The sequence below is a fragment of the Bacteroides sp. genome (genome assembly GCA_036351255.1).
Taxonomy (GTDB): domain Bacteria; phylum Bacteroidota; class Bacteroidia; order Bacteroidales; family UBA7960; genus UBA7960.
This window is the reverse complement of the sequence record JAZBOS010000128.1, coordinates 1-57,671: the sequence shown is the minus strand read 5'-3', so window position 1 is coordinate 57,671 and position 57,671 is coordinate 1. Positions and strand designations below refer to the sequence as shown.

Annotated in this window: 50 protein-coding genes and 1 tRNA gene (1 of these 51 running past the window's edge); 26 read left to right on the top strand and 25 right to left on the bottom strand. The window is 48.8% G+C overall.

Going from position 1 to position 57,671, the window contains the following annotated elements; translation table 11 throughout:
- On the top strand, window positions 1-204 hold the end of the coding sequence (locus V2I46_12600) for a glycosyltransferase (GenBank protein ID MEE4178336.1). The gene continues 930 nt to the left of window position 1, outside the view; only the last 204 of its 1,134 coding nucleotides appear in the window; the start codon falls outside the window, past its left edge; the stop codon is at window positions 202-204.
- 38 nt (window positions 205-242) lie between these two features.
- Here the strand turns inward: V2I46_12600 and V2I46_12595 are convergent, their stop codons facing one another.
- The 7 genes from V2I46_12595 to V2I46_12565 all read right to left on the bottom strand — a co-directional run bounded on the left by V2I46_12595 (window position 243) and on the right by V2I46_12565 (window position 6,211).
- Complete coding sequence (locus V2I46_12595) at window positions 243-977, bottom strand: ATP-binding cassette domain-containing protein (protein ID MEE4178335.1); 735 nt, start codon at window positions 975-977, stop codon at window positions 243-245.
- 96 nt (window positions 978-1,073) lie between these two features.
- Window positions 1,074-1,646, bottom strand: coding sequence for an electron transport complex subunit RsxA (gene rsxA / locus V2I46_12590; protein ID MEE4178334.1), 573 nt, complete (start codon window positions 1,644-1,646; stop codon window positions 1,074-1,076).
- 10 nt (window positions 1,647-1,656) lie between these two features.
- The gene (locus V2I46_12585) at window positions 1,657-2,241 is read right to left on the bottom strand and encodes an electron transport complex subunit E (GenBank protein MEE4178333.1); all 585 of its coding nucleotides are present in this window, start codon (window positions 2,239-2,241) and stop codon (window positions 1,657-1,659) included.
- A complete protein-coding gene (locus tag V2I46_12580) occupies window positions 2,238-2,831 on the bottom strand; it encodes an RnfABCDGE type electron transport complex subunit G (GenBank protein MEE4178332.1) in 594 nt (197 codons plus the stop codon). Before V2I46_12580 ends, V2I46_12585 begins: the two co-directional genes overlap by 4 nt.
- Window positions 2,824-3,822: an RnfABCDGE type electron transport complex subunit D gene (locus tag V2I46_12575; GenBank protein MEE4178331.1), complete on the bottom strand. Its 999-nt coding sequence runs from the start codon at window positions 3,820-3,822 to the stop codon at window positions 2,824-2,826. Before V2I46_12575 ends, V2I46_12580 begins: the two co-directional genes overlap by 8 nt.
- 44 nt (window positions 3,823-3,866) lie before the next feature.
- The gene (gene rsxC / locus V2I46_12570; GenBank protein MEE4178330.1) at window positions 3,867-5,198 is read right to left on the bottom strand and encodes an electron transport complex subunit RsxC; all 1,332 of its coding nucleotides are present in this window, start codon (window positions 5,196-5,198) and stop codon (window positions 3,867-3,869) included.
- 149 nt (window positions 5,199-5,347) lie between these two features.
- Window positions 5,348-6,211 (bottom strand): Fe-S cluster domain-containing protein, encoded by an 864-nt coding sequence (locus V2I46_12565; protein ID MEE4178329.1) that lies wholly within the window; start codon window positions 6,209-6,211, stop codon window positions 5,348-5,350.
- A gap of 365 nt (window positions 6,212-6,576) precedes the next feature.
- Here V2I46_12565 and V2I46_12560 point away from each other — a divergent pair, with 365 nt between their 5' ends.
- Together V2I46_12560 and V2I46_12555 are read left to right on the top strand one after the other, a co-directional pair.
- Window positions 6,577-8,607 (top strand): oligopeptide transporter, OPT family, encoded by a 2,031-nt coding sequence (locus tag V2I46_12560; protein ID MEE4178328.1) that lies wholly within the window; start codon window positions 6,577-6,579, stop codon window positions 8,605-8,607.
- 293 nt (window positions 8,608-8,900) lie between these two features.
- Window positions 8,901-10,169, top strand: coding sequence for an NAD(P)/FAD-dependent oxidoreductase (locus tag V2I46_12555; GenBank protein ID MEE4178327.1), 1,269 nt, complete (start codon window positions 8,901-8,903; stop codon window positions 10,167-10,169).
- A gap of 184 nt (window positions 10,170-10,353) precedes the next feature.
- On the opposite strand, the gene V2I46_12550 is transcribed toward V2I46_12555, so the two are convergent.
- The 3 genes from V2I46_12550 to V2I46_12540 all read right to left on the bottom strand — a co-directional run bounded on the left by V2I46_12550 (window position 10,354) and on the right by V2I46_12540 (window position 13,025).
- Window positions 10,354-11,886: an FAD-dependent monooxygenase gene (locus V2I46_12550; protein ID MEE4178326.1), complete on the bottom strand. Its 1,533-nt coding sequence runs from the start codon at window positions 11,884-11,886 to the stop codon at window positions 10,354-10,356.
- Window positions 11,887-12,080: 194 nt separating this feature from the next.
- Window positions 12,081-12,506: a SoxR reducing system RseC family protein gene (locus V2I46_12545; protein MEE4178325.1), complete on the bottom strand. Its 426-nt coding sequence runs from the start codon at window positions 12,504-12,506 to the stop codon at window positions 12,081-12,083.
- A gap of 165 nt (window positions 12,507-12,671) precedes the next feature.
- A complete protein-coding gene (locus tag V2I46_12540; protein MEE4178324.1) occupies window positions 12,672-13,025 on the bottom strand; it encodes a hypothetical protein in 354 nt (117 codons plus the stop codon).
- Between the two features lie 201 nt (window positions 13,026-13,226).
- Between V2I46_12540 and V2I46_12535 the strand changes: the two genes are divergently transcribed.
- From V2I46_12535 to V2I46_12500, 8 genes are all read left to right on the top strand, one after another.
- Window positions 13,227-13,742 (top strand): hypothetical protein, encoded by a 516-nt coding sequence (locus tag V2I46_12535; protein MEE4178323.1) that lies wholly within the window; start codon window positions 13,227-13,229, stop codon window positions 13,740-13,742.
- Between the two features lie 87 nt (window positions 13,743-13,829).
- A complete protein-coding gene (locus V2I46_12530; GenBank protein ID MEE4178322.1) occupies window positions 13,830-16,166 on the top strand; it encodes a tetratricopeptide repeat protein in 2,337 nt (778 codons plus the stop codon).
- A 75-nt stretch (window positions 16,167-16,241) separates the two neighbouring features.
- Entirely contained in the window at window positions 16,242-18,092 is a 1,851-nt protein-coding gene (gene ispG / locus V2I46_12525; protein MEE4178321.1) for a (E)-4-hydroxy-3-methylbut-2-enyl-diphosphate synthase, read from the top strand.
- Between the two features lie 77 nt (window positions 18,093-18,169).
- On the top strand, window positions 18,170-19,513 hold the full coding sequence (gene trkA, locus V2I46_12520) for a Trk system potassium transporter TrkA (protein MEE4178320.1): 1,344 nt from the start codon (window positions 18,170-18,172) through the stop codon (window positions 19,511-19,513).
- Window positions 19,514-19,524: 11 nt separating this feature from the next.
- Window positions 19,525-20,991, top strand: coding sequence for a TrkH family potassium uptake protein (locus V2I46_12515; GenBank protein MEE4178319.1), 1,467 nt, complete (start codon window positions 19,525-19,527; stop codon window positions 20,989-20,991).
- A 99-nt stretch (window positions 20,992-21,090) separates the two neighbouring features.
- On the top strand, window positions 21,091-21,990 hold the full coding sequence (locus V2I46_12510) for a glycosyltransferase family 2 protein (protein ID MEE4178318.1): 900 nt from the start codon (window positions 21,091-21,093) through the stop codon (window positions 21,988-21,990).
- An 86-nt stretch (window positions 21,991-22,076) separates the two neighbouring features.
- Window positions 22,077-22,610, top strand: a complete 534-nt coding sequence (locus V2I46_12505; GenBank protein ID MEE4178317.1) for a glutathione peroxidase — start codon at window positions 22,077-22,079, stop codon at window positions 22,608-22,610.
- Between the two features lie 8 nt (window positions 22,611-22,618).
- Entirely contained in the window at window positions 22,619-23,083 is a 465-nt protein-coding gene (locus tag V2I46_12500; GenBank protein MEE4178316.1) for an SRPBCC family protein, read from the top strand.
- 53 nt (window positions 23,084-23,136) lie between these two features.
- On the opposite strand, the gene V2I46_12495 is transcribed toward V2I46_12500, so the two are convergent.
- From V2I46_12495 to V2I46_12485, 3 genes are all read right to left on the bottom strand, one after another.
- On the bottom strand, window positions 23,137-24,117 hold the full coding sequence (locus V2I46_12495) for a type I phosphomannose isomerase catalytic subunit (protein MEE4178315.1): 981 nt from the start codon (window positions 24,115-24,117) through the stop codon (window positions 23,137-23,139).
- A gap of 25 nt (window positions 24,118-24,142) precedes the next feature.
- Window positions 24,143-24,607: a hypothetical protein gene (locus V2I46_12490; GenBank protein MEE4178314.1), complete on the bottom strand. Its 465-nt coding sequence runs from the start codon at window positions 24,605-24,607 to the stop codon at window positions 24,143-24,145.
- 94 nt (window positions 24,608-24,701) lie between these two features.
- Window positions 24,702-25,520, bottom strand: a complete 819-nt coding sequence (locus tag V2I46_12485; GenBank protein MEE4178313.1) for an SDR family oxidoreductase — start codon at window positions 25,518-25,520, stop codon at window positions 24,702-24,704.
- A gap of 167 nt (window positions 25,521-25,687) precedes the next feature.
- Here V2I46_12485 and V2I46_12480 point away from each other — a divergent pair, with 167 nt between their 5' ends.
- Complete coding sequence (locus V2I46_12480; GenBank protein ID MEE4178312.1) at window positions 25,688-26,860, top strand: hypothetical protein; 1,173 nt, start codon at window positions 25,688-25,690, stop codon at window positions 26,858-26,860.
- Between the two features lie 149 nt (window positions 26,861-27,009).
- Window positions 27,010-27,082, top strand: a tRNA-Lys gene (locus V2I46_12475).
- A gap of 396 nt (window positions 27,083-27,478) precedes the next feature.
- Here the strand turns inward: V2I46_12475 and V2I46_12470 are convergent.
- From V2I46_12470 to V2I46_12460, 3 genes are read right to left on the bottom strand one after another with little or no spacing between them, the layout of a single operon-like run.
- Entirely contained in the window at window positions 27,479-28,702 is a 1,224-nt protein-coding gene (locus V2I46_12470) for an alanine dehydrogenase (GenBank protein MEE4178311.1), read from the bottom strand.
- A gap of 44 nt (window positions 28,703-28,746) precedes the next feature.
- The gene (tsaE, locus tag V2I46_12465; protein MEE4178310.1) at window positions 28,747-29,166 is read right to left on the bottom strand and encodes a tRNA (adenosine(37)-N6)-threonylcarbamoyltransferase complex ATPase subunit type 1 TsaE; all 420 of its coding nucleotides are present in this window, start codon (window positions 29,164-29,166) and stop codon (window positions 28,747-28,749) included.
- A 7-nt stretch (window positions 29,167-29,173) separates the two neighbouring features.
- Window positions 29,174-30,724, bottom strand: a complete 1,551-nt coding sequence (locus tag V2I46_12460) for a PglZ domain-containing protein (protein ID MEE4178309.1) — start codon at window positions 30,722-30,724, stop codon at window positions 29,174-29,176.
- A gap of 218 nt (window positions 30,725-30,942) precedes the next feature.
- Here V2I46_12460 and V2I46_12455 point away from each other — a divergent pair, with 218 nt between their 5' ends.
- The 7 genes from V2I46_12455 (at window position 30,943) to V2I46_12425 (ending at window position 37,850) form a co-directional block, all read left to right on the top strand.
- Complete coding sequence (locus tag V2I46_12455; GenBank protein MEE4178308.1) at window positions 30,943-32,214, top strand: HD domain-containing protein; 1,272 nt, start codon at window positions 30,943-30,945, stop codon at window positions 32,212-32,214.
- 94 nt (window positions 32,215-32,308) lie between these two features.
- On the top strand, window positions 32,309-33,346 hold the full coding sequence (gene lpxD, locus V2I46_12450) for a UDP-3-O-(3-hydroxymyristoyl)glucosamine N-acyltransferase (GenBank protein ID MEE4178307.1): 1,038 nt from the start codon (window positions 32,309-32,311) through the stop codon (window positions 33,344-33,346).
- A gap of 90 nt (window positions 33,347-33,436) precedes the next feature.
- A complete protein-coding gene (locus tag V2I46_12445) occupies window positions 33,437-34,837 on the top strand; it encodes a bifunctional UDP-3-O-[3-hydroxymyristoyl] N-acetylglucosamine deacetylase/3-hydroxyacyl-ACP dehydratase (protein ID MEE4178306.1) in 1,401 nt (466 codons plus the stop codon).
- On the top strand, window positions 34,837-35,625 hold the full coding sequence (lpxA, locus tag V2I46_12440; GenBank protein ID MEE4178305.1) for an acyl-ACP--UDP-N-acetylglucosamine O-acyltransferase: 789 nt from the start codon (window positions 34,837-34,839) through the stop codon (window positions 35,623-35,625). Before V2I46_12445 ends, lpxA begins: the two co-directional genes overlap by 1 nt.
- A 13-nt stretch (window positions 35,626-35,638) precedes the next feature.
- On the top strand, window positions 35,639-36,250 hold the full coding sequence (locus V2I46_12435; GenBank protein MEE4178304.1) for an ATP-binding cassette domain-containing protein: 612 nt from the start codon (window positions 35,639-35,641) through the stop codon (window positions 36,248-36,250).
- A gap of 97 nt (window positions 36,251-36,347) precedes the next feature.
- Window positions 36,348-36,911 (top strand): elongation factor P, encoded by a 564-nt coding sequence (gene efp / locus V2I46_12430; GenBank protein ID MEE4178303.1) that lies wholly within the window; start codon window positions 36,348-36,350, stop codon window positions 36,909-36,911.
- 9 nt (window positions 36,912-36,920) lie between these two features.
- On the top strand, window positions 36,921-37,850 hold the full coding sequence (locus tag V2I46_12425) for a UDP-3-O-(3-hydroxymyristoyl)glucosamine N-acyltransferase (protein ID MEE4178302.1): 930 nt from the start codon (window positions 36,921-36,923) through the stop codon (window positions 37,848-37,850).
- A gap of 70 nt (window positions 37,851-37,920) precedes the next feature.
- On the opposite strand, the gene V2I46_12420 is transcribed toward V2I46_12425, so the two are convergent.
- From V2I46_12420 to V2I46_12385, 8 genes are all read right to left on the bottom strand, one after another.
- Window positions 37,921-38,328 carry a cytochrome c maturation protein CcmE gene (locus tag V2I46_12420; protein ID MEE4178301.1) on the bottom strand — a complete coding sequence of 136 codons (408 nt, stop codon included), beginning with the start codon at window positions 38,326-38,328 and terminating at the stop codon, window positions 37,921-37,923.
- Window positions 38,329-38,361: 33 nt separating this feature from the next.
- The gene (locus V2I46_12415) at window positions 38,362-38,517 is read right to left on the bottom strand and encodes a CcmD family protein (GenBank protein MEE4178300.1); all 156 of its coding nucleotides are present in this window, start codon (window positions 38,515-38,517) and stop codon (window positions 38,362-38,364) included.
- 1 nt (window position 38,518) lies between these two features.
- Window positions 38,519-39,205: a cytochrome c biogenesis protein CcsA gene (ccsA, locus tag V2I46_12410; GenBank protein MEE4178299.1), complete on the bottom strand. Its 687-nt coding sequence runs from the start codon at window positions 39,203-39,205 to the stop codon at window positions 38,519-38,521.
- Between the two features lie 8 nt (window positions 39,206-39,213).
- Window positions 39,214-39,870, bottom strand: coding sequence for a heme exporter protein CcmB (locus V2I46_12405; GenBank protein MEE4178298.1), 657 nt, complete (start codon window positions 39,868-39,870; stop codon window positions 39,214-39,216).
- Window positions 39,871-39,994: 124 nt separating this feature from the next.
- Entirely contained in the window at window positions 39,995-43,615 is a 3,621-nt protein-coding gene (locus V2I46_12400; GenBank protein MEE4178297.1) for a T9SS type A sorting domain-containing protein, read from the bottom strand.
- Window positions 43,616-43,858: 243 nt separating this feature from the next.
- Window positions 43,859-47,494 carry an alpha-amylase family glycosyl hydrolase gene (locus V2I46_12395; GenBank protein MEE4178296.1) on the bottom strand — a complete coding sequence of 1,212 codons (3,636 nt, stop codon included), beginning with the start codon at window positions 47,492-47,494 and terminating at the stop codon, window positions 43,859-43,861.
- Between the two features lie 104 nt (window positions 47,495-47,598).
- Complete coding sequence (locus V2I46_12390) at window positions 47,599-48,450, bottom strand: hypothetical protein (GenBank protein MEE4178295.1); 852 nt, start codon at window positions 48,448-48,450, stop codon at window positions 47,599-47,601.
- A gap of 54 nt (window positions 48,451-48,504) precedes the next feature.
- On the bottom strand, window positions 48,505-49,302 hold the full coding sequence (locus V2I46_12385; GenBank protein ID MEE4178294.1) for a DUF6544 family protein: 798 nt from the start codon (window positions 49,300-49,302) through the stop codon (window positions 48,505-48,507).
- Window positions 49,303-49,754: 452 nt separating this feature from the next.
- On the opposite strand from V2I46_12385, the gene V2I46_12380 reads away from it, so the two are divergent.
- The 5 genes from V2I46_12380 (at window position 49,755) to V2I46_12360 (ending at window position 54,613) form a co-directional block, all read left to right on the top strand.
- On the top strand, window positions 49,755-50,210 hold the full coding sequence (locus V2I46_12380; protein MEE4178293.1) for a DUF1801 domain-containing protein: 456 nt from the start codon (window positions 49,755-49,757) through the stop codon (window positions 50,208-50,210).
- A gap of 13 nt (window positions 50,211-50,223) precedes the next feature.
- Window positions 50,224-50,661, top strand: coding sequence for a hypothetical protein (locus V2I46_12375; protein ID MEE4178292.1), 438 nt, complete (start codon window positions 50,224-50,226; stop codon window positions 50,659-50,661).
- Between the two features lie 185 nt (window positions 50,662-50,846).
- On the top strand, window positions 50,847-51,689 hold the full coding sequence (locus V2I46_12370) for a universal stress protein (protein MEE4178291.1): 843 nt from the start codon (window positions 50,847-50,849) through the stop codon (window positions 51,687-51,689).
- A 495-nt stretch (window positions 51,690-52,184) separates the two neighbouring features.
- Window positions 52,185-52,607 (top strand): hypothetical protein, encoded by a 423-nt coding sequence (locus V2I46_12365; protein ID MEE4178290.1) that lies wholly within the window; start codon window positions 52,185-52,187, stop codon window positions 52,605-52,607.
- Between the two features lie 314 nt (window positions 52,608-52,921).
- Entirely contained in the window at window positions 52,922-54,613 is a 1,692-nt protein-coding gene (locus V2I46_12360; protein ID MEE4178289.1) for a HEAT repeat domain-containing protein, read from the top strand.
- Window positions 54,614-55,183: 570 nt separating this feature from the next.
- Here V2I46_12360 and V2I46_12355 read toward each other — a convergent pair.
- The gene (locus V2I46_12355) at window positions 55,184-55,663 is read right to left on the bottom strand and encodes a DoxX family membrane protein (GenBank protein ID MEE4178288.1); all 480 of its coding nucleotides are present in this window, start codon (window positions 55,661-55,663) and stop codon (window positions 55,184-55,186) included.
- A 263-nt stretch (window positions 55,664-55,926) separates the two neighbouring features.
- Here V2I46_12355 and V2I46_12350 point away from each other — a divergent pair, with 263 nt between their 5' ends.
- A complete protein-coding gene (locus tag V2I46_12350; protein ID MEE4178287.1) occupies window positions 55,927-57,510 on the top strand; it encodes a YfjI family protein in 1,584 nt (527 codons plus the stop codon).
- The last annotated feature ends 161 nt before the right edge of the window (window positions 57,511-57,671 follow it).

Below are 57,671 nucleotides of genomic sequence, written 5' to 3'. Positions count from 1 at the left end.
ATTGTGAAAAAATACCAGGTTGGTAAGATCGCCGTGGATCACGATCCGGCAACCATAGCTGCCAGTATCAGCGAGATGCTTTCTAATTCCGTTCAATTGGAATTGTGGAAATCAAACTGCCTTCAGGCAGCTAAGGAACTCAACTGGGAAAAGGAAGAGGTTGTCATCAGGGGCATTTATAAGAAAGTTCTGGAGGACAATTAAGGATTGTCCAGACAGAGCATTTTCAAAACGAAAAATTATTATTCTTCCTCTCCCTGTTCTTTTGAATTATCTTCCACATCTTCAGCAACCTGCTTTGCTCCATTCACATCAATCACCCTTCCCCCTTCGCATTTGAAAATGCGTGCAGGAAACTTATCAAAAAGCCGGTAGTCGTGGGTAGCCATTAATACGGCACGCCCGGTTTTGCTGATTTCAAACATCAGGTCCATGATCCCTTCACTGGTTTCGGGATCCAAATTTCCCGTAGGCTCGTCGGCCAGGATGATGTCAGGATCATTGATGAGGGCACGTGCAACGACCACCCTTTGTTGCTCCCCCCCTGAAAGCTGGTGTGGCATTTTAAATCCCTTCGTGCGCAGGCCTACCTTTTCCAGCACGTCTTCCAGGCGCTCCTCCATGGCCACCTTATCGTTCCAGCCCGTTGCCTTCATTACGAACAGCAGGTTGTCCTTCACCGAACGGTCGGTAAGCAGCTGAAAGTCCTGGAATACAATGCCGATTTTTCGGCGCAGAAAAGGAATCTGTTTTTCTTTGATCCCTTTCATTTCAAATCCAGCCACCTTGGCATATCCATCCACCATAGGCAAATCACCATAGAGAATTTTCAGCAGACTGCTCTTACCGGTCCCGGTACGTCCAATCAGGTAACAAAATTCGCCGCGTTCTATTTCCAGGCTTACTTCCGTAAGCACCAGCACATTTTTCTGGAATACGGAAACATTCTGCAATTCGATAATGGTGTCAAGGGCCATTTCAGGAGGATTTAGGAAAAAATTCGTGTAAAGGTACAAAAGAAAATAAAAAACCCGGGTGTTGGTGAACCCGGGTTTCCATTGAAAAAAAACGATTTATACCAAACCGGCAAACCCCATAAAGGCCAGCGCCAGGATCCCTGCGGTGATTAGGGCCACGGGAGCGCCCTGCATGCCTTTGGGAACTCCCATCAGATCCAGGTGCTCGCGAATACCTGCAAAAAGAATGATCGCCAGGCCGAAACCAATGGCGTTGGCAATGGCAAAAACCACGCCCTCTAAAAGGTTCAGGTCTTTCTGTACGGTCAGCAGGGCTACCCCAAGCACCGCGCAGTTGGTTGTGATCAGCGGGAGAAAGATCCCCAGGGCTTGGTAAAGGGCCGGGCTCACTTTTTTCAGGATGATCTCGACCATTTGCACAAGAGCAGCAATCACCAATATATAGGAAATGGTCTGAAGAAAGGTAATCTCAAAGGGTACCAGGATGAACTTATAGATCAGGTAGGTGACCACTGTGGCCAGGGTCATGACAAACATCACGGCTCCCGACATCCCTGTGGAGGTAGAGACTTTGGATGAAACCCCGATAAAGGGACAGATCCCCAGAAAATGCGCCAATACGATGTTATTGACAAATACGGCTCCGATTATGATCAGTATATATTCCATGGCTCAGATTTTATTCCTTTTTCTTCAGGAGATTAGACAAGGCAATCAGGTATCCCAGCCCCAGGAAAGCACCGGGAGCAAGCACAAACAAAAGCATGCCTTCACCCTTAATGAAAGAGTGACCAAAGATAGCCCCTGCACCCAAGATCTCGCGGACCGCCCCCAACAAGGTCAATGCAAAGGTGAAGCCCAGCCCCATCCCAAGTCCGTCAATCAGTGAGCTCAGCACTCCTTTCTTACTGGCAAAGGCCTCTGCACGCCCCATGACAATGCAGTTTACCACGATCAGGGGGATAAACAGACCCAAGGCCGCGAAAAGATCCGGGGAATAAGCCTCCATTACCAGTTGAACAATGGTAACAAACGAGGCGATAATCACAATGAAGGAAGGGATACGCACTTTATCCGGGATGGCATTCTTGATCAATGAAACTACCACGTTTGAGGATACCAGTACAAAGGTGGTTGCCAGACCCATCCCCATCCCATTGATGGCCGAAGTGGTCACCCCAAGGGTGGGGCAAAGGCCCAGCAGCAAAACAAATACCGGGTTCTCCTTGATAAATCCCTTGGTGAAGTTTTTCCATTGACTCATTGGGCTCCTCCTTCCTGATTTTTCACATGTTCAACAAAAGTGCTGTAGGCACGCTGGATGCCATCACAATAGGCTCGGCTGGTGATGGTAGCTGCCGTGATGGCATCTACGTCCCCTCCATCCTTTTTCACACGCAGTGATTGGCTGGCAGGATCAAATTCCTTGAACTGGTCGCTCCAGTCCGACTTCTTCTTATCGATCTTGTCGCCCAGACCAGGGGTTTCTGCGTGCTGCAGATGGACCACATCCACAATTCGCCCGTCAGGGTAAAAGCCTACCATGGCCTGAATGCGGCCACTGAACCCCTCGTCAGTATAGGTTCCTACGGCAACCCCCACCAATTCGTCTCCCTGGTAGGCAAAGTTGAACTCCAGTGAGTCCTTGCCATCCATGGGCAAAAACTTTTGGGTTTCCAAACGGTCAAAGGCGGGTACCACCTGGGTGATGGCGTTTTGCCGGGCTGCCTCACGCGATTGGGCGATGGGGGCCTTGGTGACATTATAAACACTGGCCAGGGCAAACGAAGCTACCGCCGTCACCACCAGCAAGGTCAACAACATATTGAGAAACGAAGATTCTTTCTTAGCCATTTTTCACCTCCTCCCCAAAACGACGGGGTTTGATGCTACGGTTAATAAGCGGAACAAAAGCATTCATAATTAAAATAGAAAAGGCTACCCCTTCCGGATAGGCTCCGAACATGCGAATAATCACCGTCAATATACCACACCCCACACCAAAGATCAGCATGCCCCGTTTGCTCATGGGACTGGTGACCATGTCGGTGGCCATGTACAGGGCTCCTAGCATCAAGCCACCTGATAACAGATGATATAAAGGATTAAAATGATAACCCGGATCAGCCAGCCAGAAGATGCCAGTGAAAACCAGCACGGTGCCCAGGAAGGCCACCGGAATATGCCAGGTGATCAGTTTTTTATACAACATATACAATCCGCCCAGCAAAAGCGCAATAGCTGAAATTTCACCCATTGAACCGCCCATTTGCCCAAGCAGCAATTGCCCATATTCAGGTATCTGTGGGATGATCTCGGCAACCGATTCACCCTTATCCAGACCCTCCTTCATTATAGCGAGGGGGGTGGGACCAGTAACAATGTCGGTCAGCTGGGTGCTAAAGGCGGTAGGCTTGGGATAATTGGTCATATGCACCGGGAAGGAAATCATCAGGAATACCCTGCCCACCAGGGCGGGGTTAAAGGGGTTTTTTCCCAGACCACCAAAAGTCATCTTACCGATGCCTATAGCCACAATCGAACCAATCACAACCATATACAAGGGGAGGTTGGCAGGCACGTTAAAGGCCAGCAGGATGCCCGTGATGACCGCTGAACCATCAAATATGGTCAGGGGCCCCTTGATCATGTATTTCTGGATGACATACTCCACGGCAATGCAACTGACCACTGCCGTAAGTGTCAGCAGGATGGCAGCCAGGCCGAAAAAATAAAAGGAAACCAGCATGGCCGGAATCAGCGAAACGACCACGCCAAACATGATCTTGCTGACCGACTGGCTGTCATGCACATGGGGCGAGCCCGATACCGTTAGTAAACTCATAGGTTTTTTCTTTGCTGTTATCTTCTGTGCAATCTACTAATGAATTAATGTTGCGAGCGCTTTCGGATCATGGTACCCACCCGGGTCTTGCCCACCCTGATCTGATCGAGCAGTGGCCTGCCTGAAGGACAAATAAAATGACACGAGCCGCATTCCATGCAGTCCATGATCCTCTCCTTTTCGCAATCCTCATCTCGTTTCTGGTCCGAAAGGGCACCCAGCAGGTAAGGCTCCAGGCCCATGGGGCAAGCCGTGGCGCATCGCCCACAGCGAATGCAGTTCAGAATGGGCTTGCGACTGGACTCGGCTGATGGAAATACCAGAATACCGCTGGTGCCTTTGGTGACCGGCACTTCAAGGTTACTGACGGCTTTCCCCATCATGGGGCCACCATTCACCACTTTCCCGGTATCCTCAGGCATTCCGCCGACAGCTTCTATCAATGCACTAACTGGTGTACCTATACGCACCTGGAAATTGGATGACTTCTGCAGCCCCTTTCCGGTAACGGTCACCACCCGTTCCACCAGTGGTTTGTTTTTTTGTACCGCCTCATATACCGCATAAGCAGTTCCCACATTATGCACCACGGCACCCACTTCGATGGGAAGCTTACCCGAAGGCACCTCACGGCCAGTCAGGGCCTTAATGAGTTGCTTTTCACCGCCCTGCGGGTATTTCACCTTCAGGGGCTCTACGCTGATCCCGGGAAATTCCTTCGCCAGATGCCGCATATGCTCAAGGGCATCGGGCTTGTTGTTCTCAATGCCGATGATAGCGCGACTTACACCCAGGGCTTTCATCTGGATGGTTACCCCCACCAGCATCTCCCTGCCTTTTTCCAGCATCAGCCTGTGGTCAGAGGTCAGATAGGGTTCGCATTCCACACCATTAATAATCAATACATCAGCTTTTTTCCCCGGAGGCACCATCAGTTTGACGTGTGATGGAAAGGTAGCTCCGCCCATCCCTACAATACCCATTTCGTTCACCCGGGCAGTGATCTCCTTGGCATCCAGGGAACATTCTTTTACCAGGTCGGCACTTAAATCGATGCCCTCAGCCCATTCATCGCCTTCCACATTGATCACGATGGATTTTTTGCGGTAGCCGCTCGAATCGGGCAGGTCGTCAATCTTGGCCACTGTGCCAGAAACAGACGAATGAATGTTGGCCGAAATGAATCCCGAGCCTTTGGCTATAAGCTGCCCCGCCTTTACCTTGTCGCCCTTAGCCACTACCGGACTGGCCGGCGCTCCCAAATGCTGCGACAAGGGAATCGTCACCACGGCAGGTAAGGTCAGCACCTCGATCGGCGCATGGGCTGATAACTTATTTTCAGGTGGATGAACACCACCAAGCTTGAAAGTTTTCAAAGTATAATTGTGTTACAGTTCAATCTTAAATTAGATGTTCCAGGTTTCGGGTTTCCGGTATTAGGTTTTTGGTTTCAGGTAGAAGAATCTTTAATCTTTATATTCCTAAATTCTCAATCTGCTAATCCTCACATCTGCTAATCCTCAAATTACTTTTCTTCAATTGCAGCCTGCGCCTCCACCTTCGGCTTCCTTGGCGGGAAGTTCAGTTCGTGGATGGCATTGGTGGGGCATACCGGAACGCATTTACGGCACAGCGTGCACTTGTTGAAATCGATATAGGCCAGGTTATTTTCCATGGTGATGGCATCGAATTTGCATTCTTTCACGCATTTGCCACAGCCGATGCAGGCCACCTCGCAGTTCTTGCGTGCAACCCCGCCTTTCTCCTTGTTAATGCAGGAAACGAAAATGCGGCGGTCCTTTTTGCCCTTCTTACGCATCTCGATGATGTTGCGTGGGCAGGCTTTCACACAAGCCCCGCAAGCCACACACTTGTCATCGAGGATTACTGGCAGGCCGGTCACCGGATCCATATACATCGCATCGAACTGGCAAGCCTCCACGCAGTCGCCGCATCCCAGGCAGCCATAAGGGCAGCCACCCTCGCCCGCAAACAGGCTATGGGCAAAGGCACAGGTCATTGCACCCTCGTATTTTACCTTAGGGGGCGAATTTTCACGGCTCCCATTACAACGAAGCACCGCGATCATGGGTTCCTGCTCGGCAGCTTCAAGGCCTAAAACTTCGGCGATATCCTGCATCACAGCATTACCACCCGGAGGACAGCTCATCCCATCCAGGCTTTCGGCCTTCACGATGGCTTCGGCCATGGCACGGCAGCCAGCATAGCCGCATCCCCCGCAGTTCGCTCCGGGTAACTTGTCGGCCACCAAGTCGATGCGTGGATCCTCTATAACTTTAAATTTCTGGGCTACCATATACAGGATGATCGCAGATATCGCCCCAATGGCTCCCAGTGATAAGACGGAAAATAACGTAATTTCGTTCACCTCTGAAGGGTTTGTTAGTGAAAGAAAACAAGCTCGCGCCACAAAATCAAGCGCTGTGAATCGATTAACCTCAACTCGGGGCAAAAATAGAAAACAAAAATCAAACCCTTAAGCCTTCAACAGGTTTTTTAAAGCTCTACAAGCCATTGTCAATCAAACAAATACACTTATGTGCCTATCTTGCACCTTTACAGAAAACTGAACATCAGCGACATACAGCCTTGTTTAGAATCTATCTAAATTTCAACAACTTAATGGATTAAGGATTTATTTTAATTTTTTTTCAGATAACGCTTCCTTAATATGAAAAAAATCAGCAAATTCGTGTTCATTTTTAATCGAAAACCCACAAAAAAGGAGCTAACATGACAGAAGAAAGACAATTTGTTCCCTTTGTTTCTGCCGAGACAGACATGAAGGAGTTTACCCTTCGGGCTTTGCTCATAGGGCTGGTGATGTCAGTCGTACTTGGGGCCGCCAACGCCTACCTGGGCCTTAAGGCAGGTATGACCATTGCCGCTGTTTATCCTGCTGCTGTGGTTGGAATGGCCTTGCTGAAGATTGTCAAGGGCACCATCCTTGAAGAAAACCTGGCCCGAACGGTGGGCGCCATCGGCGAATCGGTGGCTGCCGGAGCTATTTTCACCCTTCCGGCCTTTTTTATTGCCGGTCTTTGGGATCCCTTCTTTACGGCAGGCAACTACGTAACCTCTTCCCTGATTATGATCGGAGGCGGTTTTCTGGGCATCATGTTTGTCGCCCTGCTGCGCCGCGTGATGGTGGAAGATGCCGAACTTCCCTTCCCCGAGAGTGTGGCTGCCGCCGAGATCCACAAAGCCGGTCGTACTGGCGCGGGTGGTTCGAAGTGGCTGTTCCAGGCCATGATCGTGGGCGCCATAGTTAAACTGCTGGCCGAATTCAGACTTTTTGCAACAGCATGGGAACAATTTATCCTCTGGGGTAAGCAAACCATCGCCGGAAGCAAATTCAGTGGTGAAGGCGGGATGTTCCTGGGTTCCCCGGGTGTAAGCCCTGCATACATTGGCGTTGGTTACATCATCGGGCCCACCTTGGGGGCACTGGCCTTCAGTGGTGGCATCATCGCCTGGGGTTTGCTGACTCCTATCATCCTTTATTTCATTGGTCCAAGCCTCGAGATGGTTGATCCCACAAGTTCTGCCGCATGGCTTGCCGAAGCCAAGAATGTTTGGTCGAGCATCGTCAGGCCAATTGCCATTGGCGGTATGCTGGTGGGAGCGATTTTTACCCTCTTTAAAATGCGCAATAGCCTCATCGAGGGAATTTCCCGTTCCATTGGCGATGTAAAGAAAGCCGCTTCAGGCCTGGCTGGTGATGCCAACCGCATTGAAAAAGACCTCAGCTTCCGCTTTGTCGTTATCGGTATCATTGCTGTGGCCATCCTAACCTGGGGCATCACCTATTTCATTTTCCATACCTATATGTGGGTTGCCATTGTGGTAGCTATCGTCATGACCATCCTGGCCTTTTTCTTTGCCGCTGTTTCGGGTTACCTGGTAGGCCTCATCGGCTCTTCCAACAACCCCATCAGCGGACTTACCCTCACCGCCCTGGTCATTACCGCCCTGGTGCTGGTGCTTTTGGGCATTGACGGGGGGGATGCAGGTGTTGCCGCTGTGCTCGGCGTAGCTGCCATCGTCTGTGTGTCGGCAGCCGTGGCTGGCGAGATGCTGCAGGACCTGAAGTCAGGTCACATCCTGGGCGGTACCCCCTGGAAAATGGAAATCGGTAACATTATCGGGGTGGTAGCCTCTGGTGCCATTATGTTTTTCATCCTCACTATTCTTAACGACGGCGACGTGGCCCGGGGTGCTATCGAAGGCTATGCCGGTGGTTTCGGCAGCGAAGAGCTTCCTGCCCCCCAGGCAAGCCTCATGGCTATTCTTTCGCGCGGCATCGTAGGCGGCGAAATGGCCTGGCCCCTGATCATCGTTGGGATCTTTATGGGCGTTGGCTTTATCCTGATGGGCGTGAAAAGCCCCATGCTGGTCTCTGTAGGGATGTATCTGCCCCTGACCACTACCTTTGCTATCTTCGTGGGTGGTCTCATCAAAGGCATTACCGATACGATGGCCAAGCGACGCAAATTCAATGAAGGCCAGAAACAACGCTCGGAAAATGTAGGCATTTTGCTTGCCTCTGGTCTTATTGCAGGTGAGGCCCTGATGGGCCTTGTGGTTGCGATGTTTGCCGTGGGCGGCGTGTTCCTGTTCAATGTGTTCTCATTCTTCCAGAACCCCACCTTTACCATCGGTTTCATCGTCATCATCCTGGTGGCCCTCTATCTGATCTTTATCCCCATCCGCAATGCCGGCAGTCCGGATCAACCCGCACCTCCAGCAGCAGGCGGACACTAAATTGTTTTCTTTAACTAAAGATACCGTCCCGGAATTGTTTCCGGGGCGGTTTTTTTTGCTTAAAACCAAGATTTTAAGCCTTTATATCCCTACCAAAGACCTACCATGGTCGTGTCCACAAGACCCGTATGCGAGCCCGGCACGACCTATACCCGAGCATGGTACGAGCGTTGTGTCACTATATATAACCTTTTTTCTTTAAATAACTATTTTTTTAATATTAAAAAACTGTTTTGTATCCCCCTGATTCAAACGCCCCCGGTAATTCTTAAATCTTTACCTTTGCTGTTCAGATGGAAGGATACGATATCATTGTGATTGGTGCGGGTGCAGCGGGCTTGCTGGCTGCCGGGCGCGCCGGTGAATTGGGCGCCAGGGTCCTTGTCCTGGAGCGCAACGAGCGGCCCGGGCGTAAGTTGCTCATTACTGGCAAAGGTCACTGCAACATCACCAACGAGGCTCCTCAGAGCCAATTCCTGAAAAAGGTCTATCCCAACGGCCGATTCCTGCGCCACGCTTTTGCCACCTTCTTCTCCGACGACATGGTCTCCCTGCTGAACCGCGAGGGGCTTGAGACCTTTGTGGATCGCGGCGACAGGATATTCCCCCTTAGCCGGAAAGCCGCCGATGTGGTCAATACCCTGGTGCGCTGGGTGCAAAAACAAAAGGTGGAGTTCCGATACGGGCAACGAGTTGAAAGCCTGATTATTAATGACGGTTCGGTATCCGGTGTAAGCCTGCACCAGGGCAACAAGCTGGTGGAGATCCCCTGCAGGAAAGTCATTGTAGCCACAGGGGGAAAATCATACCCCACGACAGGCTCAACAGGCGATGGCTATAAGTTGGCTGAAACGGCCGGACATAGCATTGTCGCCCTGCATCAGGCGCTGGTACCCCTGGAAACAACTGGCGACACTGCCCAGAAAATGCAGGGGCTTAGCCTTAAGAACGTAAAGGCATCCGTATGGATCGACGGAAAAAAAGTGACCGATGAATTTGGGGAGATGCTGTTTACCCATTTCGGGCTGTCAGGACCCATCATCCTGAGCCTGAGCCGCGGTGTGGTGGCCGCCCTCAATGCCCGGCGCCATATCGAGATCTCGGTCGACCTGAAGCCAGCCCTCGACGAGGCCACCCTCGACAAACGCCTGCTGCGCGACCTCGACAGCCAGGGTCGGAAGAAGATCAGCAACCTGCTGCGGCTTTGGCTGCCTGCACTGATGGTCCCAGTTTTCATTGAGCTGCTGGAACTGGACCCGGAGATGGAAGGCCATCAGCTTCCTGCCAAGGCCAGGAAAAAGATCCTCCTGCTATTAAAGGACCTTCGCTTCAAGGTAACCGGCTGCCGCTCGTTTAAAGAGGCCATCATCACGGCAGGAGGGATAAACACCGCTGAGGCGGACCCCTCCACCATGGAATCGAAGCTTGTCAAAAACCTTTATTTCGCGGGGGAAGTGCTCGATCTGGACGCCGACACCGGGGGCTATAACCTGCAGATCGCCTGGAGCACGGGATGGCTGGCGGGGGAGAGCGCAGCGAATTCAGCAGGCAGTAAGCAGTAGGAAGTAGGAAGTAAAAAGTTGGAAGCAGGAAGTTGAAAGAAGAAATTTCTGTTTTTTAAGTCATTGTATATCAGTGTTTTTTGACAGGATTTGGGTACTTTTAGGACCCAATAGGACAACCAGAAAAAAGAGCCTTGAGAACTTTCTCATCTCTCACCTCTCATTTCTCATCTCTAATCACTCATCACTCACCACTAATTTTCATGGCTATTTTAATGCCGTCGGCGGCGCTGGAAACGATGCCTCCGGCAAAGCCGCTGGCTTCGCCTGCAAGATAAAGGTTTTCAAAGCCTTCCACCAGTCCCTGGGGGTTGCGGATAACCTGTATTGGGGAGGAGGTCTTGCTTTCCAGGCCTAAGAGGATTCCCTGGTCATAGCCCCTGAGTTTTCGGGAGAAGTCTTTCAGGCCTTCGCGCATGGCGCTGACGATGATGGGGGGCAGCATTTCCCATAAGGGTGCTGGCAGGAGTCCAAGGGGGTAACTGCTTTTGGGCAGGGGACTGCCCATTTTGCCCTTCAGGAAATCGGCAATGGTACAGGCGGGTGCCCCATAGCCTTTGGAGAACTTGTAAAAGGAATGCTCAAGGTCTTCGAGCCAGGCCATGGCATCCAGGGGGGATTGTATCTTTGCGGAGAGCTGTGTTGGATGCACGCCCGCCACACAGGCCGCATTGGCAAACTGGCCGGCGCGCTTGTAATAGCTCATCCCGTTAACGGTGTTCACGTGGGCATAGGTGGCGGCGGGCACAACCATCCCGCCGGGGCACATACAGAAGGAATAGACAGGGTGCTTGCCATCGCCCGGGGAGGTGAGGCGGTATTCGGCGGCTTTCACACCTTCCAGCTTCTCTGTTCCCCACTGCGCCCGGTTGATGAGCGCCTGGGGATGCTCGGCACGACTGCCCAGCGCAAAGTTCTTGATCCGGAAAGGGACCCCGCGGCTTATCAGCATCCGGTAGGTCTCGTAAGCCGAATGCCCTGGCGCCAGCACAAAATGATCGGCCGAAAAGGTGCCGGAAGAGGTCACCGCCTCCTCCACCCTGCCCTGCTGGATGACCAGGTCGCTGAGCAAGGTCTCGAACAGGATCTTCCCGCCAAGGGACTGATATTGCTCACGCAAGTTCTTTATTACCACCCGCAATTTATCGCTGCCCACGTGGGGATGGGCCAGGTAAGCGATCTCGGGTGGTGCGCCTGCCTGAATGTATTGCTGAGTAAAAAAGGCCCGCTCGCACGAGATGTGCTTGGAGCGCGAGGTAAGCTTGCCATCGGAAAAGGTGCCTGCCCCGCCCTCGCCAAAGGAATAGTTGGCCATGGGACTGAAATCACCGGTCTTCTCAAATTGATGGAGTTTACCTGCCCGGGTATCCACTTCAGCGCCCCGCTCCACCAGCAGGGTCTCGAAGCCTGCCATCTGGAGCACCAGGGCAGAAAAGAATCCCGCCGGACCGCTGCCCAGGATAAAGACCTTCTGATCCCTTTTCCGGTAAGGGATCTCGAGGCATGGCTGAGGCAAGGGCTCTCCACTCTTGAGTTCATCAGAGGTCACCCCTACCCTCACCAGCCAATGGATGCGGCTCTTGTTGCGGGCATCAAGGCTTTGGGATTCGATCTGAAAACTAAAGTTTTGGATGCCCAGTTGCCTGGCAATCAGAGCACGCAATTCCGGCTGGTGGTAACCAGTGGGGAGCTTGATTTCGAGGATTTGAAAGCCCATGGAGTGACTTGAGAGACTTTAGAAACTTAAGGGACTTAAGGTGTTATTTGATTTCAGATTAACGATTAACCCTGCCTGCCCTCCTTCGGCGGGTAAACCTGCAGGCAGGGATTTTTGATTTGATAAGTGTCAGACATCAAACACCTGAGACCTTATACCCTGAACCTTAAACCCTAAACCCTAATCCCTGATCCCTAACCCTTGATTCGGAAGGTAAATATACTCCTGATCTTTTCCCGGTTGAAGTAAAGAATGCCGTAATAGGGTACCATCAAAGCCAGTGAGACCAGGGCGCTGAAGCCTTCGTTGCCAGTAAGGGCCATTAAAATAAAGAGGCTGGCGAGCAGGATCAGGAAGGGCAAGAGGTAACCCAGGAAAAGGGCACGGAAGCCCAGGGAACGCTTAAGGGTAACGGTGACTTGCTGACCAGCTTCAACCCGTTCATCAGGTTCAAGACAAACCTCAACCACCTTATCGGTCACCTCAGCCATCCCGCAATAACTCTTAGCATGACATGATCCGCAGGCCGCCTGTGCTTGTATCCGCACATAAGCCTGCCCACCATCCAGGTGATCTACAATGCCTGGATGCTCAATTTCCGGGATTTGATTTTGCCTCATTCGACTGCAAAATTAATAAAAGAAATCAAGTATGGGGATAAGGGCATGGGCATGGGACTTGGGGCTTGGAGCATGGGGCTCCCAGACCAGGAGGGAGACCCTTAGAGCCATACCTCTCATCTCTCATCTCTCATCTCTCATCTCTCATCTCTCACTTCTCACCTCTCACTTCTCCATAAGCACCTTCCATTCGCCATCGATTTTCACCACATCGAGGGCGGCCCGGTCGCCATCAGCATAATAGCTGCATTCGGCCTCCGTTTCAGAGATTATCTCACATTGAATATTTTCAAAAGTGACGTCTTCAAACAAATTAAATCCTTCCTTTTGCCATTGAGAAAGAATCTCAGCCGTTTCAGGGGTGCACAGTTCCATGGCTTTATCGAGATCACCATTGGTCATGTGCTTTAAAAACGCCTCCACCACCTGTTCGGGGGTATCGGTTTTCGACGATTTACAAGAAGAGAAACTCAAGGCCACAAAACTTCCCAGGGCCAGCATCAGCATCAGTTTTTTCATCATACAATGTTTTGGGTGAATCAAAAGAAAATTGTTTCTGTTCAAAAGTAAGTTTTTTTTATAAAGGATGGGGTCACAATGGATGGAAGATCTTATTTGCCCTCAGGATTTCGGCAATAATCTTTGCGCTTTATTAAGAAAATGCCCTAATTTTACCCCTGTTCAGGCATCATTTTTGTAATATTAAAATTGGGTGATTTCATGGACAAATTGGCCCTCTGCCCTTTCACGCGATTTCTTCTGTTTATTCCTATGGCTTTGCTGGTCTTTTCCTGCCAGGAAGATGAAAAGGAACCTGCTCCGGAAACCTATTTCATTCAGGCCACCATAAATAATACAGTGGTTGAATTTAAAGATCAGCCATCGCTTGGGGCGACCACAGCCCATTATGGAGACCAGTATGAACTTGGTATTTATGGAAATATTGAGGAAATTACCGGAATTTTAATACAGATATACGATACCGAACCCTTAGGCCTCGGAAACTATTCAGGCCTGGTGCAGACTGATAACCAAATGGTAGGGGTCCGCTTTAGTTATGTGGACGAATTTGACAATTATTTAACAGACTTGAGTAATCCAGAAGGCTCACTTACAATTTCCATGCTTAACGATACGCTGGTAAGAGGTTTTTTCTCGGGCGTTGTTAAGAAAACGAGCTCAGAGGAAACACTCACCATAACCAATGGAGAATTTTTTGTTAAACTTGTAAATTAAATCCCGGGAAGAGTGAAAAACTAGTCCCTAATAATCCTTAGTTTTCGTTTCCTTTTAAGATCAGGTTAGAAATAAAAAGTAAAAGCAATGCAGCGGTTATTATTCTTTTTTATTTTTCCGGTTTTATTTTTTTCGGTACCCTGCCATGCACAATTGGATATTGATTCCCTCAGGGCGGAATTCCGCAAGGCCACTGACCCAAAGGACAAGATCCTTCTGCAAATATTCATTGGAGCTCAATTTGAAACAAAAAACTATGACACGGCCTTTTATTACCTTAATATTGCGCTGGACCAGGCTGAAAAATTGGGGATAGCCAGCACGGACCCGGAAGATCAGAGAATTTACCTGAGATTGAAAGGATCAGCCCTTCAGGGTCTTTCTGCATTGCACAATAGATTTAATGATGCTGAAGGAGTCAGGAAATATGCGGGCCAGATCATTGCAATGGGGCCTGGAAAAGCAGACTCACTCGCACTGATTGTGGCCTGGCTTTCGCTTGGCAACATCAGCCAGATGGAAGGTAATTTCCCGGAAGCCACTGAGCAATATCGTAGAGCACTCGAGCTTTCCACAGGGAGAAAGGATACCCTGAATATTGCCAAATCGGCACATAATTTGGGGGTTACCTATTTCTATATGGGAAATCTGGATGAGGCAGCATCTTACACCAACCAGGCTCTGGAATGTTATTCTCAAAAAAACGACCGCCTCGGGAAATCAAGTTGTTTGCTAATGTTGGGCAACCTGATGTATGACCTGGAGGATTATCAAAAGGCCTTGAATTACTACAATGAATCATACCTCGGATTTGAGGAATTGAACCATACGGTAGGAAAGTACAATGCCATCCTGAATATTGGCACGATCCTGATTGAAGAGGAGCGCTATCCGGAGGCCATTGAACGCTTTGAAAATGCCCTGGCTATGGCAAGGGAGATCAACGACCACCAGGGGGTGGTAAGGTGCCTACATAATATGGGGATGAGCTATTCACAGATGGGTGATCCCCGAAAGGCACTACAACATTACCAGGAAGCACTTGTTATTGCACGGGCACATCAATTCAAACACATTGAGGCCAACACCCTCAGCAATATGGCCGCTGTAAACAATGACCTCAGGCAATACAATGAAGCCCTGAACCTGGCTACCAGAAGCCTAGAACTTTCAAGTGAGATCCAGTCCCTTGATGACCAAATTTATGCATACAAAAACCTTTCCATTGCACAGGAAGGCCTTGGAAACATCAGGCAAGCCCTTGAATATCATAAGCTTTTTAAACTCTTTAATGATTCTCTTACGCGGATCGAGAACCGGCGGGAGATCTCGGAGGTTGAAGCTCAATATCAAACCGAGCAGATCAAGCAGGAAATGGAACTTAAAAATGCCTTGCTGGAGAAACAGGATCTTGAGCTCGTCCAACAATCCGTTAGCCTCAGTCGCCAGAAAATTATTCGAAATTTCATGATTGCCGGACTTCTCGCCTTATTTCTAATCCTTCTGCAAATATATAGTAGTTCGAGACGTCGCAAATTAGCCAATGAGCTAATCATGAAGCAAAACGAGGAAATCGGTGAACAACATGAAAAAATCACCCAACAGAAAAATATCATTGAAGAAAAAAATCTGGCCCTGGTATCAAGCATCAGGTATGCACAGAATATTCAGAATGCACTGCTACCCGATGAGACCAACCTTCAGGAAGCTTTTGAGGAGTATTTTATCATTTACGAGCCCAAAGAAATTGTCAGTGGCGATTTTTACTGGATCAGCAGGCAAAATGGCGTCACTCTTCTTGCACTGGCCGATTCCACCGGTCACGGTGTGCCGGGAGCTTTTTTAAGTGTCCTGGGCCTTTCGTTTTTAAACGAATTTGTGGCGAGGAGAAAGTACCACAGCCCCGCCCAGCTTCTTGATGAAATGCGGTTGTATATCATTAGCTCCTTGCATCAGGAGGAAACGCAAAAAACCTCACAGGAAGGAATTGAGATGGCCCTGCTTGCCATTGACCATCAAAACCATAGCGTCACTTTCAGCAGTGCAAGAACGCCCATTTATGTTGCCACAAAGGGTGAAATAAAATTGGATGGAGAGCCAATCACCATGCCCCACAGCCCCCTGGTAAAATTTAAGGGAGACCCAATGCCCCTTTCTTTTCACCGCAAAATGAAAGCGTTTTCGAATCAAACCCTATCGTTAAACCCCGGCGATAAGGTTTATATTTTGACCGATGGATTCGGAGATCAATTCGGCTCTGATAAAAGGGAAAGGTTCACCAACCAGCGGGCAATGAAACTTTTGGAACAGATCTTCGATCAACCCATGGCTGAACAAAAAGAAACCCTGATAAAAACCTTATATAACTGGAAACAAGATTGCGAGCAGATTGATGATATCGCGGTGATTGGTTTCAGAATCTGATGGGTTTCCGCGCCCTTTGTCTTTGAAACGAAGTGTGGACTCTGCTTCTCTTTCCTAAAATTCCACTACTCCATTATGATACGTTTTCCTTCACGCGAAGTAATCATTGGCAACCGACCCCTGGGCAGGAAGCATCCCATACGCTTACAGTCAATGACCAACACCGCACCTCTTGACATACAAGCAACCCTAAAACAGATCATCCGGATTTTTGAGGCTGGGGCCGACTATGTGCGAATCAGTGCCCCAAATCGCCAAAGTGCCCTTAACCTGAAGAAGATCAGAAAAGAACTACACAAGGCGGGCTTTGACCAGCCTCTCATTGCAGATATCCATTTCAATCCTGACCTGGCACTGATCGCCGCAAAATTTGTTGAGAAAGTCAGGATAAACCCCGGCAATTATTCCGGCGCAGGGCGTAAGGGGCAGAAGGACTGGGCCGACAGCGAATATGAGGCGGAACTTGAAAGAATTCGCCAAAATATTTCCCCGCTTCTTGAGGTGTGCAAGGAATATGGCACGGCCATCCGGATTGGCACTAATTTTGGATCACTATCTCCAAGAATCATTTCCAGGTTTGGCAATACCCCAGAAGGAATGGTTCAGTCAACGCTTGAATTCCTGAAAATCTTTGAAGACCTTGGATTTTACAACACCGTTATTTCTTTAAAGGCCAGCAACCCCTTGCTAATGATCCGTTCCTACCTGCTGATGGTTGAGCGAATGCTGGAAGAGGGTATGGCCTATCCGCTTCACTTAGGTGTTACCGAAGCCGGTGAAGGAGAGAACGGCCGCATCAAATCTGCCCTGGGGATCAGTACCCTGCTACAGGAAGGTATTGGCGATACCATAAGGGTAAGCCTGTCAGAAGAGCCCGAAGCTGAGATTCCCGTCGCCAGAAAGATTGCCGAGCCTTTCCAGGGAATCTTTCCCGGCGTCGGTGCGCTGACAAGTAAATTTTCAGTGAAGCCATTCAACTGGCAAGATAAGCAGTTGCCAGCCCTGCCCGGAGGGCATAAGGCCATAGTGATCAGTTCTTTTTCGGGAAGCACCCGAAATGCAACCCATCTCCATCCCCAGGCTGATAAAAGCTTTCTGGACACAAATCTCCCCAACCCGCCCGATCTTTATTTTATACAGGGAGAAAAGGAAAAAGATGAACATGGCCTTTCAGGTCTTCCTAATGGAAAAATCTTAGACATCAATTCAGGATTTGAACATCCGCTATTGACGCAAGAGCAGGTATTCAATGGAAGTTTCAAAACTCATTCAGGTTTTTACTTTTTTCATCTGACCCATCTTCCTGATCCTGATTTGGTTAAAAAGCTGATCAAAATTCCCCGCCTGATAATCCTTTGGCGGCCTGAAAAGATCCTTGAACCGGCATTGATCAGTGATTTGTTTTTACTGTTGGAGGGAGCACAGGACCCTGTTGCCATTATTCCCTGCCTCACTTACAATCAAGCCGATGGGGAGGCGTTTATCCTTAAACTGACTGCCGACCTGGGCAGGCTTCTTCTTGAGCGAAAGATCCACGGAATGTGGATAGAAAATCCAGGCCTAACCCAAAAGGTCATTATTCAAGCCTGTTACAGTTTGCTTCAGGCCACAGGGCTCCGTATCACACGCACCGAATACATCTCTTGTCCAACCTGTGCCCGCACCTCATTTGACCTGATGAAAGTCCTCAAAGAGGTAAAGGAGAAAACCAGCCACCTTCCCGGACTAAAGATAGCCGTCATGGGTTGTGTAGTAAACGGACCCGGAGAAATGGCTGATGCCGATTTTGGGATTATGGGTTCAGGTCCTGATACCGTAAACCTTTTTAGAGGAAATGAGGTTGAAGTAAAAAACCTGCCCCAGGATCAGGCAGCCCAAACTTTGCTTGAGCTTATTAATAGCATGAATTCCAGTGAATTGAAATAAACCATCAGGGTATTTACTCCTGCTTGTTTGTTGATAATTCATCGTATATTTGCAATGTTTTTTATTAAATACTTGACATGAATATTCTTATTGCGGGCGATAGTGAAACCGCATTGCACCTGGCAGGCCTGCTTGCAAATGAAAAGCATAACGTTTCACTCATCTGTCCAAACAGGGAGCTGCTCAAGGTAATTGAAGTCCACGCTGACCTCATGACCTATGTTGGAGACGCCACCTCCCTGGAAATGTTGCAGGAAGTCAATCCAAAGCGAATCGACCTCTTGGTCAGTGTTAACCTTGATGGCCGGATCAACTTGTTGACAGCCATCATGGGTAAAAAACTCGGCATCAAGAAATGCATTGCCAAACTGCACGAAGTCGAATCCCTTACTACCGAATACAAGGAGTTTTGTAAAAGCCTTGGAATAGACTTCCTCGTTTCTCCTGAAAAAATTGCTGTAAAAGAAATCGTGAGCCTGCTAAACAATACCGCAGCTACCGAAATCTTTGACTTTTCAGATAACCAGCTTTCGATGATGCTGGTAAAGCTTGAAAGGGATGCCCCCGTTATTGGTAAGTCTCTCAATGATATTGCCGTTGAGCACCCTCACCTCGATTTCAGGGCCATAGCCATTCACCGGAGAGCCAGGACCTTGATCCCCAAAGGCAGTGATATTTTTCAGGAAGGGGATATGGCATACGTGGTCACCAAACCCGATGGGATCGATCAGCTCCTTAGAATGGGCGGTAAAACCCAGTTTGAAATTTTTAATGTGATGATCGTGGGTGGTGGAGCCGTGGGCAAAATGACTGCCGCTGCCCTTGAGAAGCAATTCAATATTACCTTGTTTGAGCTCGATTATGATCGCTGTCAGGTGCTTTCCGACTACCTCTCCGATACGCTGATCATCAATGGTGACGCAAGGGATGTGACCTTGCTCGAAGACGAAAAGATCAGCGCAATGGATGCTTTTGTGGCTGTCACAAACAACTCGGAGACCAATATCCTGACCTGCATGCTGGCTCGAAAGTTTGGGGTCAAGAAAACCATTGCCCTGGTTGAAAACCTTGACTTCATTGACATTTCGCAGAACATCGGCATTGATACCATCATCAACAAAAAACTGGCCACCGCCAGTTATATCATCCGCTTTACCATGTCTGCGGAAGTCATTTCAACAAAATGCCTTACTGGCATCGATGCCGAGGTTTTCGAGTTTATTGCCAAACCGCACTCCCCCGTGACAAAAAAGCCGATCCGCAAGCTGAAATTTCCGGACAAGGCGATCATAGGAGGAATTATTCGCAGTGGAAAAGGGTATATCGCCCGGGGGGATATACAGATTGAGGCAGGTGACAAGGTTGTTGTCTTTGCCCTGCCACAGGCATTTCACCTGGTGGATAAAATGTTCAGGGATTAAATTGCGTAACTATGTCTGGATGGTCGGATATTAACATCCGCTTAATTACCAAATTTATCGGCATCCTCCTGATGCTTCTTACCTTTTTTATGGCTCTTTCGGCCCTTTGGTCATGGTATTATAATGAAGAAGAAGCGTTGAGATCCTTGGCGATGGGAGGTGGAATAACCTTTTTCAGCGGCTTTTTGCTTTTTATTTTCGCCCGAAAAAATGACCATCGTAACATCGGGAAAAAAGAAGGATACCTCATTGTAACCCTCACATGGCTAAGCATTTCCGCCTTCGGGGCTTTACCCTTCTATCTTAATCATACCATCCCTTCATATACCGACGCGTTTTTTGAAACCATTTCCGGCTTCACCACCACAGGGGCATCGATCCTTACCGACATTGAATCTGTTTCGAAAGGCCTGTTGTTCTGGCGAAGCATGACGCATTGGCTCGGCGGGATGGGAATCATCGTGCTTACCCTGGCAATCCTTCCTATTTTAGGTGTTGGGGGCATGCAACTTTTTGTTGCCGAAGCTCCCGGGACTACCCCCAGCCGTTTGCACCCCCGGATTGCCGAAACCGCCAAGCGGCTCTGGGGCATATACTTTCTAATTACGGGTGTACAAACCATTCTGCTTATGCTGGGGGATATGAGCCTTTTCGATGCCCTGAATCACGCCTTCAGCACTATGGCCACTGGCGGGTTCTCCACAAAGAATGACAGCGTGGCTGGCTTCTCCCCCTACATCCAATACGTGATCATTTTCTTTATGATCCTGGCTGGGACCAACTTCTCCCTGCATTACTTTGCCCTGAAAGGCCAGTTAGGCAAAGTGTTTAAAAATGAGGAATACCGCTTTTATTTAAGCGTCATGGGTATTTTCACACTGGTAATCGCTACTGTCATTTTCCTTTCCAGCCAGTTTGGTTTTGAAAAGGCTTTCCGCGACAGTTTGTTTCAGGTGGTCTCTATTGTTACCACAACAGGTTTTGTTTCAACCGATTACCTTCAGTGGGAAGGATCCCTGTGGTTTCTTTTATTCCTGCTGATGTTTACCGGAGGCTGCATTGGTTCAACAGGAGGGGGTATTAAAATGATCCGCCACCTTGTGCTTTTGAAAAATGTCCGGCTCGAATTCAAACGCCTCATTCACCCAATGGCCGTGATACCTGTCAGAATTAACGGAAAAACAATCCCTTCCGAGATCATCCATAACTTCCTGGCATTTTTCATGATTTATGTAATCATTGTCGGATTAGGATCGGTGGTCATGGCTGTTATTGGGCTCGATTTCATTTCAGCGGTAGGAGCTACCGTGGCCACCCTGGGCAACGTGGGGCCTGGTATCGGAAGCGTGGGACCCGTATTCAATTATGCCCACATCCCTGATGTTGGTAAGTGGGTGCTTAGTTTCCTGATGTTATTGGGAAGGCTTGAGCTTTTTACCGTGCTTTTGATCCTCACACCAGGTTTTTACAGAAAATAAGATTTACTTTCCGCAAGTTCTCTCCATTTCATGGGTTGACTTGAAATCCAGATCTGTTCAGGAAAATAGTCCTTATATTTGTCCAGCAAGCTCTCTTTCATGCTAAGCATTTGTATCCCGGTATATAACTACGATGTCAGACCACTGGTCAAAAGTCTGCATAGGCAAGCCCTCTTGCTTCCTGCACCTGCTGAACTCCTGATACTGGACGACGCCTCTGATCCGGAGTTTTGCCTGCTGAACCGGGAACTGTCTGACCTTGATTTGGTCAGGTACGAAGAACTCAAGGAAAACGCCGGACGGAGCCGCATCAGGAACCTTTTGGCAAAAAAAGCACGCTTCCCATGGATCCTGTTTATGGACTGCGATTCAGAAACCCCTGATGAATTTTTCCTGAAGCGCTATCTGGATGAAACCGGAGAAATCCTGGTTGTCTGCGGGGGAAGGAGCTATTTGTCCCAGCCCCCTGCCGATGACACCTTCCTCCACTGGTGGTATGGGACACATCGGGAGGTCAGAGGTGCTGCCGAAAGAAGCATGAATCCTCACCTTTCATTTATGACCAACAATTTCATGATCCCCAAAAGCATTCTTCAGCGAATCCCCTTTAATGAAAACATCAAGGGCTACGGTCACGAGGATACGCTCCTGGGCTATGAACTCATGAAGAACAAGGTTACCGTTAAGCATATCAACAACCCCTTGCTGCACATTGGCTTGCAGGGCAATCGCGAATTTCTGGAGAAAAGTCGTGAAGGAGTCAAAAACCTGGCATTTATTAATAACTACCTCGATGACGGGAGTGAACTGGCTAAAATGGTCCGCCTTCTCAAAGGATTTAGGTTACTGAAACGCCTCAGACTATGCAGCACTTTTGCCCTGGGCTTCCGAATGCTTCAAAAACCTTTAGAAGCCAACTTGCTGGGGAAAAAACCCAGGCTAAAATGGTTTGATCTTTACAAACTGGGATATTTTTGCCAGAACCGTCATCAGGCCTGAACCTTCCGCTGGTCTTCCTGTTAATAAAAAAGGAAATTTTAACAGGATATTTTTTCACAAACCTCTTTTTCATGAGCTTATTTTCAATGATTCAGGCCTTCTTTAGCGGCAGGAAACTGAGTCGACCCGCAAGCGCAAAGAGTAAAACCTCATTTTATGATCTGAAAATGGTTTCACTGAAAGGCGACACCATCCCATTCGGAAATTTCAGGGGCAAGAAGGTCTTGCTTGTTAACACCGCCAGCAAGTGTGGCTTCACACCTCAGTATGCTGAGCTTGAGAAACTGCATCAGAAGTACCACAAGAAGCTGCAAATCATTGGCTTCCCGGCAAACAATTTTATGAACCAGGAACCCGGCAGCACAGATGAAATCGCTGAATTCTGTGAAAGGAATTACGGGGTAAGTTTTCTGATGAGTGATAAGGTCTCTGTTAAAGGTAACAACAAACACCCGGTTTACAAGTGGCTCACCGAAAAAGGCAAGAATGGCTGGAACAAGAAATCCCCCAGCTGGAACTTCCAGAAATACCTTGTGGACGAGAACGGAGAACTCAAGAGCGTTTTTGCTCCCACCGTGAAACCCTTTGATGACAGTATTATTTCCCAGATCGAAGATTAAGCCGGATTATGTATCACCTTTTTCGCAAACAGCTCCTCCCCATAAGCCTTGAACAAGGGTGGGCGTTCTTTTCTGACCCTTATAACCTGAAAACCATCACCCCGCCTGATATGGGCTTTGAGGTATTGTCGTTCTCAGGAAAGAAAGAAATACACTCGGGCCAGATTATCATCTATTCAGTCAAACCTTTAATGGGAGTCCCGGTCAAGTGGGTTACCGAGATTACACAGGCTGAAGGTCCGTTTTTCTTTGTGGATGAGCAGCGCAGCGGGCCATTCTCGTTCTGGCACCATAAGCATTACCTGAAATCTGCCGAAAACGGCGTGGAAATGATTGACAGCCTCCATTACAAAATGCCCTTCGGATGGTTGGGGAAACTGGTACACCAAATCATGGTAAAAAGAAGACTGGAACAGATCTTCGACTTCCGTGAAAAAGCCATCAGGGAGCGATTCGGCAAGGTCAAAGAATGAAGGAACAGCCGGATACCACCAATCCCTTAAACCAAATCAGGATTTCCTGAAGCTTATCCTATATAGGTTTCCAGCACCCGGCAGGATGTTTGCGGGACATAGCTTACCTGCCTGATGTCGGCCGGAACAAGCACCACATCTCCCTTGGCAACCTCTTCACTGCCCCCTGGATAACTAAGTGTAAAGCCACCCTCAAGACAAACCAGCAACACGAAAGAATCCACTAGGTAGTAATCCAGCTCGATCTTTCGGTCAAAGGTCAATAATTTGGTGGTGAAGTGTTTATCGCTTACCAGGCTGACTCTATCATTAAACACAGGCTCATAATCAAGCGTAAATTCTTCGGCCTTGCTGAAGTCGATGGCCTCCATGGCTTGTTCAATATGCAATTCCCTGGGCTTCCCATCGGTCCCAGGGCGGTCCCAGTCATAAAGGCGATAAGTCACATCACTGGCCTGCTGTATCTCACAGAGGGTAATACCTGCACCAATGGCATGTACCTTTCCGGCCGGCAAATATAGCACGTCGCCCTTTTTTACGGGTTTTGCCACCATGATATCACGCAGGGTATTCTGTTCAATATGCCTTCGCAAGGTCTCCCGTTCTACCTCGCGGTTAAAACCAGAAATGATCTCAGCGCCCGGCTCAGCATCAATAATATACCACATCTCGGTTTTACCATAGGAGTTATGACGCTTCATGCCCAGGGCATCATCGGGGTGTACCTGCACGGACAGGTAATCGTTGGTGTCAATGAACTTCACCAGCAGGGGAAACTCTTCTCCAAACTGTTCGAATACCTTATCCCCGACCAGGTCACCCATGTATACTTCAATGACTTCAGGCAAGGTATTCCCACTGAGAAAACCGTTGCGCACCACAGAGCTGTCCTTCGAAAAGGCAAACAGTTCCCACGACTCGCCGCAATTCGGCAAAGGCGAAAAGTCTTTTCCCAGCAATGATTTCAGGCGCGTGCCTCCCCAAACCTTGTCTTTATAGACAGGCTGGAATTTTAAAGGATATAATTTATGCATTTGAGGATAAAAAATTCAGGCAGATTTATTCAGGCCACTCCACCTCTTCATTATCATTAAATCCAACAGCCCAACTCACCTGCACCATCACCTTCTCATCAAAAATAAAATCAACCTGGGCATCAAAAAACGAGACACGGCGCTCATCCCATTCTTCTTCGTCTTCGGCCTCATAATCAGTGAATCCATTTTCCTTCATCAGCGCAATGGCTTGCTTCTCGGTCAGACCAAAAATCCTTTTGCCGAACAGGGTGGCATCCTGATGATCTGTCTCGAAATTGGTGCAGCGGTCTTCAAATTCCTTCTCAAAATACACCGCATGACCCTTATCCCAGTAACTCCATACTTCTACCTCTGAAAAATCCTCATCGCCTTCAATGGTCTCAATTTCCTGGGGTTCGCCAAACAAGGTCTTCACTTCGTTTTTGGTAGCACCAAACTTCAGGTTCCCAAAGCCAACCAGGGGCTTAATGATCAGGTCTTCTTTCATTTTTTCTTGTTTTAATGGAATAGAAAAACGGGGGTTTGAAGCAAATTTAGGATTTATTTATTTCCCCTGCGTTAATTTATTGGTAAAATTGTCTTTACTTCAGGGGTGAATTGTCTTCGCGTGCCATTTGGTCATATATCATTTTATCCAGAAGGCCCGGAATGATTTTATTCAGCAAGATAATCAGTTTGCCTTCGGGCGTCAGCACCAGCTCACGCTTTCGCTTACCGATGGCATTCATAATATGCCAGGCGGCAAGTTCTGCAGACATCATCTTATCCTCGGCCCGGGGCGACTCGCCCTGGGGAGAGCCATCACGCGACAGGGCAGTCTTCCGGATATTGCTGGTAGTAAAACCAGGACTGGCCACCATTACGTGTAATCCCTTTTTCAGGTTCTCTATGCGCAGGGTCTCCATAAATCCTCGCAAAGCAAATTTCGAGGCCGAATAGCCGGTACGCGCCGGCAGGCCCTTGTGGCCTGCAACAGACGAGATGCCTACCAGGCTGCCTTTTGAAGCCAGTAAATAAGGCAAGGCGAACTTGGTGGTATAAACAGCACCCCAGAAATTTACCCGCATCAGCCGATCCAGCACTTCAAGGTCAACCTCTTCAAAAAGGGCACGCATCGAAACCCCGGCATTGTTGATCAATATATCGATGCGGCCAAATTCCTTCAAGGTAGTCTGGATCAATCGCTGACAATCCTCTTGCCGGGTAACATCGGCCCTGACCAACAGAAACTGCCCCTCAGGCGAATCTCCCAGGGCGGCCGTCTCCTGCAGCCCCTCAAGGTTTCTGGCCGCCATGACTACTTTCATGCCGCGGCTTAATCCTTCAAGGGACAGAGCCCTGCCAATACCGGAGGAAGCCCCTGTGACGACCATGATTTTTCCCTGCATTTTCCTTTTCATTGGTATGATACTGGTGAGATACGTGGCTCCAAATTAATTTTTTTCGATTCCCTAACCTAATATTATTGGGAAAAACATGATAAGGACAAAGATTAACATATATCCTTGCAAATAAATCTTTTACTTTTGCAAAGATGATAAAATAATTCAAGAGAAAAGCCACGCATATGCAACTCATTGAAGTAAACAATTCCCGCACGGTGAAGGAATTCCTGGAAGTTCCCCGCATCATCTATAAAAACGATCCCAATTGGATCAGCCACCTGGACCAGGACATTGAAGCGGTTTTCGATCCCCGGAAAAACAAATATTTTATCCTGGGTGAAGCCATCCGCTGGGTCCTTAAGGATGACAACGGGCAGTTGCTGGGTCGCGTGGCAGCTTTTATTCACCCCGAATTCTCCGCCATTTTTAACCAACCAACCGGAGGAATGGGCTTCTTCGAGTGCACAAACAATCAGCAAGCAGCCGACATTTTGTTCCATGCCTCCAAAAACTGGCTCGCGCAGAAAGGCATGGAAGCCATGGACGGGCCCATTAACTTTGGCGAAAAGGACCGCTTCTGGGGCCTGCTCGTCAATGGTTTCGAAAATCAACCCATTTACACCATCAATTACAACCCGCCTTATTACAAGGATTTATTCGAACATTACGGCTTTAAAAAATTCTACAACCAAAACGTCTTTTACCTCAGTGCCAGCAAAGGCCTCCCCCCTATTCTGGAGAAGAAATACGAGCGGCTGATCACCACCCAGGGATACCGGTTCGGCCATCTGGAAGTCTCAAAAATCGATAAATACGCCGAAGATTTTAAAACCATTTATAATGAGGCATGGGCCCATACCCATAAATTTTTTAAACCTATTTCAAAGGATGCTGCCCTGGCCATCTTCGAGAGCATAAAAAGCGTGGTGGATGAGAAACTGGTCATTTTCGCCTACCACTACGATAGACCGGTGGCTTTCTTCGTCAGCATCCCCGAGTTGAATCAAATCTTCAAACACCTGAACGGACGCCTGGACCTTTGGGGGAAAATCAAATTCCTTTACTACCGCTGGCGCGGAAAGCTCAACCAGATCAGTGGCCTTGTGTTCGGGATCGTTCCGGAATATCGCAACAAAGGCTTAGATGCAGGAATGATCATGACCCTCAAAAATTATATCGTCACCGGCAAAAAAACAAAATACAAGGGGGCCTATATGGCCTGGATCGGTGATTTCAATCCAAAAATGGTCCATATTGCCGAACACATCGGTGGTGAGCGAGTCTTCCTGCTGACCACCTACCGGCTCATGTTCAACCCGAATGCAGAATTTGAACCACACCCGGTGCTGGATTAAAAGAATTTTGCAAGGCTTCAAGGAGTGCCCCTAAAAAAACCCCTTCAAGGGAAAAAAACTTTTTGTTTTTCAAGAATAGAACGTATCTTTGCACTCTTAAAAAAACAGCCCCCTCCCGGGGCTTAGTTCTTTGAAGATTTACTGGTTTTGACTTGGTAGCTCAGCTGGTAGAGCACATCCCTTTTAAGGATGGGGTCCTGGGTTCGAGCCCCAGCCAAGTCACTGCATCAGGGGCTGCCTCCGCGATCGAAGGCAGCCTTTGTTTTTTTCCTTTCCCTGCTATTCTTTTCCAATAACATTCTCATGGTTAATACGGAGTATTTACGTAGTTTATACGGTTTAAACCGTATAAACTACGACCATGGTACCTCCCAGGTACGGGTATGGCACGAACCTGCAAAAGGAGTTGAAGCTCTCTTAATAAGTGCATAAACCCTAAAAAAACAAATAAAATCATTGATTTTAAAAAAAAGAAAAGGATGGCACCATGCCCATCCCTTTCACACAAGGCCATATCCTTACATGCAACCGTATAGCCTTGTAAGGGATTTCTCCGGCCGTAATACAGGAAAAAGAAGCAAAAAGAATGGTCCCGAAAAGGGTTTAAGAATGGGTGGATTATTTAAAGGCAGCCATCAGCAAATCGATATCCTGGTAAGGCAAGTGGAAATATTCGCCAATATACTGGTTGGTCAGGATACCATTGAACAAATAAACACCCTGACGAACCCCGGGGTCGTGCTTCAGCATGTTTTCGAGCCCTCCGGCTTCGCCGAGTTTCAGCAATACCGGGCCAAAAAAGTTACTGAAGGCATAGGAAGCCGTGTGGGGAACCCTTGAAGCAATGTTGGGCACACAATAGTGGGTCACACCAAACTTACGGAAGACGGGGTCGGAATGATTGGTGATCTCACTGGTTTCAATGCAGCCGCCCTGGTCAATGCTGACATCCACGATAACGCTGCCATATTTCATCTGGCTGACCATTTCCTCATTTACCACAATGGGCGTTCTGCCCCAGGGAGCATGAAGGGCCCCAATGACTACATCGGCGGTCTTCAGGGCTTTCAGAAGCACCTTGGGCTGGATAATAGAAGTGAATATCCTTGCACTCAGGTTATTCTGCAGCCGCCGCAGCTTATACAGCGAGTTGTCGAACACCTTGACCATAGCCCCCAGGCCCATGGCGGCCCGAACGGCATATTCGCCTACGGTGCCTGCGCCTAGGATCACCACCTCGGTAGGGGTAATGCCCGAAAAACCACCAAACATCCGGCCTTTCCCAAATTTACGGTCACTCAGGTATTCGGCGGCAATCAAAATAGAGGTATTCCCGGCAATTTCACTCATGCTCCTTACCAGGGGGAATGAATTGGTCTTATCGCGAATCAGCTCAAAGGCCGCAGCGGTAACCTTCTTATTTGCCAGGGTCTTAAAATAACTTTCCTTTTGCATGGGCATCGCCAGGGCAGAAAAGATCACCTGACCCGTTCTGAGGTAGGTCATTTCCTGGTCGGTAAGTGGAGACACCTTCAGGATGATGTTGGCCTTGAAAACCTCCTCGGAAGAATAGACAATCTCGCCGCCCACTTCGCTGTATTCGTTGTCGGGGAAAAAAGCATTTTCGCCGGCCTTGCTTTCGATGAGGACCTTGTGGCCATTCTGCACCAAAAGGGAAACGGCTTCAGGGGCCAGGGCAACCCTGTTCTCCTGAAAGGCAGTTTCCCGGGGAATACCTAAAATGAGATGGTTTTTACGTTTTCTTACTTCCAGCATCTCTTCCTGGGGCAGGAATTGTCCCCCCTTGCTGAACATTACATAATCTTTTTCTCCGCGTTCCATTGTTGTTTGGTTTTACTGCAAATTCTTACAGCTAAAAGTACAAATCAGAATCGGATGATACGCTCTCCGTGATGGTCTTCCATGATCACCACGTGGCTTCCTTCGGGCAGCAAGGCCTCTATTTTCTCAGGCCACTCGATGAAACAATAGCTTCCCGAGAAAAAATAATCCTCGTAGCCCAGGTTGTAAACTTCAACGATGTCCTTGATGCGGTAAAAGTCGAAATGGAAGATACTTTCACCCGAGTCAGTCATATACTGGTTAATAATGGAAAAGGTTGGGCTGCTGACCACATCCACAGTGCCCAGCTGCCTGCACAGCGCTTTGATGAGGGTGGTTTTACCCACGCCCATGGGCCCGTAGAAGGCAAAAATCCGGCCAGCAGGAAAGGCTGACAACAAGGTTTTGGCAACCTCATCGAGGGCGGCAGGGTCTTTGGCTGTTAATATTTCTGTAGTAACCATCACCAATCTATCGGGCTTTCATAAAAATCAGGGGTATCATCATCTCTTCGAGTGAAACACCGCCATGCTGAAACGTGTTGCGGTAATAGTTCACATAGTAATTGAAGTTGTTGGGATAAGCAAAAAAGCTGTTCTCAACGGCAAAGATGTAATTGGAACTGATATTTCCTTTAGGCAGAAATGCCTGGGATGGATTCCGGACCTCGAAGACCTCTGATGAATCATATTGCAGGTTGCGGCCAGTCTTATAACGGAGGTTGGTGTTGGTGTTCTTGTCGCCCACCACCCGTGTAGGATTCTGCACCCTAATCGAGCCATGGTCGGTCGTAAGGATGATGTTGATTTTTTTCTCAGACAGGAAACGGATGATGTCCCATAAAGGAGAGTGTTCAAACCAACTCATGGTAAGCGAGCGATAAGCGGCTTCGTCGTCGGCAAGCTCCTTGATGACTTCCATCTCGGTGCGGGCATGCGAAAGCATATCAACAAAATTATAGACCAGCACATTCAACTTGGTATTGGTGAAATTGCTGAGGTTCTCTGCCAGCTTCTTGCCCGCGCTGAGGTTAAGAATCTTGTGATAGTTAAATTTGATATCGCTGCCCAGCCGTTTCAGCTGTTCAGTAAGAAGTTCATTTTCATACTGGTTGCGGGTGCCCTCATCCCCTTCACTGACCCAGTAATTTGGATGGCGTTTCTCAATTTCGCTGGGAAGCAGGCCTGCAAAGAAAGCATTGCGGGCATATTGGGTGGCGGTGGGCAGAATGCCGCAATAGACATCTTCATTAACCACCCGGTAAAACTCCTCAAAGAAAGGTTGAAGGGATTTCCACTGGTCGAAGCGCAGGTTGTCGATAATGATGAGAAAGGTTTTGTCTTCGGATTTGATGAAAGGCAGGCAATGCTCGCGGAATACAGTATGGGAAAGGGCAATTTTGTCGTCATCCTGGCTAACCAGCCAGTCAAGATAGTTTTTCTGCACAAAATTGCAAAAAACTGAATTGGCTTCTGATTTCTGCATACGGAAAATTTCCTTCAGGCTGTTGTCCTGTGACTTTTCGAGCTCCAGCTCCCAATACACCAGCTGGCGATAGATGTCTTTCCATTCCCCAAAATCAAGTCTTCCGCTCATGGCCATGCTGATCTGCCGGAACTCGCGCTGATAGCCCATGGTTGTTTTCTCGCTCACCAGCTTCTTATTCTCGAGGTTCTTCTTCAGGGAAAGCAAAAGCTGGTGGGGATTGACCGGTTTAATGAGGTAATCGCTGATATTGCTGCCGATGGCATCATTCATGATACTTTCCTCTTCGCTTTTGGTAATCATCACCACCGGAAGTCCGGGCTGGCGATTTTTGATTTGCGTCAGTGTTTCCAAGCCTGAAATGCCCGGCATATTCTCGTCGAGGAAAACAATATCAAAATCCTTCTCATTGATCAGATCGAGGGCTTCCGAACCGTTGTTGGTAGTAAAAACCGTATATCCTTTCTCTTCAAGAAACATTATATGGGGCTTCAGCAGATCGATCTCATCATCAGCCCAAAGAATTCTTACACTCATTATCAACCATTTAAATTTATGATGAACAGGAAACCAAAAAGAACCAAAACACTACCTTACCAGAAAACGATCTGAGAAGGGTTGGCGCTAGGCTCAAAAAACGCTGAATATCAGGAATAAATAGCAGCGTATTCGTACAAATTTAACTAAAAATACCGACATTTGAATATTCGCCGGGGTAAAATCCCGGCAATTCCTGCCAACCAAATGAAACAGCCATGAATACCTCATCAACCAACAAACTTAAGATTTTTAACGATCCGGTCTATGGATTTATTCATGTACCTGATGAAAGTATTTTCGATTTAATTGAAACGCCTTACTTTCAGCGGTTAAGGAATATCAAGCAATTGGGCATGACACATTTGGTCTATCCTGGTGCGCTGCACACGCGTTTTCACCATTCCATGGGCGCGATGTACCTGGCTACACAGGCCGTTGAAATCCTTCGCTTCAAAGGCCATGAGGTAACTGAACAAGATGCACTGTCGCTGATTCAAGCCATTCTGTTGCACGACCTGGGTCATGGTCCCTTTTCCCACGCGCTCGAAAATGTCCTGATTGCCGACATGAACCACGAAGATCTTACCGGCTTATTCATGCATCACCTCGATCAAGCGTTCGGGCACTCACTGAAAGGCGCCCTGGATATTTTTCACAATACCCATCCCCAAAAGGCACTGCATCAGCTGGTTGCCGGACAGCTGGATATGGACAGGCTCGATTACCTGAACCGCGACAGTTTCTATACGGGCGTTTCTGAAGGAGTTGTCAGCTGGGACCGAATCATAAAAATGCTAAACATTGCCGGTGACCAACTGGTGATTGATGAGAAAGGCATTTACAGCATTGAGAAATTCATCATTGCGCGCCGGCTGATGTATTGGCAGGTTTACCTGCATAAAACAGTCATCTCGGCTGAAAAGCTACTGAACAGTATCGTTCGGCGGGCCAAATACCTGGCTATGGCGGGTGAAAGCCTCTTTGCCTCTCCTGCTTTGGACCGTTTCCTGAGAAGAAAATATTACAGGAAAGATCTCCTGGAAGACCAAAGCCTGCTGGAGGATTATGCTTTGATTGACGACCATGACCTGCATGCCGCTATAAAAGTATGGGCTGAGCATCCCGACCCTGTGCTGAGTCAGTTATGCAGCAATCTGATCAACCGGCATTTGTTTCGCATAGAAATTCAGAAAATGCCCTTCACTGCAGAGTACCTGGAAGAGATCCGCTTCAGGACCCAGAGGCTGTGCGGGATTTCGGAAGAAGACACCGATTATTTTGTGATCAGTGGCATGACCCGCAACAGTGCTTATGACCCAGTGATCGGAAACATCATGGTCCTTTCGCGCGACGGGAGCCTGACTGACATCGCCCGGGCAAGCGATCACCTGAATATCAGCGTTCTATCGCAGCCGGTTGAGAAATTTTTTGTCTGCTATCCCAAAGAAGTGGCGGAACCTGCCATGGAAAAAACCCGGATAACTTAAAAAATATTAAACGAGCCCCGTGGCTGCAGGTAAAACCCTTTTTCAAACCACCAAATATTGGTAACTTGCGGCCATCAAAACCTAAGCAACAACCATGGAATTTTCAGCCAGTCAAATTGCCGGACTATTGAAAGGGACCATTGAAGGAAATCCTGAGGTAACCGTAAGCCAGTTCTCCAAGATTGAAGAAGCCGGGCCCAATGCCCTGACATTCCTTGCTAATCCGGCCTATACGCCGTATATCTATAAAACCAACGCCGCCATTGTGTTGGTGAGCAATACCTTCGAGCCGGAGCAGCCCCTGCAAAGCACCCTGGTACGGGTAGCTGACCCATACAGCGCTTTAGCCACCCTGCTTGAACTTTACAAGCAACAATCGCCCCAAAAATCTGGCACCTCCTCACTTGCTTTTATTGCTGACACAGCAAAGCTGGGTGAAGAGGCTTATGTTGGTGAGTTTGCCTGGATAGGTGAAAATGTTAAAACAGGAAAGAATGTCCGCATTTACCCTCATTGCTACGTGGGCGATAACGTTACTATTGGTGATGATACCACCCTTTTCAGCGGAGTCAGGATCTATGAAGACTGCCAGATCGGCAATGTTTGCACAATCCACGCAAATGCCGTGATCGGCGCTGATGGTTTCGGTTTTGCCCCCCAGTCGGACAGCAATTATCAAAAGGTGGCACAGATTGGAAATGTGGTGATTGAAGACCATGTTGAGATCGGTGCCGGCACCACCATTGACCGGGCCACCATGGGTTCAACCCTCATCAGAAAAGGAGTGAAACTGGACAACCTGATCCAGATTGCCCACAATGTTGTTGTAGGTGAAAACACGGTTATTGCTGCCCAGACTGGCATTGCAGGTTCTTCACGTGTCGGCAAAAATTGTATGATTGGCGGACAGGTTGGTATTAGCGGTCACCTGACCATTGGTGACGAAGTTAAAATTGCCGCCCAAACCGGGGTGTCCTCTTCCATCAAAAATGAGCAGATTATCATGGGCTCGCCTGCGATGGATGCCTCAAGGTTCAGAAAGTCCTTCATTTATTTCCGCAACCTGGAAAACCTTGTTAAGCGCCTTGATGAACTTGAAAAAGCAATGAAGGCCATACAAGACAAAAGTTGAACATCTGCTTAAAGGCTTTTTTTACTAGAAAAATAAATTATATATTTGCCCTACTTTTGCCTGAGCATCAGGCATGAAATTTCTTAGCCCATGACAGAATTTCAGCACACCATAAAAGCCCCTGTTTCCGTATCAGGGGTCAGCCTTCATACCGGGAAACTCGTTACGCTTAATATCAAGCCAGCGCCCGAATATTCGGGAATTAACTTTGTGCGCACTGACATTGGCCCTGAAGCCATCGTTGAAGCTGATGCCAGCCTAGTGGTCGACACCTCGCGCGGCACTTCCATTGAAAAAGACGGTATTCGTATTGGCACCGTAGAACACGTTCTGGCAGCATTGACCGGCTTGGGCATTGATAATGCCCTGGTGGAAGTTGACAGCCCCGAGACCCCTATTCTTGATGGCAGCAGCAGGCTCTATGTGGAAGCAATCCAGGAAGTGGGGCTGGAAAAACAGAAGGCCATCCGCGAATATTTTGATATTCGTGAACCCATACGGTTCTATCATCCCGAAAAGGATTGCGAGATCATTGCTTTACCAAGTGATCAGTACCGCCTTACCGTGCTGATCGATTATCAGTCGAAGGTCCTTGGGCATCAGCATGCTATCATGGATAAGATCCTTGACTTTCCCACAGAGATAGCCCCCTGCCGCACATTCGTATTCCTGCATGAACTGGAATTTCTTCTGAAACAGAATCTTATCAAGGGGGGTGACCTGAGCAATGCCATTGTTTTCGTGGACCGGCCGATGGAGCAGGAAGAACTCGACCGCCTGGCGGTGCTATTTAACCGGCCCAGTGTGGAAGTAAGGACTGAAGGTACACTGAATAACCTGGAACAGTATTTCCATAACGAGCCTGCCCGTCATAAATTACTGGATGTGATCGGCGACCTGACCCTTGCAGGGATGCCTATTAAGGGGCACATCATTGCAAACAAGCCTGGCCACGCATCTAATGTGCTTTTTGCAAAAGAATTAAAGAAACACATCAAAGCCAGGAAAGAACAGGAGCAAATCCCTTCTTACAACCCCGATATCCCACCTGTATATGATATCAATCAAATCATGAAGATGCTTCCCCACCGCCCACCTTTTCTTTTGGTGGATAAAATCATTGATATCGGGGAGTCGCATGTGGTCGGGGTGAAAAATGTGACCATGAATGAGGCTTATTTTATGGGCCATTTTCCCAAGGAGCCGGTGATGCCGGGAGTCCTGCAGATTGAAGCCATGGCGCAGGCGGGTGGTATTCTGGTTCTTGCGCAAGTGGAAGACCCTGAAAACTACAACACCTATTTCATGAAGATTGACAATGTCAAATTCAAGCAGAAGGTAGTACCGGGAGATACCCTTGTATTCAAGCTCACGCTTATCAGCCCTGTGAGGAGGGGCATTTGCCATATGCGCGGCCTTGCATACATAGGAAACAAACTTGTGATGGAAGCCGAGATGATGGCACAAATTGTAAAAAACAACAATTCGTAATGAATCAACCATTAGCTTATGTGCACCCTCAGGCAAAAATTGCCCGCAATGTGGTAATTGAGCCCTTTGTAACCATTAACAATAACGTTGAGATTGGAGAGGGAACCTGGATAGGATCGAACGTGACGATCATGGAGGGGGCACGCATCGGGAAAAATGTCAGGATCTTCCCGGGTGCAGTAATCAGCGCCATTCCGCAAGACCTGAAATTTGAAGGTGAAGAGACCACGGCCGAAATCGGTGACAACACCACCATCAGGGAGTTCGTTACCATCAACCGGGGAACCAAGGCCAACAATAAAACAGTCATTGGAAACAACTGCCTGCTTATGGCATACGTTCACATCGCCCACGACTGCATAATTGGGGATCATTGTATTTTGGCCAATGCCGTAAACCTGGCAGGGCACATCAACATTGATGATTATGCCATCGTTGGAGGCCTTTCAGCGGTTCACCAGTTCGTTAACATTGGCCCCCACGTGATGATCTCTGGAGGGTCGCTGGTACGCAAAGATGTCCCCCCCTTCACCAAAGCTGCCCGTGACCCCCTTTCGTTTGTGGGGATAAACTCCATTGGCCTCAGAAGAAGAGGGTATTCCAGCGAAAAGATCAATGAGATTCAGGACATCTACAGAATCATCTTCAACAAAAACCTGAATGTTTCGCAAGCCATTGCCTATATAGAAGCCGAAATGCCTGCTACCCCTGAGCGAGATGAGATCCTGAGTTTTGTTTCCGGCTCCAGCCGCGGCATTATGAAGGGCTACAGCTTCAGGGAAAAGTAAAATTTGCTTCTCCATGCAGGTGACCCTCAGGAATATTGGAAAGCGTTTTCACCAGAAGTGGGTCTTCCGGGAACTGGAGATGAATTTTGAAGCAGGGAAACATTACGCCATTACCGGCAAGAACGGGTCAGGCAAGTCTACCCTACTGATGATCTCTGCAGGATATCTCAGCCCCTCAAAAGGTTCGGTCATCTGGAACCTGAAAGGGACAACCCTTGCCCCGGAAAGCATTTACCCGCATATTTCAGTTGCTTCTCCTTACCTTGAACTGGTGGAAGAGTTCACATTAAAAGAGAGCATACAATTTCACCAAAAGTTTAAACCTTTTCTGCAGGGCTTTGAAACCCAGCAGTTGATTGAGTTGTCGGGCCTGAAGGACAGCCAACAAAAGCCCCTTCGCCATTTCTCCTCGGGGATGAAACAACGGGTTAAACTTTTGCTGGCGCTGATGAGCGACACCCGCCTGGTATTGCTCGATGAGCCCTGTGCCAATCTCGACAGTGACGCCATGGCCTGGTACCAGGGCCTGAAGGAAAAATTTGGGCGTGGGCGAACCCTGATCATCTGCTCCAATCACAATCCACAGGAATACCCCGAGGTGAGCCAGGTTTTCTCGATCCCCTAAAAAAACGGAATGCCAATCGTATATTTTGTCAGACTACCTGTTTTTTTTATTATTTTTGTGCCCAAATTTTATAAACCCCACTGATTTATAATTTTTTATGGCAACAACAGCAGATTTTCGCAATGGCTTATGCATTGAGTTCAATAACGACCTTTACGCAATCGTTGAATTTCAGCACGTAAAGCCCGGTAAAGGGGGTGCATTTGTACGCACAAAACTCAAAAACCTGAAGACCGGGAAGGTTATTCCCAATACATTCAATGCCGGGGTAAAAATCAATATCGCGAGGGTTGAACGCCGCTCCTACCAGTTCCTTTATAAGGATGAAAGCGGGTACCATTTCATGCACAATGAAACTTTTGAACAAACCTTTATTCCTGAAGAGATTATCAACGCCCCCGATTTGCTGAAAGCCGGGCAAAATTGCGAGATCGTATTCCACGCAGATACCGAGACACCTCTTTCGTGTGAGCTTCCTCCCTTTGTCGAGCTGGAAGTGGTTTACTCTGAGCCAGGCGTTAAGGGCGACACGGCAACCAATACGCTTAAACCCGCCACCATGGAAACTGGTGCCATCGTCAACGTACCCCTTTTTATTGAAACCGGCGAGATTATTCGCGTCGATACCCGCGATCATTCTTATTCGGAACGTGTAAAATAAACCCTGCCGATGCAATTAAACCCACCCCTGACGCTTCAGGATATTGCCGGAATGATCGGGGCCAGGTTCGATGGTGAACCCGGCTTTCCGGTTCTTGGAATCAATGAGATTCACATGGTAAAAGGGGGTGATTTGACGTTTGTCGATCACCCTAAATATTATGAAAAAGCACTAAAATCCAAAGCCTCCACTATCATCATCAACAAGGAAATGGAGCGCCCTGATGGAAAGGCCCTGATTTTCTCTGACGACCCCTTTCGCGACTTCGTTTCCCTGATCAAGAAGTTCAGGCCTTTTGAGCCAGCTTCCGGAATGATCAGCACCACGGCAATTGTTGGCGAAGGCACTGTTATTCAGCCGGGCGCTTTTGTGGGAAATCATGTGATCATTGGGAAGAATTGCATCATTCATCCCAACGTGACTATTTATGACCATTGTTACATTGGCGATGATGTCATCATTCATTCCGGCAGTGTGATCGGTTCTGACGGGCTGTATTTCAAACGCCGCCCAACGCATTACGATAAGTTGGAATCTGGCGGACGAGTAGTGATAGAAGATCATGTTGAAATTGGCGCCTGCTGCACCATCGACCGGGGTTCAACAGGAGACACCACCATAGGTCAGGGAACGAAATTTGACAACCATATCCATATAGGCCATGATACCATTATCGGGAAGAACTGCCTTTTCGCTGCCCAGGTTGGAGTGGCAGGTTGTGTGGTGGTTGAGGATGACGTGATCCTTTGGGGACAGGTGGGTGTCCAAAAAGACCTGACCATAGGAAAGGGAGCTGTAGTGCTTGGGCAATCGGGGATATCCAAATCGCTGGAAGGCGGGAAAACCTATTTTGGCAGCCCGGTGCAGGATGCTCGTGAAGCTATGAAACAACTTGCCCTGGTCAGAAAGTTGCCGGAAGTATTTGGGAAACTGAACTGATTGATAAAACAATAAATACAAAACCCGGGTAAACCCGGGTTTTTTGTTTATTCAAACTGGAATAATCTCTCTAATACCCAGTGGAGGAATATGTCGTTTCCTCGAATTCATCAGCATTGTATTTGGAAGGGCATTTCAGCAAAAGGCTTGAGGCTACAAATGCATCTTCTTTAAAGGATCCGATCAGCACCACCTGGTCCGACTTCTCGAAATCCTGTGGTTTGGCGCCGAAATAGGTTACCTGTGATTCTGCCCCCTGGTTATCTGTCATATGGAATGTCAACAACAAGGTGTTGCTGACGATTTTTTCCTCAATGGGTTTATCCTTTAGCAATTCACCAATGATGTGGAATTCCCTGCCAGGATGTTTCCTGGCTACTTCGAAACTGGCATAGGTATCGGCATTGTATACCGTGCTGATAATAGCACCAATGGCAATTACAATAAAAATCAGGGCAATAATATGGGTTTTCTTCATAAAGAGTCAATCCGTATTAATAAGAAATCAGCTTCATTGTTTGGTGTTTCTTTCCTGCTCCAGGTCGCGCAAACGCTTCTCAACCTTGTCAAGTTTCCGCTCAAGGTAGAACAGGAATGCTGCAATGCCAAGCAGGATAATGGATATTACAAGCACCACTACAATCATTTTATCATCGGTTGGGTTCATATCAGTCATTTTCGTAAAATTCTTCCATTCTCATTTTCAGCCGCATGATCCTGTAATAAACCCTGAACAGCCAATAGGCAAAAAGCATCCAGCCAGCAATAGCAGGGAAAAAGACTTTTCGCATACGGGGGTCCAGGTCTCCGGTCGATAAAGCCGGGTTGCCGTCGATGCCGGGATGAATGGAGCCCTGGGAAAGGCGCGGAAGAATCATGATAAAAACAAAAAACAGCACAAAGGCAAAGATGTTATAAACGGCCGAAAGCCGAGCTTTCTTTTCAGGTTCTTCCACCGACCCCCTGAGCACCAGGTAAGCCAGATAGGTGAGCATCCCTACGGCGGCACCATTCAATTTAGGGTCATTGACCCAGAAACTACCCCAGGTGTTGTATGCCCAAACCATGCCTGTCAGCAGCCCAAGCCCTCCAAAAATCAAGCCGGTTTTCACAGCGGAAACAGCCTTCAGGTCATCTTCAGGACGAAAGAAACGAAGGTATCGCAAGCTAAAGATCAGGGCCACGAACAGAATGAACATCATACTAAACCACATTCCCACGTGAAAATAAATATTCCTGACAGTCTCGCGGATGACCGGCAACTGAGGCGCTTCAAACAAAAAACCGCCTATAATGACGTAAAGCAGGATCAATATTCCAAGCAGTTTCCACCAGTTATTTTTCAAAAAACCCATAGGCAGCCTTATTCCTTCCAAATATAGGGAAATAAAATATTGGATAACACCAGGGTAATCGCAATGAGCAGTATGATTACCAAAAGATTGGGTAATGTCTCAGAGATGCTGCCACCTCGAATAGCATCTGATGAGACACCGATCAAGACCAGTAGCAATGGCAATACCAGTGGAAAACTTAATACTGCCATCAGCGTAAAATTGTTCCGTGCCTTGGAGGCAATGGCTGAAACCATGCTCAACACGGCTGAAAACCCGGCAACACCAAGTAACATATTCAACAGAAAAAGCAGAAGGTTCTGCACTGGGTTGCCCATAAAACCCATAAATACCAACAGGCCAGCAAGCCCCAGGGCAGCCATCAGCAGGGCATTGTAAACGATCTTGGCGTTAATGATTGACTGAGGCCTGACCAGGGTATAGTAATACAGCAAGCGGCCATCACGCTCCTGCAGAAAGCTCTTTAGGACCGCATTGATCGCTGCAAACAGCATAATGATCCAAAACAAAGCATTCCAGGTAGGGATGTCAATGATGCTGGCAAAAGACAGATAACAGACAAAAACGGTAGAGACCAGGTACAAAAGAACCCCATTGAAGGCAAACTTTTCCCGCCATTCAAGGGTGATTTCTTTCCGGATCAGATGGTTAATTTCCTGCAACATTTATCCTGGCTTCTTTAATCAGGCAAAAATAAGCCAATTTACCGAAATCATCCTTGAGGGTTTTACAAAAAAAACAACCCGGCAGTATTGATGCCGGGTTGCTCCCAAATCTATGAAAAAAGACTCAACGCTTAATGAGTTTAAGCACTGAGTTTACCTTGGGTCCACGGATATTCAGAATGTATAAGCCTTGAGCAAGTCCGGTTAGGTCCAGTGGTAACCTCTCACCGGCTACCAGCGGCCCGCTGTAGATTTCACGGATTACCCGGCCATTGAGGTCTAACAATAAGATGGCTCCTTTTTCGCCCAGATTTCCATCCAGATGCAGCCATGCAAGGTCGCCAGCAGGATTGGGGTATAGGGTAGCAGCGATCCCGGGGTTTTCTTCAAGGCCGGCAGGACTCAGGTTAAAGCTGTGCATAACACTGCAGTCGTTTTCATCGCGAACGATAACCGTATAAGTCCCAATGGGCAGATCTTCCAGATAGGATGTGGTGGCTCCGGTATTCCAGGCAAAACTTAAAACGCCTGTCCCACCCGTAACATTTAAATGAATGCTGCCGTTGTTTTGTCCGGCATCCGGGATGACCAGTTCGGCTTCCACAACAATCTCTTCAGGATCATTGACCTCAAAATATTCCTTATAAGCACACTCGTGAAAGTCAATCACCTGCACCCAGTATTCGCCGCCACCGACATCCTCCATTTGATTTCCGGTCAGTCCGGTATTCCAGTAAAAACTGTAAGGTGAGGTCCCTCCTACCGGGCTTACGTTAATCGTTGTCGTTTCCCCGAAGCAATAAACCTGGTCAAACGAATACTGCAGGCGAAGATAGTCTGGCTGAACGAGGTCAAACTGTTCAGAGGTAAAGCAGTCACCATCGGTCACGGTAACAATATAAGTTCCGGGACCAAGATCAGTAACCACTTGTCCTTCCGGGCCATGCACCCAGCTATACTGGGGGTCGCTTCCCCCGTCAATAGTAACGGTAATAGCACCGTTGGCATCTCCGTTGCAAAGAATAGGGCTGATCACACCGCTGACCGCAGGGGCTCCTGCGTCATTGATCAGAACCGGGTATTCCAGCACACAGTTCTCGTCGGGATCCACTATACTGACATAATAAAGCCCTGCAGGAATATTCTCAATATTAGGCGTGGTTTCGCCCGTTGACCATTGGTACTCCAGATTTTCTTCAGGGTCTTCAGGAATAATCAGGGCGGTACCCCCACTCTGCCCGCAGCCAGGAGAATTGCTTGTAAAAGAAGACACCCGTGGCAGTTGACCTGTATTGGTGATGGTGAAATCCCTGATAGCTTCGCAACCAAAGGCATCAACAATCACCACGGAATAATCTCCTTCTCCAATGTTTTCAAGGGAAGGCGTCGAAGCTCCATTACTCCATGAATAGGTGACCGGGTCGGTAGCCCCTTCTACCTCCAATACAATGGAGGCATTGTTCATCTCACAGGTTTCAGGGATCACATCACCCTCAACAAATAATTCAATGTTCTCAAATTCCAATTCAAATTCAAGCAGGCTTTCACATCCTGACTGGTCGGTAATCAGCACGTGGTAAGTACCTTCGGGGAGATTTTCTGCCAGGTTGCCATCCAGTTCAGGAAACTCTTCCCATGAATAATCAAATGGTTCACTTCCACCTTCAGGCAAAAGGAATATACTCCCATTGTCGGTCACACAAACCGGGTTCTGAACCTGTGCATCCACCAAAAGGAAGTCGTTTTCCTCAATGATGACTTCAATTTGCCCCTCACAGCCAATGCTGTCCGTTACAGTGACCAGATAACCTCCCGGAAGTAATCCCGCAGCCGTAGGACCTTCCTGCTCCACTTCTGAAGGCCAGGTAAAGGTATATGGGGCAAACCCAGCCAGCGGGATTATCGTTGCTTCCCCATTGGGAGCACCACAGGCAGAGGGCAATGACTCATAGTCTATTTCCAGGTTGAGGGATTCAATGTCTACATAAAGACTGTCATAACAACCGGAGGCATCCCAAACCTCCACAAGGATTTGCCCTACACCCAGCCCGGTGGCCGTTTGTCCTTCCTGTAAAGGATCCGTGTCCCAAAGGAAAGTATGAGGGCCAAAACCCGTAAGGGGAATAACCGTAGCCTGGCCATCGTCATTGCCGCAATAGGCCTCTGTAGAAAGAATTTCATAAACAGGGACGCACTCAGCAATGTTTTCACCAAGATTCAGGCGAATCATAGGTACCTGGGATTCAGTTTGCCAGAAACCACTTATTTGAGAAAAAGCGCCCTGGTTGGGCAATCCACGGGGCACTTCTGAAGAAACCATCAGGGTTTCATTGCCTCCGGGATAGTTGACAGCCACCAGGTAATCCACTCCATCTTCCAGAATAAGGCCATCTCCATTTAGCGGGACCGTCACCCATGTAGCCTCTCCACCGGCCTGCATGGGGATATCTTCCTGGGCAACCACATAATCAGAGGTTTCAGAAAGCAGCAAAAACCCCGTCCCTTGCTTTTGATAGATTTGGAGATTAAATGTCGCACCGGCCTGGGTTTGCTCATGTAAGGCCACGGAAATAGAGGTTGCCTTTTCACCGGATAAGATCCTGAAGATGTTACCCGTGATAAAGGCTTCGCCAATATCACCACGGATCCCTTCACCCAGGTATATCCCTCCATCACGGGCATAAATGCTGTCGGTGATGAGCACCCTGCCTTCAGCCATATTGTTGGAAGGCTCTGTATCGGGCTGGTTTTGCCGGGCTTCAAATGCGATAAGATACTGACCCTTGCCGGGGAAGGTAAAGGGAGTAGCAGTTTCCACTGTTGCTGAATGGCCTGAAGCAAGCTGCTGGATTAATGGGCTTTCCCCATTATATAAATAGGTGTTGACGCTGGCCTTAAGCGATACGCCTGTTTGGGTGTTACCCCCCAGGTTGCGGATCATCCCCCCAAAAGCTACGGCTTGTTGCTGCCCCCCGGGCACCATCGTATATCCGCCATAGGAAATGGCGAACAATTCAAGGTCGTTGGCTGTGTAGGTATTGATGGAGACGTCATCGATCATCCAGAAGTAATGGCTGGCGCCAATCTTGCGGAAACGAATCCATACCTGCTCGTGGCCTGCTGCCACTTCAGAGATATTGACCAGCTGATGGATGGCATTCTGGCTAAGGTTATTGGGCCACACCCCATTTTTTACATCAAAGCTCACCCAGTTTTCCCCGTCATTGCTGACCTCCACCAGAAGCTGGGTTCCCTGGAAACTACAGCAGTACCTGAAAAAATGCTGAAACGACAGCATCACATGCGGATGCTCGCTCAAGTCAATGGGCGGGCTCTGAATATAGGCATCCGTTAAACCGCCGGGATTGGTCTCACTGGCGAGGTCACTGTCGAGAATCATGAACCCATCAGAGGCGGAGGTGCTGTTAATCGCCGGGACTCCCTGTGAATATCCACCCTGAGGACCACTGTAGGTGTGCATAAAACTGACATAACCGGTCAAATCCACACTTTGCCAGCTTTCAGGAAGGCCTCCATCAAAGCCTTCATACCAAATGGCCTCATCAACCAAAGCCTGGGCTTTCACATCTGCCTGGATTTGCTTGTTGGGATTTACTACTGCCGGTCGGGGATAAAATACCGGTTCTGTTGCCTGCACACCTGTTGCAAATAACACCATGAACAGGGGCAAAACATGACGGATCTTAAAGATCATCTTTTCCATTTCTTCAATCTTTTTTCTCATAGGTTGGGAAAAAACGTGAAGCGCTCAGGCTGAAAAACAGAGCCTCGGCAAAGCATCACATTTTCAGGGAATAAAACTATAAAATCCGAACCGCTTACCAATCCGTAGATTACTGAATTAATCCTTATCTCCAAAGGGTAGATTTTACCTGTTTTTTTTCCGAAAATCCTGCGCTTAACGAAAGCAAAAAAAAACGCAGGTCTGGCTGACCTGCGTTCTTAAGGGTAAAACCAATGGAAAAAACTAGTCTTCAGCACCTTTCAGTGCTTTCTTCAATAAATCAAGCTGGTACCCGGCACGATCTGATAAGTCCATGATTGTTTCCAGCAGAGATAAATCAGACTTTACCAATTTGGCTTTTTCACCCGCTGAAAGGAAAACATTCTGTTCCCTGGCTTCAGAAAAATACTCAAAGGTAGCTGCCGAGAATAACCAGGTAAGCAGTTCTTCAAATTTCTCCTTGCTGAAAAACCAGGTCCCCTCATAAAAATTTGCCCCAATATAACGTTTGACTTTGGGGTCATCCAGCAAAAGCGCAACGAGTCTTAACTTTTCCTGGAAAACTTCGGGCACCTTCATGGTGGGCTCTTTGGGCAGGATGCCACCCAAGAGGGCGTCACGCATGTCAAAGGCCTTAAATCCGGTTTCCAGTAAAAGATCCAGCAGGTCCACATCACGTTCTATCTCATCAAGCCCCCGCCCCGTACTTCTCAGGACTTTCTGCAAAGGCAGGCGCAGCATCAGGGCATCCTGGAGGGCCTTTTCCTTTTGTTTGCCATCCGTAAGGGTCTTCAGGGCTTCTTTGGCATAAAAGGCAATGATTAGCATGGCGCTTTCGCGGAAAGGTCCCAATGCGCCCGGTAAAGGCACCCTGTCGGCTTCTGCAGGTTTACGGCTAAACAATTTATCTGCAAGGACGGTCTCATGGTCCTTCACAAAACGGTAAGCTGCCTTAACACCCTGCAGGTTCTGAAAGAAAGCTTTAGTGGCTGATTCCGGATCTGTCTGAATTCCGAATTGTGATACCACCCTACCGGCAAAAACCTGGTACCTGCCTGTTATGGGTGCCAGCGAAGGATCGTTTTTCAGGGGAATCTCAGGCTCAAGAAGGGATTGGATAAAAGGATCGATAACATCCGCCTGGAACAATGGCTCAAAAGCAGCATAAACCTGTTCCAGCTCCAGTTCCTTTCGCGCCTGTTCAATACTGACAACGCCCTGTCCGGCAAGGTTGTAATGCAGCCTTTCGTAAACCCCGGTTGCATCAAAGATTTCAAGGAACTCCCAGAATATGCGATATTCAAAACCATTCAGATGCCAGTGCAAGCCCTGTTCGAATATCTCCTTTCCACTTTTCAGGTATTCAAGCCCGGAGATGTGCTCCTTCATCACATAGAAAAAGCCATGGCTGCCATTCAACCCCAGCGCTTCTCCCAGCTGCAGCACCCGGGTCTGCCCTGCATCGCCACCCTTGCGGAGTTTAGGTGCAGAATGGCTGATCCGGCCCGAAGCACCCTCATATTTATTATTGAAAAGCACCAGGACCCGCTCGTGGCCAAAGCGGTTGGTATAGGCCATCACGTTTTCATTCAGATATCCTGCATCATCCTGGAAGTCATAGAAATTGAAATGTTCGACATCGCTGAACAGATAACGTTTCTTCAGCAGGGGGAAGATCTCTTTCTGGTGTTTCTCCACAAGCCATTGCTGCGGCAATTCATTGTAATAGGCCCGCTGGTATTCCATGCCATACTTCTCTGTATAGCCTTCCAGCTGTCCGTGTGCAAACATCGGCAATCCCGGCAGGGTACTCATCAAAACACATACCCCGAAATACTTGTCGCCGGTGCCAAACTGCCTGATGGCGGTTTCTTCATCAGGGTTGCTCATAAAATTCACATACCGTTTCAGGATCTCCGGTTCAAACTCCAGGGTATTGGTGATCAGGTCGCGGTACTTTTCATTCTCCTCATTTTTAAGCATATGCATAAAGGCGGAGTTATACACCCGGTGCATCCCGAGGGTGCGGACAAAATAGCCCTCCATAAACCAGAAAGCCTCTGCCAGCAACAGGGTCTCAGGCATCGTTTCATTCATGCGGTCGACCACTTCACGCCAGAACTCCACAGGGAACAGCGCATCAAACTGTGCCTGCGACATGGCATAATCTGCCCGCGAGGGGATATCTCCCCCGGTACCTGGTCGGGGATACCACAGCCGTGCAAAGTGTTTTTTGGCAAGCGTCATGGCCGCATCAAAACGAATGATCGAGAAACGCCGGGCCACTTCAAAGATCATCTGGATCACGGCTTCCCTCACCTCCTGCTTGATCATATCAAGCTGGGCGGTGTCGTTCCATGGCATATTCGTGCCATCGTTGCCGTGGTAAATATAGCGCACATCCCCATTACGCTTGTCAATGCGCTGAAACACAACGGCCGCATCGGTCTTCGAAAAGTAACCATCATCAATGCGAACCTCTATATCGGGATGTTCTGAAAGGTTTTCCCCGGTAAACCGGTAAGCTGGAAAAGGCGGCACCCTGGTCTGAATAAAATAATCCGGGTTTTCGATGACCCACTTGGAATAAATCCCCGTGTGGTTAGGGACCATATCACTGGCCAGCCTGATGCCCCTTGCCCTGGCCCGCTCGTTCAGAATCTGATAGGCTTCTTCTCCGCCCAGGTCGTGTGCGATCTGGTAATCATACAAGGAATAAGCCGAAGAAACGGCATCCGTAAAGCCCATGATATGCTTGATGCGCCTCGAGGCATTGCTGCGTTCCCAGATGCCGATAAGCCACAGCCCGTTAAAATTCCATCGCGCCAGCTGATCCAGCTCTTCATCGGGGATCTGATCCAACCGCCGGATATCACGCTGGTATTTTTTCGACAACTGATCGAGCCACACCCAGGTGTTTTTGGCCATCAGCACCACCCGGGGCATCCAATGCGTGTCCTGCGTAAAGGCTTCATTCTCATCATAATCCTTATCGGAATCCTGCACATAGTCAAAACCCGACTTCCCAAGGAAAGAAGCCCCCGCCCCCTGCTGCCCCTTATAAAAGGGCACAAAGGTTGGCGTATCTCCTTCTCCCCCTTCCAGGCGCATATCTTCCTTCATCAGGTCCTTGCCCTTCAGGATGCGGATCACAAAGTCTTCCGGCAGGAATGCTTTCCAGCGCTTCATCACATAGTCAAGCTGGGCATTCAGGTCTTCCGGGGCTGCCAGCATAGGGGCCTTCAGCAGGGTGATGATATCCTGCTTCTCTGGGCCAAAGGGAGGCTCTTTTGCAAAGAAGGCCTCCAGCCCTGCCATTAACTCATCCAGTGCCGTTTGATTCTCCAGGTACCCCCGGTCAAACAAATCCCTGAACCTTTTGGTGGCAGGATTTAAATTGGCGAGCAACAGCATCAGGATTTCCTCAATAGCGATACTGGTATGTGTGCGATCGCCAGCCTGTCCGCTGAGCCATCCGGTGGCAGTCATCCTTCCACGGTAAAGCTCCAGGGGTGGAAATTCAAGCGTGAAATCCAGCATGAGGCGTCTCAGTCTTTCCCCGCCAAGCTGTTGGGTCAGCCAGGCCTCAGCATGCTGAAACACTTTGGGATTGAGTTGTTTCTCATATTCCCTGAGCAACAGGTGATACACTTCATCGAGCAATCCTGCTGCATTCAGTTCGCCAGGGTAAATGTGCTGCTGCGGCGCCCTGGTCTCATTCATCCGGTAAGCCAGCTGCCTGACAGCGTGAAAATCAGCAAAAACGACCTGCCCATTCGTGGCAAAAAGGGTCTCATCTACTTGTAGCTTCTGACGAATCCGTCCTGCAATGTGAAACTCAAAAACAGGCACTTCACGGCTTCCCTGGCTTCGGCTCATAATCCTTCATTTTACATAAGAGTGAAGGATAAAAGTAAGGATTTTTTCAGTCAGGGGTTCAGCGAAAAAGGTAAAATTTGATCCCTCTTTTGAAAACACAACCCTTAAGCCCGGATATTCCGGAGGGAAAGAACCCCGGCAATGACTGCAAAAGACAAAAAAACAGGGATGATTACAATGGCTGGTCCTGCCGGTTCACCACCCATCATGATGGCAATGATCTTGGCCACCAGGGCAGTCATCAGGATAGACAGAAACACAAGGTATACCGGCGCGGCCAGGTAACCCAGTGGCTTCCTTTTTATAAAAAGCAAACCCGACACAAAAGCCAGCGGCAGCAGCAACCCAAGGTCGAATCCCTGCACAATAAGGGTTGTGTAATGGTGCAAGCCTGCCGGGTAAATGCTGCCATCGAGCAAGGGAGGCACCACCACGCTTAACCATAGAAAAGCAATGCCCAGGGTGTTGATGATCAGGAAAATACCAGCCAACTTCACCGGGGTCTCAGGTTTAAACCTGGAAGGCAGTTGCTCAACATCAAAAGAAAGCAAACTCTGCAGAAAGGCAAAGAAACTCAGGGCCAATAAGGCTGCATATACCAGGAACAGCACATTGTACATCCCCATGGCCGTATAAAAAAGATAGGTCACCAGGAAATATCCAAGGGTCCCGCTGAGGACATAAAGCCATTGAAGCGATCCTTTCCTTGCCTTAAAGAAGGAAAGCAGCAATAAGGGAATCCCCAGGAAAAGGGTCACATAATCCTGGGCAATGCCCTGGGGGGCTACTTCGGCCGACATGTGCTGATATATTCCACGGCCATAAATCATCACCTCCTGCCCGCGAATGGACGTGTAAGCATAAGGTCCGGGACCACCATCTGACAGGATCCCTGTCAGGGTGGCAACCAGCGATAAAACAACAATGCCTGCAATTAAAAATCCATTGGTTTTCATGGTATTATCATTAAAAAGTTAAAAAGTTTTCAGATCCAGTGCTCCTCCTTCAAATTAAACGACATCAAATGTCAGCCCGGTAATTTCTCCCCGGTAATATTCAAAATCTCCCTCCTCCAGGTGCCATGCTGCACGAAGCGATCCGGGCACCAAAAGCCCGTCGGCCTGGCGGAAATAATCGCCCGCGAAGGCTGACCAGGGCAGCTTGCGTGAGGTTCCATCCTGGTCAACCATATTGCGATCTTCGCTGACAAAGCGTTCCATCAGGCCTTCTTCATTAAAGAAGAACGTGCCGCTGACCTGAATCCCATTGAAAGTAATGCTGGCTTTTACGGAATGTGTATCTGCTTCTTCCCAGCGGATGTAATCCTGCAAGACATAGCTCGGGGCCAGAAACGCCTCCGCCAGCAGGGTAACCAGCGACGATTCATTCATGGCCTGCCCCCTGGCATCGCCTACGGTGATGTATTTCATCAGCCGGATCAGCATATTGCCTTCCCCAGCCTGGTAAATATCCCTGCCTTCAAAGGGGAAGATGCCAAATAGCCTGCCACGCATACAGGCGATCCGCATGGGCTCAGCCACTGAGTTAAACTGTTCGCAGCTGATGGGCATCCATCCCGCATTGAGCGCCCTTCGCAGGGACACATTCTTCCAGTGGGTCTGCACATTCGACATCCGCTTACGGCCCACAAAGCCACAAACCTCCAAATAACGCCGCACCGGCAAGGGTAAACCTTCCAGGTCACTTTCCGAAAACAGGCCCTGCACCGATTGCCCGAACCGGCTGATTTCAGCAGCCCGCTCCGATGCATAGATCTTTTTTAGCGGTTTCCAACGCGAGTATTTCATAAATCAATGCTGGTTTTAGCAGCTGAGGCAGCACCCATCCCGGCCTTTCCGGGACCCTTGAGAGTGCTCTTCCACGGGCTGCAGGTTTGATTCCATTTTAATAATCTGCCTTTTCCATTTCGCCGGTAAGGCCCGTTCAAAATACACGGTATTCGGGCTCATTCATCCCGCAAAGATACACACCCGGAGTTTTTTTCTTGTAATTTTCATCCACAAAATCACGCAAATGAAAAGGAAATGAACACAAACAAAATAAGGGTTTAGGGTTTAGGGTTTATTCAACTTTTCAACTTTTCAACAAATTATCACATTACCAGATTATCATATTTCTTTTGTGAATATTTGTGTTTCTTTTATTCGTGTGCATTTGTGGACGGTTTTTATGGAACGCGGATGCCACGGATGAACTGCGTTCAACGCGGATCATTAAAGACTTTTCATTACATTTGATTATGCAAATCCACGCCACCACCCCCGAAGAATATATTTCGCAGCTTCCCGAAGAAAGGAAAGCCGCTGTTTCCCATCTCCGCAAGGTCATCCTCGACAACCTGCCAGAAGGCTTTGAAGAAGTGATCTCCTACGGCATGATCAGCTATGTGGTGCCCCATGCCATATATCCCGGGGGATATCACGTCGACCCCAGGCAACCCCTGCCATTTATCAGCATTGCCTCACAAAAGAATACCATTTCGATCTATCATATGGGTATCTATGCCGCTCCCGACCTGCTGAACTGGTTCACCAGCGAATATGCCAGATACGCAAAGGTGAAGCTCGATATGGGCAAGAGCTGTATCCGCTTTAAGAAACCCGAACACATCCCCTTCGACCTGATTGGTCAGCTGGCGGCCAAAATGACCCCTGCGCAATGGATTGAAATCTACCAGAAAGAACTGAAACGCTGACAAACCCAAACAGATGAAAACCCTGACCTTCGAGATAGCTATCCGGGCAAGCGCCGAAAAAATCTGGCAACAACTGTGGGGAAAAGAGAGCTATCCCCAGTGGACCAAACCCTTTTGCGAGGGCACCTACATCGAAGGCGACATCTTTCCCGGCGCAAAGGTCCGGTTCATGGCCTCCAATGGCGAAGGGATGTACAGCCAGGTGGACCAGTACATTGAGAACGAGTACGTGGCCTTCAGGCATTTGGGCGTGGTGATAGACTTCCACAACGAGCCCCTCGACGAAGAAACCCTGAAGTGGTCAGGTGCCATTGAATCCTACCGCCTGACACCCCGCTTCGGGTATACCCTGCTGGAGACCAGCGTGGATACCACCGAAGAAATGATCGACCACATGCATCAGAATTTTCCACCTGCACTGGAGGAACTGAAACGACGTTGCGAAGCCTGAGGACTTTCATCCTGCTCATTACCAGGACACAGGAAAACACCAAACCGGCAAACGAAGATCCTGTTTTTGATAAATGCATAATTTATCCTATATTTGATCATGGCCACCAGCTGGCCAGTCATCCGGGAAAACACACCCTCCGGCCTGCCCTCCTGAAGCCGGATCGTTCTTAAATACCATGCGTTATGAAAAACATTGTCGTAGGCATCGATTTTTCCAAAACGTCCATCCTGGCCTTCGGGTATGCCCTCAACGTGGCCAGGAAAACCAACAGCGACCTGATTCTGATCAATGTGCAGAAACACCTCGACTACGAGGTTCCCCTGGCGGCAGGCGAAAAGCCCACACCCGAAAGCATTCATCAGCAGTTCGAGACCCTGGTGGCCAAGCGCCGGCAGGACTTCCCCGGCCGCATCGAATATACCGTGCGCGAAGGCAAAGTCCACCAGGAAATCTCAAACCAGGCCAAATACTCCGATGCCTGGCTGGTGGTAATGGGCGCTCACGGCCTCTCGGGCTTTGAGGAGTACTGGGTGGGCACCGACAGCTACCGCGTGGTGGCTACCTGCATGATCCCCGTCATCACCGTCCGCAAGGGCTACGACATCCACCGCAACCTCCAGCGGGTGGTGATCCCCATCGACAGCACCCCCGAGACGGTCCAGAAACTGCCCCTCACCCTCGACCTGGCCAAACAATACGGGGCACGCATACACCTGCTCTCTCTTTACAGCAGCGGCACCCCAAGCACCCGCGAAAAGGTCGACAGCAACACCCACGCCGCCCTGCGCCTGGTCGAAATGGCAGGCCTCGACATGGTGCTCAATGATGCCCAGGCCGAAAACCTCACCACCGCGGCCATCGAATATGCCAGGAAGGTGGATGCCGACCTGATCTCCATCATGACCGAACAGGAATTCGCCCCCCACAACATCTTCCTGGGCCCCTTCGCCCAGCAGATGGTCAACCGCTCCCCCATCCCCGTGCTGAGCCTGCACGCAAAGCCCCTCGTGAGGGAGAACTTTTAGGTTGAGGTTAAGCCTGCCTGCCGGCAGGCAGGCTTAAGGTTAAGGTTGAGGGTTTCTGGTTTCAGAGCTTGTCCGCTAACCAGCGGATTTCAGGTTTCGGGGGTTACTCCCCCTTTGGATAGCTTGTCTCGCCTCAGGCGAGGGGGTTGGGGGGAGGTCCTTTGATTTCAGGCGTCAGGTGCCCCATGCCATTCTTCATTTTTCATTTTCTTGAACGCGGATGCCACGGATGAACTGCGTTCAACGCGGATCATCGCGAAAAAAAATTACACGGATTTGGGCGGATTCCCCGGATCCACTGGCCTTTGCTTCTTACTTTTTACTGCTTACTTTCTACTGCCTGCTACTTTCGCGTCCTCGCCTCTTCGTTCCCCATGCCCCACGCCCCTTGCCCCTTGCCCCTTGCAATTCATCCGTGTAATTCAATTTCCGGTATTCAATAAATGTTTACTTTTAAGCATCGAAAAGCCTGATTGGCTGTAAAATACCATTGCCATGAAAAAAATGAAAGCTTACGCCCTGCTATTTTTCCTGCCTGTTTTTTTCGCAAGCTGTGAACCGGAGACCAAAGACCTGTTCTTTGTGGACAACCGCTCGGATTACGAAATTGTCGTTCGTTATGTTTCCTTTTACAATACACCTGATGCCCAGGTAAAAATCATCCCACCCCAGATGAATGGACTGTTCTTTGATAGCCACAACGTAGGAGAGGCCTTCGACAGGGGTAATGAGTTCCTGTTCTGGTTTGAGACCCTGACAATGGAAATTAATGATACTTTAATCATCAGTAAGGATTACATGAACCGTTCAAACTGGACTTTTGATATCTTAGGAGGGGATGGCGGAAGACGCGATGGCGGTTTTGCAGTGTACACCTTTACGGTTGAGCCCGAGGACATTGTACCGGCGGGAACATGAAATCTCACTTCTCCTGAAAAACGCTTTCATCATTACCCCACAGTTTCCGGCCTTCCCCGAAAACGATAAAGGGTTTCTTCTTTCCGCTCTTTTTTAAAGGTTTTTTCCCAGGATTTCGTAAATTAGTGGTGTTCTGCATCTTATATTTTTTTTGCAGGCAGTGGTAACAAGGGGAAAACCAGGAAAACGATGACAGCCCCTCCTAATGAAAGTCATCGAAATTACCGGAAAAACTTCGCCTTTACTGGTTCACCTGGGTCCTTGTCCACCAATCTTACCGCCTGTTGTTTCGGGTATCCTTAAAGAAGAATATTATGCGCAACAAGATCCTTGAAAACACCGGGCTATTCCTGTTGGCTGTTGTATTTTCTATTGGGCTGATGTTTGCCTTTACCGAACTTCCCAGGCTGATGGACCAGTTGATCCAGGCCATGGTTCATACCCCGGGTTCCGATCCGGCCTATGACGCCATGCGTATCGAATTATTCTACCAGGCCTATGCCATCCGCCTGATCGGTTATATTTGCCTGGGACTGATCGTATTGTTCATCATCCTGGGATTCACTACCCGCAAAACCGGCTGGGCCATGGCGGGGGGCGTGGCCCTCTTCCTGCCTGTTTTCGCCACCTTTGCCCACAGCATGTTTTACCTGGCAGGATTGGGCCTTTTCAATGTGATCCTGTTTCCTTTCCTGGATATCTCACTCGCCCTGGTCGACCTGGGCAAGGTGGTCCTCATCCCCTACTGGATCCTTATGTGGTGCTTCGGCCTTTTCAACTGGTATGCCCGCGATTTCCTGGTTTATCTGTTCATGCTGACGGGAGCCTTCATTTTTGTGCTTGGAGTGTTTGCCTGGTTACAGGCCCGCTTCGGCAGGCAGAAAGTGGCCAAACACTGGATCTATAAATATTCACGCCATCCGCAATACCTGGGATGGATCATCTGGAGTTACGGACTGATGCTTTACGGACCCCTGCTGAATGAGATGAAAAAAAGCTGGGGCTGGAACGGCACCCTGCCCTGGCTGCTCTCCACCCTGGTGATCATCGGCATCTGCCTGCTCGAAGAGATAAAAATGAAAGAACGCGCCGGGGATGATTATGATGAATACCGCAACAGGACTCCTTTTCTCTTTCCAATCCCTGGCCTTTTGAATAAAATAATAAAAGCACCGGCCCGGCTGGTCATTCAAAAAAACCGCCCCGAGAGCAGGAAAGAGGCCGGCGTGGTAATTGCCCTTTACGCCTTCATTTTCATGAGCTTATCCTTGTTCTGGGTGGATCTGAGCCCGCAAGGAAACAGGGATGTCCTGGCCAGCAAACCCTATTCCAGGGAGAGGGCAAATGCGTTGATCGGGGAGATACGCAGGGAACAGCCCCGCCGTTACCGCAGCTTCGAACCTTTCGCCGAACTCCTGTCAATGGGCCAGCAGGCATACCCTGATTTTTTCGAGTTAATGGAGGACCCCGACCCGGATGTCAGGCAATTTGCCATTCAGGCTGCCGCCAAATATGGCATCAGGGAAGCCATACCCTCACTGATCGGGACCCTGGACGATCCCGAGCCGGGGATCACGGAATCTGCCATCCAGGGACTGGGTGACCTGGCAGCCCGGGAGGCCACAGATACCTTGCTGTACATTCTCGAAAATCCCGGACAAGGCATCAGGCAGGATGTCCTCCTCACGGCCCTGAGTAAGATGGGATGCATCAGCATCATGCCCTACCTGGAAAAAAGGCTGCAGGACACGGTGTGGCATCATTATACCGCCACCCTGCAAGCCATGATGCGCCTCGATCCTGAAGCTGCCAAACCCTATGTCTATGAATCCCTGAAGGATGAAAGACAAAGGGTAAGAATGGATGCTGTCAACCTCCTTCTCGAGACCCTTCCCGACGATGCACTGCCTTACCTTGAAGAAGCCACCCACGATCCGAACTGGGAGGTACGGTTCTATGCCCGCCAGGGCATGAGGCTGATCCGGGAGAAACAGCATAAGCCCTGACCATCGGACGGTTTAAAGGCTCCCCCCGGGAAGGCTCCAAAGATTTAAACAAGGGGTGCCCATTGTTTCCGCAGCCTGAAGGCCAAAACGAATGACCCCAGCCAAACACGAAAATCAATAGGCCCGGCATTTATAACCGGGTGCCAATGCCCGGAAATAAATAGGCCCGGCATTTATGCCGGGTATCCCAATGCCCCCCGCATCGGGGCTTTAGCCCAAACCTACGATTCATTTTGGGTTAAAACCCCATTTAGTGCTTCCCTCCCATTCCGCAGCCTGAAGTCTACGGCTATTGATCTGGGGCAGCCTCGGAAATAAATTAGCCTGGCATTTTTTACCGGGCTCACCTTAAGGTAAAGACGCAATGCATTACGCCTCTGCAAGTTCCGGCTGAGCAGTATTTGTAATGCCGCTCTAAAAATGGATTATTTGTATTTATATGATCTGGTTTACCAAAGCCATTCACTTTTGCAGAATTTCAAATTCTGCATTGTTCAGAGCGGAAATGCAATTCCCGCTCAGCCGGGAAGGTGTTCCAATCAAACCGGGAGACATCTTTCCCTGCTAAACTTAATGGCTGTTTTTTTGTATCCTGGCCCCTCTGACCGTTGCCCCCAGGACAATCCCCGCCGATACGACCACAAGATTCTTGATAATATACTGACCTTCCAGCGTCAGCGAGTAGGGAAAAATGTGGAAAACCTCCGAGGGGAAAAGAAATACCGGCGTAAAAGTACCTAACATTTGCAGGTAAAGCAAAAGGAGGGTTTCCCTTAAGAACAGGTTAAACAAGAGCCCGATGCCGATCAGGACTTCCCAGGTGGCCAGGATATAAAGGATCAGGTTTTCAGGCAATAGATTGAATGTCAGGACGTCAATGGTTTTTACTGCAATGTCTTCAGCCGGGCTCAGCCCGTCAAAAAATTTTAATGCCCCGAACCAGAAAAAGATAATCCCAATGCTGATCCTCAGCAGGAAAAGCCCGTTGTCAGCCATCCAGTTGGTTACTGCGACGTCCACTTTTTGAAAAGTCTGTCCTCTTAAACTCATTTTTATTGGCAGTTTAAAATTTTATCAAAACAGGATAAACCCGCCGGCATCTCGGCATTCTTTCTTGGGCCAGGTCCACCCCCTGTCGTGAAACCACGCAGGGAATCTGGTAAAGATAAAAGGCTTTGAATCCGGAAATGTTCAGAAAGAGAAAAAAAATACACCCAAAAAGTGTCAAATATGTCATGCTATACAACACCTAATCCCTAAACCCTGATCCCTTATTTTATTTGTGTGCATTGTATTAAAATTTGAATGCATTTGTGGATGAAATCAGGGAGAATCCTTCTGCCGTAGTGATTAGGCTGTGCCGCTTCTATCCGAATTATTCCGAAGCGGAAACCAGCGAACAATATGATAAATGCCTGAAATCAAACCGCGGCGGGGTCACCCTGAAGACCTTCTTTTGGCTGGCTGGCAATGCTGGGATCGGTAACGAATCAGAAACTGAGGAAATGGAGGAATCAGAGACCCCGATGCCCACCTTTCCCTTTGGGAGAAATCCTAAAAATCCTAAAAATCCTAAAAATAACAGTAATCCAAAAGTTTGTGATTTCCCTGTTTTTTTACAAAAAGTGATGGAGGTTGCCGAGACCGATGAGGAAAGGGACCTCTTGCTGTTGGGTTCCATTACCACTTTAAGTGCCTGCCTGGGCAGGATTTATGGCATTTACGACGGACGCAGGGTGTATCCCAATTTATTTCTGTTTGTTACTGCCAGGGCTTCGGCCGGTAAAGGCCGGCTGATGCTCTGCAAGAAGCTTGTATTGAAGGTCCATCGGGTCCTGCGCCAGGAAGCCGAGAACCTCCAGGAGCGTTACCAGCAGGAACTCTGTGAATACAACGATCAGAAAGGGAAGAAGAACGCCTCCGACCGGCCCCGCAAGCCCCCCGAGCTGATGCTGTTCATCCCGGCCAACAGCAGCACCACGGGCTTTTTCCAATTGCTGGCCGACAACAACGGGAAAGGCCTGGTAATGGAAACGGAAGGGGATACCTTGTCGCTGACTTTCAAGACCGATTACGGAAATTATAGCGACGGTTTTCGCAAGGCCTTTCACCACGAGACCATCAGTTATTTCCGGCGTACCGACAAAGAGTATGTCGATATCGACACCCCCAGGGTTTCCGCGGTGCTCTCGGGCACCCCCAACCAGGTGGGCAACCTGATCCACAGCAGCGAGAACGGACTGTTCAGCCGCTTTATGTTTTATTATATGAACGTGAACCCGGAGTGGAAGGATGTGTTTGCCCCAAAGCTTGACCAGGAGCTGGATGATAATTTTGTAAGCCTGGGAGAGGAGTTCTTCCAGTTGTTCGAGCGGCTGCAGGGCTCTCCCGACATCCGCTTCAGCCTGGGCCCCGAGCAAAAGCAACGCTTCAACGCATTCTTTAAGGACATCCAGGAGAAGTACCTTTACCTGCAGGGGCTGGATTACCTGGCCACCGTCCGCAGGCTGGGACTGATCTTCTTCAGGATCTGTATGGTGCTCAGCGCCCTCCGCCTGCTTGAACAGGATAAACTACCTCCAAGACTGGAATGCAGCGATACGGACTTTGACATTGCCGCGGCGATGATCAGGGTCCTGGTCAGGCATTCAGGCAGGGTGTTTTCCGAGCTGCCCGAGGAAACCAGACCCGTCCCCCGCAAGAACAAGAAGGAAGAATTCCTGGAGGCATTGCCTGTTGAATTTAACCGACAGGCTTACCTGGAGATAGCCAATAATCTTGGTATAAACAGGAGGAATGCAGATTATTATATCAAAAGTTTTGTAAAAAGGGCTTTTGTTCACCGCGAACAACGAGATTCCTACAAAAGAAAAAGGCAAGAGGATGAAAGCCCTTAATTGAGAAATCACAAAAATGACAACAACTGTGATTTTATGTATTTTATGTATTTTATGTATTTCTCCCCTCCCTTACCCGCCTGAGTGTCATTTGTTATACCGCTCCGGGTGTGGGGGAGCGATCCAGCTGCAGGGGCAGTCCAGGCACTGTCCCTGCAATT

Coding starts and splice junctions, on each gene's coding strand:
- V2I46_12355 (MEE4178288.1), bottom strand. CDS start 55,663: ATGAGTTTAAGAGGACAGACTTTTCAAAAAGTGGACGTCGCAGTAACC.
- V2I46_12530 (MEE4178322.1), top strand. CDS start 13,830: ATGCAGCGGTTATTATTCTTTTTTATTTTTCCGGTTTTATTTTTTTCG.
- V2I46_12580 (MEE4178332.1), bottom strand. CDS start 2,831: ATGGCTAAGAAAGAATCTTCGTTTCTCAATATGTTGTTGACCTTGCTG.
- V2I46_12405 (MEE4178298.1), bottom strand. CDS start 39,870: ATGTTGCAGGAAATTAACCATCTGATCCGGAAAGAAATCACCCTTGAA.
- V2I46_12390 (MEE4178295.1), bottom strand. CDS start 48,450: ATGAAAACCAATGGATTTTTAATTGCAGGCATTGTTGTTTTATCGCTG.
- V2I46_12385 (MEE4178294.1), bottom strand. CDS start 49,302: ATGAAATACTCGCGTTGGAAACCGCTAAAAAAGATCTATGCATCGGAG.
- V2I46_12455 (MEE4178308.1), top strand. CDS start 30,943: ATGAATACCTCATCAACCAACAAACTTAAGATTTTTAACGATCCGGTC.
- V2I46_12585 (MEE4178333.1), bottom strand. CDS start 2,241: ATGAGTCAATGGAAAAACTTCACCAAGGGATTTATCAAGGAGAACCCG.
- V2I46_12460 (MEE4178309.1), bottom strand. CDS start 30,724: ATGAGTGTAAGAATTCTTTGGGCTGATGATGAGATCGATCTGCTGAAG.
- trkA (MEE4178320.1), top strand. CDS start 18,170: ATGAATATTCTTATTGCGGGCGATAGTGAAACCGCATTGCACCTGGCA.
- V2I46_12495 (MEE4178315.1), bottom strand. CDS start 24,117: ATGCATAAATTATATCCTTTAAAATTCCAGCCTGTCTATAAAGACAAG.
- V2I46_12540 (MEE4178324.1), bottom strand. CDS start 13,025: ATGAAAAAACTGATGCTGATGCTGGCCCTGGGAAGTTTTGTGGCCTTG.
- ispG (MEE4178321.1), top strand. CDS start 16,242: ATGATACGTTTTCCTTCACGCGAAGTAATCATTGGCAACCGACCCCTG.
- V2I46_12400 (MEE4178297.1), bottom strand. CDS start 43,615: ATGAGAAAAAAGATTGAAGAAATGGAAAAGATGATCTTTAAGATCCGT.
- V2I46_12510 (MEE4178318.1), top strand. CDS start 21,091: ATGCTAAGCATTTGTATCCCGGTATATAACTACGATGTCAGACCACTG.
- V2I46_12360 (MEE4178289.1), top strand. CDS start 52,922: ATGCGCAACAAGATCCTTGAAAACACCGGGCTATTCCTGTTGGCTGTT.
- V2I46_12535 (MEE4178323.1), top strand. CDS start 13,227: ATGGACAAATTGGCCCTCTGCCCTTTCACGCGATTTCTTCTGTTTATT.
- V2I46_12505 (MEE4178317.1), top strand. CDS start 22,077: ATGATTCAGGCCTTCTTTAGCGGCAGGAAACTGAGTCGACCCGCAAGC.
- V2I46_12380 (MEE4178293.1), top strand. CDS start 49,755: ATGCAAATCCACGCCACCACCCCCGAAGAATATATTTCGCAGCTTCCC.
- V2I46_12435 (MEE4178304.1), top strand. CDS start 35,639: ATGCAGGTGACCCTCAGGAATATTGGAAAGCGTTTTCACCAGAAGTGG.
- V2I46_12395 (MEE4178296.1), bottom strand. CDS start 47,494: ATGAGCCGAAGCCAGGGAAGCCGTGAAGTGCCTGTTTTTGAGTTTCAC.
- V2I46_12490 (MEE4178314.1), bottom strand. CDS start 24,607: ATGAAAGAAGACCTGATCATTAAGCCCCTGGTTGGCTTTGGGAACCTG.
- V2I46_12375 (MEE4178292.1), top strand. CDS start 50,224: ATGAAAACCCTGACCTTCGAGATAGCTATCCGGGCAAGCGCCGAAAAA.
- tsaE (MEE4178310.1), bottom strand. CDS start 29,166: ATGGTTACTACAGAAATATTAACAGCCAAAGACCCTGCCGCCCTCGAT.
- ccsA (MEE4178299.1), bottom strand. CDS start 39,205: ATGGGTTTTTTGAAAAATAACTGGTGGAAACTGCTTGGAATATTGATC.
- V2I46_12595 (MEE4178335.1), bottom strand. CDS start 977: ATGGCCCTTGACACCATTATCGAATTGCAGAATGTTTCCGTATTCCAG.
- lpxD (MEE4178307.1), top strand. CDS start 32,309: ATGGAATTTTCAGCCAGTCAAATTGCCGGACTATTGAAAGGGACCATT.
- V2I46_12415 (MEE4178300.1), bottom strand. CDS start 38,517: ATGAACCCAACCGATGATAAAATGATTGTAGTGGTGCTTGTAATATCC.
- V2I46_12480 (MEE4178312.1), top strand. CDS start 25,688: ATGCAACTCATTGAAGTAAACAATTCCCGCACGGTGAAGGAATTCCTG.
- lpxA (MEE4178305.1), top strand. CDS start 34,837: ATGAATCAACCATTAGCTTATGTGCACCCTCAGGCAAAAATTGCCCGC.
- rsxA (MEE4178334.1), bottom strand. CDS start 1,646: ATGGAATATATACTGATCATAATCGGAGCCGTATTTGTCAATAACATC.
- V2I46_12445 (MEE4178306.1), top strand. CDS start 33,437: ATGACAGAATTTCAGCACACCATAAAAGCCCCTGTTTCCGTATCAGGG.
- V2I46_12485 (MEE4178313.1), bottom strand. CDS start 25,520: ATGAAAAGGAAAATGCAGGGAAAAATCATGGTCGTCACAGGGGCTTCC.
- V2I46_12365 (MEE4178290.1), top strand. CDS start 52,185: ATGAAAAAAATGAAAGCTTACGCCCTGCTATTTTTCCTGCCTGTTTTT.
- V2I46_12560 (MEE4178328.1), top strand. CDS start 6,577: ATGACAGAAGAAAGACAATTTGTTCCCTTTGTTTCTGCCGAGACAGAC.
- V2I46_12555 (MEE4178327.1), top strand. CDS start 8,901: ATGGAAGGATACGATATCATTGTGATTGGTGCGGGTGCAGCGGGCTTG.
- V2I46_12545 (MEE4178325.1), bottom strand. CDS start 12,506: ATGAGGCAAAATCAAATCCCGGAAATTGAGCATCCAGGCATTGTAGAT.
- V2I46_12515 (MEE4178319.1), top strand. CDS start 19,525: ATGTCTGGATGGTCGGATATTAACATCCGCTTAATTACCAAATTTATC.
- V2I46_12425 (MEE4178302.1), top strand. CDS start 36,921: ATGCAATTAAACCCACCCCTGACGCTTCAGGATATTGCCGGAATGATC.
- V2I46_12550 (MEE4178326.1), bottom strand. CDS start 11,886: ATGGGCTTTCAAATCCTCGAAATCAAGCTCCCCACTGGTTACCACCAG.
- V2I46_12370 (MEE4178291.1), top strand. CDS start 50,847: ATGAAAAACATTGTCGTAGGCATCGATTTTTCCAAAACGTCCATCCTG.
- V2I46_12420 (MEE4178301.1), bottom strand. CDS start 38,328: ATGAAGAAAACCCATATTATTGCCCTGATTTTTATTGTAATTGCCATT.
- efp (MEE4178303.1), top strand. CDS start 36,348: ATGGCAACAACAGCAGATTTTCGCAATGGCTTATGCATTGAGTTCAAT.
- V2I46_12470 (MEE4178311.1), bottom strand. CDS start 28,702: ATGGAACGCGGAGAAAAAGATTATGTAATGTTCAGCAAGGGGGGACAA.
- V2I46_12500 (MEE4178316.1), top strand. CDS start 22,619: ATGTATCACCTTTTTCGCAAACAGCTCCTCCCCATAAGCCTTGAACAA.
- V2I46_12575 (MEE4178331.1), bottom strand. CDS start 3,822: ATGAGTTTACTAACGGTATCGGGCTCGCCCCATGTGCATGACAGCCAG.